This is a genomic window from Spiroplasma endosymbiont of Tiphia femorata (genome assembly GCF_964020225.1).
Taxonomy (GTDB): Bacteria; Bacillota_I; Bacilli_A; order Mycoplasmatales; family VBWQ01; genus Spiroplasma_E.
On sequence record NZ_OZ026544.1, the window covers coordinates 1,672,470 to 1,723,414 of the forward strand.

At 23.9% G+C, this 50,945-nt stretch carries 53 protein-coding genes; 13 read left to right on the forward strand and 40 right to left on the reverse strand.

The window, feature by feature from the left end; all coding sequences use genetic code 4:
* Positions 1-121: 121 nt before the first annotated feature.
* The 8 genes from prmC to AACK83_RS10360 form a co-directional block, all read right to left on the reverse strand.
* Complete coding sequence (gene prmC / locus AACK83_RS10325) at positions 122-961, reverse strand: peptide chain release factor N(5)-glutamine methyltransferase (protein WP_338958332.1); 840 nt, start codon at positions 959-961, stop codon at positions 122-124.
* 26 nt (positions 962-987) lie between these two features.
* On the reverse strand, positions 988-1,389 hold the full coding sequence (locus AACK83_RS10330; RefSeq protein WP_338958335.1) for a hypothetical protein: 402 nt from the start codon (positions 1,387-1,389) through the stop codon (positions 988-990).
* A gap of 17 nt (positions 1,390-1,406) precedes the next feature.
* The gene (gene prfA / locus AACK83_RS10335) at positions 1,407-2,504 is read right to left on the reverse strand and encodes a peptide chain release factor 1 (protein ID WP_338958338.1); all 1,098 of its coding nucleotides are present in this window, start codon (positions 2,502-2,504) and stop codon (positions 1,407-1,409) included.
* 15 nt (positions 2,505-2,519) lie between these two features.
* A complete protein-coding gene (locus tag AACK83_RS10340; RefSeq protein ID WP_281749194.1) occupies positions 2,520-3,110 on the reverse strand; it encodes a thymidine kinase in 591 nt (196 codons plus the stop codon).
* 24 nt (positions 3,111-3,134) lie between these two features.
* The gene (locus AACK83_RS10345) at positions 3,135-4,160 is read right to left on the reverse strand and encodes a DHH family phosphoesterase (RefSeq protein WP_174480978.1); all 1,026 of its coding nucleotides are present in this window, start codon (positions 4,158-4,160) and stop codon (positions 3,135-3,137) included.
* 19 nt (positions 4,161-4,179) lie between these two features.
* Positions 4,180-6,150 (reverse strand): hypothetical protein, encoded by a 1,971-nt coding sequence (locus AACK83_RS10350; RefSeq protein ID WP_338958345.1) that lies wholly within the window; start codon positions 6,148-6,150, stop codon positions 4,180-4,182.
* Between the two features lie 178 nt (positions 6,151-6,328).
* Positions 6,329-6,658 carry a 50S ribosomal protein L31 gene (gene rpmE, locus AACK83_RS10665; RefSeq protein WP_368862541.1) on the reverse strand — a complete coding sequence of 110 codons (330 nt, stop codon included), beginning with the start codon at positions 6,656-6,658 and terminating at the stop codon, positions 6,329-6,331.
* 577 nt (positions 6,659-7,235) lie between these two features.
* Complete coding sequence (locus tag AACK83_RS10360; RefSeq protein ID WP_338958348.1) at positions 7,236-7,421, reverse strand: hypothetical protein; 186 nt, start codon at positions 7,419-7,421, stop codon at positions 7,236-7,238.
* Between the two features lie 350 nt (positions 7,422-7,771).
* Here AACK83_RS10360 and AACK83_RS10365 point away from each other — a divergent pair, with 350 nt between their 5' ends.
* A complete protein-coding gene (locus AACK83_RS10365; RefSeq protein WP_338958350.1) occupies positions 7,772-8,575 on the forward strand; it encodes a hypothetical protein in 804 nt (267 codons plus the stop codon).
* Between the two features lie 115 nt (positions 8,576-8,690).
* Here the strand turns inward: AACK83_RS10365 and AACK83_RS10370 are convergent, their stop codons facing one another.
* The 3 genes from AACK83_RS10370 to AACK83_RS10380 form a co-directional block, all read right to left on the reverse strand.
* Positions 8,691-9,260 (reverse strand): hypothetical protein, encoded by a 570-nt coding sequence (locus tag AACK83_RS10370; RefSeq protein WP_338958353.1) that lies wholly within the window; start codon positions 9,258-9,260, stop codon positions 8,691-8,693.
* 43 nt (positions 9,261-9,303) lie between these two features.
* Positions 9,304-10,518: a hypothetical protein gene (locus AACK83_RS10375; protein ID WP_338958355.1), complete on the reverse strand. Its 1,215-nt coding sequence runs from the start codon at positions 10,516-10,518 to the stop codon at positions 9,304-9,306.
* A gap of 89 nt (positions 10,519-10,607) precedes the next feature.
* On the reverse strand, positions 10,608-11,051 hold the full coding sequence (locus AACK83_RS10380; protein WP_338958358.1) for a hypothetical protein: 444 nt from the start codon (positions 11,049-11,051) through the stop codon (positions 10,608-10,610).
* A 392-nt stretch (positions 11,052-11,443) separates the two neighbouring features.
* Here AACK83_RS10380 and AACK83_RS10385 point away from each other — a divergent pair, with 392 nt between their 5' ends.
* The 5 genes from AACK83_RS10385 to AACK83_RS10405 all read left to right on the forward strand — a co-directional run bounded on the left by AACK83_RS10385 (position 11,444) and on the right by AACK83_RS10405 (position 15,923).
* On the forward strand, positions 11,444-12,382 hold the full coding sequence (locus AACK83_RS10385) for a hypothetical protein (protein ID WP_338958360.1): 939 nt from the start codon (positions 11,444-11,446) through the stop codon (positions 12,380-12,382).
* A gap of 224 nt (positions 12,383-12,606) precedes the next feature.
* The gene (locus AACK83_RS10390; RefSeq protein ID WP_338958363.1) at positions 12,607-13,539 is read left to right on the forward strand and encodes a hypothetical protein; all 933 of its coding nucleotides are present in this window, start codon (positions 12,607-12,609) and stop codon (positions 13,537-13,539) included.
* 294 nt (positions 13,540-13,833) lie between these two features.
* Entirely contained in the window at positions 13,834-14,427 is a 594-nt protein-coding gene (locus AACK83_RS10395) for a hypothetical protein (protein ID WP_338958366.1), read from the forward strand.
* 39 nt (positions 14,428-14,466) lie between these two features.
* On the forward strand, positions 14,467-14,856 hold the full coding sequence (locus AACK83_RS10400) for a hypothetical protein (RefSeq protein ID WP_338958369.1): 390 nt from the start codon (positions 14,467-14,469) through the stop codon (positions 14,854-14,856).
* A gap of 140 nt (positions 14,857-14,996) precedes the next feature.
* Positions 14,997-15,923 carry a hypothetical protein gene (locus AACK83_RS10405; RefSeq protein ID WP_338958372.1) on the forward strand — a complete coding sequence of 309 codons (927 nt, stop codon included), beginning with the start codon at positions 14,997-14,999 and terminating at the stop codon, positions 15,921-15,923.
* Positions 15,924-15,998: 75 nt separating this feature from the next.
* On the opposite strand, the gene dnaB is transcribed toward AACK83_RS10405, so the two are convergent.
* The 8 genes from dnaB to AACK83_RS10445 all read right to left on the reverse strand — a co-directional run bounded on the left by dnaB (position 15,999) and on the right by AACK83_RS10445 (position 23,267).
* On the reverse strand, positions 15,999-17,339 hold the full coding sequence (dnaB, locus tag AACK83_RS10410) for a replicative DNA helicase (protein WP_252320077.1): 1,341 nt from the start codon (positions 17,337-17,339) through the stop codon (positions 15,999-16,001).
* Positions 17,340-17,341: 2 nt separating this feature from the next.
* Positions 17,342-17,794: a 50S ribosomal protein L9 gene (gene rplI / locus AACK83_RS10415; protein WP_338958377.1), complete on the reverse strand. Its 453-nt coding sequence runs from the start codon at positions 17,792-17,794 to the stop codon at positions 17,342-17,344.
* A gap of 22 nt (positions 17,795-17,816) precedes the next feature.
* The gene (locus tag AACK83_RS10420; RefSeq protein ID WP_252320081.1) at positions 17,817-19,814 is read right to left on the reverse strand and encodes a DHH family phosphoesterase; all 1,998 of its coding nucleotides are present in this window, start codon (positions 19,812-19,814) and stop codon (positions 17,817-17,819) included.
* 190 nt (positions 19,815-20,004) lie between these two features.
* Entirely contained in the window at positions 20,005-20,235 is a 231-nt protein-coding gene (rpsR, locus tag AACK83_RS10425; RefSeq protein ID WP_338958381.1) for a 30S ribosomal protein S18, read from the reverse strand.
* Between the two features lie 12 nt (positions 20,236-20,247).
* Entirely contained in the window at positions 20,248-20,751 is a 504-nt protein-coding gene (locus AACK83_RS10430; RefSeq protein WP_174481286.1) for a single-stranded DNA-binding protein, read from the reverse strand.
* Between the two features lie 30 nt (positions 20,752-20,781).
* Positions 20,782-21,309, reverse strand: coding sequence for a 30S ribosomal protein S6 (rpsF, locus tag AACK83_RS10435; RefSeq protein WP_174481287.1), 528 nt, complete (start codon positions 21,307-21,309; stop codon positions 20,782-20,784).
* A 191-nt stretch (positions 21,310-21,500) separates the two neighbouring features.
* Complete coding sequence (locus AACK83_RS10440; RefSeq protein WP_252320085.1) at positions 21,501-22,100, reverse strand: deoxynucleoside kinase; 600 nt, start codon at positions 22,098-22,100, stop codon at positions 21,501-21,503.
* 486 nt (positions 22,101-22,586) lie between these two features.
* Positions 22,587-23,267 (reverse strand): hypothetical protein, encoded by a 681-nt coding sequence (locus tag AACK83_RS10445; protein WP_338958386.1) that lies wholly within the window; start codon positions 23,265-23,267, stop codon positions 22,587-22,589.
* 411 nt (positions 23,268-23,678) lie between these two features.
* On the opposite strand from AACK83_RS10445, the gene AACK83_RS10450 reads away from it, so the two are divergent.
* Complete coding sequence (locus AACK83_RS10450) at positions 23,679-26,207, forward strand: vitamin B12-dependent ribonucleotide reductase (protein WP_338958389.1); 2,529 nt, start codon at positions 23,679-23,681, stop codon at positions 26,205-26,207.
* 52 nt (positions 26,208-26,259) lie between these two features.
* Here the strand turns inward: AACK83_RS10450 and AACK83_RS10455 are convergent, their stop codons facing one another.
* Genes AACK83_RS10455 through AACK83_RS10465 form a run of 3 tightly spaced genes read right to left on the reverse strand, consistent with a single transcriptional unit; the run spans position 26,260 to position 27,683 of the window.
* Positions 26,260-26,859, reverse strand: a complete 600-nt coding sequence (locus AACK83_RS10455; protein ID WP_338958391.1) for a hypothetical protein — start codon at positions 26,857-26,859, stop codon at positions 26,260-26,262.
* A 25-nt stretch (positions 26,860-26,884) separates the two neighbouring features.
* Entirely contained in the window at positions 26,885-27,424 is a 540-nt protein-coding gene (locus AACK83_RS10460; RefSeq protein ID WP_338958394.1) for a hypothetical protein, read from the reverse strand.
* On the reverse strand, positions 27,399-27,683 hold the full coding sequence (locus tag AACK83_RS10465; protein ID WP_338958396.1) for a hypothetical protein: 285 nt from the start codon (positions 27,681-27,683) through the stop codon (positions 27,399-27,401). Before AACK83_RS10465 ends, AACK83_RS10460 begins: the two co-directional genes overlap by 26 nt.
* A 314-nt stretch (positions 27,684-27,997) precedes the next feature.
* Between AACK83_RS10465 and AACK83_RS10470 the strand changes: the two genes are divergently transcribed.
* Positions 27,998-28,996 (forward strand): SGNH/GDSL hydrolase family protein, encoded by a 999-nt coding sequence (locus tag AACK83_RS10470; RefSeq protein WP_338958399.1) that lies wholly within the window; start codon positions 27,998-28,000, stop codon positions 28,994-28,996.
* A gap of 85 nt (positions 28,997-29,081) precedes the next feature.
* Positions 29,082-29,603 (forward strand): ferritin-like domain-containing protein, encoded by a 522-nt coding sequence (locus tag AACK83_RS10475; protein WP_338958402.1) that lies wholly within the window; start codon positions 29,082-29,084, stop codon positions 29,601-29,603.
* Positions 29,604-30,151: 548 nt separating this feature from the next.
* On the opposite strand, the gene metG is transcribed toward AACK83_RS10475, so the two are convergent.
* The 4 genes from metG to AACK83_RS10495 form a co-directional block, all read right to left on the reverse strand.
* Positions 30,152-31,735, reverse strand: a complete 1,584-nt coding sequence (gene metG / locus AACK83_RS10480) for a methionine--tRNA ligase (protein ID WP_338958404.1) — start codon at positions 31,733-31,735, stop codon at positions 30,152-30,154.
* A 100-nt stretch (positions 31,736-31,835) separates the two neighbouring features.
* Positions 31,836-32,591: a hypothetical protein gene (locus AACK83_RS10485; protein WP_338958407.1), complete on the reverse strand. Its 756-nt coding sequence runs from the start codon at positions 32,589-32,591 to the stop codon at positions 31,836-31,838.
* A 137-nt stretch (positions 32,592-32,728) separates the two neighbouring features.
* Positions 32,729-34,030 (reverse strand): adenylosuccinate lyase, encoded by a 1,302-nt coding sequence (purB, locus tag AACK83_RS10490; protein ID WP_338958409.1) that lies wholly within the window; start codon positions 34,028-34,030, stop codon positions 32,729-32,731.
* A gap of 2 nt (positions 34,031-34,032) precedes the next feature.
* Positions 34,033-35,595, reverse strand: a complete 1,563-nt coding sequence (locus tag AACK83_RS10495) for an adenylosuccinate synthase (RefSeq protein ID WP_338958411.1) — start codon at positions 35,593-35,595, stop codon at positions 34,033-34,035.
* 120 nt (positions 35,596-35,715) lie between these two features.
* Here AACK83_RS10495 and AACK83_RS10500 point away from each other — a divergent pair, with 120 nt between their 5' ends.
* The gene (locus AACK83_RS10500; protein WP_338958413.1) at positions 35,716-35,952 is read left to right on the forward strand and encodes a hypothetical protein; all 237 of its coding nucleotides are present in this window, start codon (positions 35,716-35,718) and stop codon (positions 35,950-35,952) included.
* Between the two features lie 19 nt (positions 35,953-35,971).
* Here AACK83_RS10500 and pth read toward each other — a convergent pair whose 3' ends face one another.
* From pth to rsmA, 3 genes are all read right to left on the reverse strand, one after another.
* Positions 35,972-36,535, reverse strand: coding sequence for an aminoacyl-tRNA hydrolase (gene pth, locus AACK83_RS10505; RefSeq protein WP_338958416.1), 564 nt, complete (start codon positions 36,533-36,535; stop codon positions 35,972-35,974).
* A gap of 5 nt (positions 36,536-36,540) precedes the next feature.
* Positions 36,541-37,551 carry a ribose-phosphate pyrophosphokinase gene (locus AACK83_RS10510; protein ID WP_338958419.1) on the reverse strand — a complete coding sequence of 337 codons (1,011 nt, stop codon included), beginning with the start codon at positions 37,549-37,551 and terminating at the stop codon, positions 36,541-36,543.
* Positions 37,552-37,814: 263 nt separating this feature from the next.
* Positions 37,815-38,660: a 16S rRNA (adenine(1518)-N(6)/adenine(1519)-N(6))-dimethyltransferase RsmA gene (gene rsmA / locus AACK83_RS10515; protein WP_338958421.1), complete on the reverse strand. Its 846-nt coding sequence runs from the start codon at positions 38,658-38,660 to the stop codon at positions 37,815-37,817.
* Between the two features lie 178 nt (positions 38,661-38,838).
* On the opposite strand from rsmA, the gene AACK83_RS10520 reads away from it, so the two are divergent.
* The 3 genes from AACK83_RS10520 to AACK83_RS10530 all read left to right on the forward strand — a co-directional run bounded on the left by AACK83_RS10520 (position 38,839) and on the right by AACK83_RS10530 (position 42,811).
* Positions 38,839-39,978 carry a rod shape-determining protein gene (locus tag AACK83_RS10520; RefSeq protein WP_338958423.1) on the forward strand — a complete coding sequence of 380 codons (1,140 nt, stop codon included), beginning with the start codon at positions 38,839-38,841 and terminating at the stop codon, positions 39,976-39,978.
* Between the two features lie 18 nt (positions 39,979-39,996).
* Positions 39,997-41,235, forward strand: a complete 1,239-nt coding sequence (locus AACK83_RS10525) for a rod shape-determining protein (protein WP_338958426.1) — start codon at positions 39,997-39,999, stop codon at positions 41,233-41,235.
* A 490-nt stretch (positions 41,236-41,725) separates the two neighbouring features.
* Positions 41,726-42,811 (forward strand): hypothetical protein, encoded by a 1,086-nt coding sequence (locus tag AACK83_RS10530; protein ID WP_338958428.1) that lies wholly within the window; start codon positions 41,726-41,728, stop codon positions 42,809-42,811.
* A gap of 18 nt (positions 42,812-42,829) precedes the next feature.
* Here AACK83_RS10530 and AACK83_RS10535 read toward each other — a convergent pair whose 3' ends face one another.
* The 11 genes from AACK83_RS10535 to rpmH form a co-directional block, all read right to left on the reverse strand.
* Entirely contained in the window at positions 42,830-42,958 is a 129-nt protein-coding gene (locus tag AACK83_RS10535; protein ID WP_338958431.1) for a hypothetical protein, read from the reverse strand.
* A gap of 136 nt (positions 42,959-43,094) precedes the next feature.
* The gene (locus AACK83_RS10540; protein WP_338958434.1) at positions 43,095-43,415 is read right to left on the reverse strand and encodes a hypothetical protein; all 321 of its coding nucleotides are present in this window, start codon (positions 43,413-43,415) and stop codon (positions 43,095-43,097) included.
* A 512-nt stretch (positions 43,416-43,927) separates the two neighbouring features.
* Positions 43,928-44,527 carry a hypothetical protein gene (locus AACK83_RS10545; RefSeq protein ID WP_338958437.1) on the reverse strand — a complete coding sequence of 200 codons (600 nt, stop codon included), beginning with the start codon at positions 44,525-44,527 and terminating at the stop codon, positions 43,928-43,930.
* Positions 44,528-44,595: 68 nt separating this feature from the next.
* Entirely contained in the window at positions 44,596-45,345 is a 750-nt protein-coding gene (locus tag AACK83_RS10550) for a lipoprotein (protein WP_338958440.1), read from the reverse strand.
* Between the two features lie 204 nt (positions 45,346-45,549).
* Positions 45,550-46,113: a DJ-1 family glyoxalase III gene (locus tag AACK83_RS10555; RefSeq protein ID WP_338958442.1), complete on the reverse strand. Its 564-nt coding sequence runs from the start codon at positions 46,111-46,113 to the stop codon at positions 45,550-45,552.
* A complete protein-coding gene (locus AACK83_RS10560) occupies positions 46,106-46,951 on the reverse strand; it encodes a TatD family hydrolase (RefSeq protein ID WP_338958445.1) in 846 nt (281 codons plus the stop codon). The genes AACK83_RS10555 and AACK83_RS10560 overlap by 8 nt, the downstream gene beginning before the upstream one ends.
* A 17-nt stretch (positions 46,952-46,968) precedes the next feature.
* A complete protein-coding gene (gene mnmE / locus AACK83_RS10565; protein ID WP_338958449.1) occupies positions 46,969-48,324 on the reverse strand; it encodes a tRNA uridine-5-carboxymethylaminomethyl(34) synthesis GTPase MnmE in 1,356 nt (451 codons plus the stop codon).
* A 50-nt stretch (positions 48,325-48,374) separates the two neighbouring features.
* Positions 48,375-48,812 (reverse strand): protein jag, encoded by a 438-nt coding sequence (locus AACK83_RS10570; protein WP_338958452.1) that lies wholly within the window; start codon positions 48,810-48,812, stop codon positions 48,375-48,377.
* Between the two features lie 180 nt (positions 48,813-48,992).
* A complete protein-coding gene (yidC, locus tag AACK83_RS10575; protein ID WP_338958455.1) occupies positions 48,993-50,174 on the reverse strand; it encodes a membrane protein insertase YidC in 1,182 nt (393 codons plus the stop codon).
* Positions 50,175-50,187: 13 nt separating this feature from the next.
* A complete protein-coding gene (gene rnpA / locus AACK83_RS10580) occupies positions 50,188-50,517 on the reverse strand; it encodes a ribonuclease P protein component (protein ID WP_174481422.1) in 330 nt (109 codons plus the stop codon).
* Positions 50,518-50,546: 29 nt separating this feature from the next.
* On the reverse strand, positions 50,547-50,681 hold the full coding sequence (gene rpmH, locus AACK83_RS10585; protein WP_174481423.1) for a 50S ribosomal protein L34: 135 nt from the start codon (positions 50,679-50,681) through the stop codon (positions 50,547-50,549).
* Positions 50,682-50,945 lie beyond the last annotated feature (264 nt).

Here is a 50,945-nt window from a genome sequence, read left to right on the forward strand (position 1 = left end):
CGCCACATTAAAACTGCCCCCGTTATCCTAACTGAAAGATTAAATGAGATTTTCCTTTTCAAAAAATAAAATAGTCACCTTTTGAGTGACAAAATTATTGTTCTTAAATTATTTTTATATGTTATAATGCTTGCCAAATAAATAGCATTCTTCATTTATTATTAATATCTTTAATAAATTTGTAATTATATTGTGGTAAATACTTTTTAATAAGAATAGTTAGTGCTTTTTTTTGATCAAAACCAAATTCAAATGCTAATAAAAAAGATTTTTCTAAAACTGCATGACATTGTTGAAAAATTACTTCATAAAAATATAATCCTTTATGATCAGCAAATAAAGCTAATTTTGGTTCATATTGTAAATTATGTTTTGAAAAAGTATTTGCTGTCTCATCAATATATGGTGGATTTGAAACAATAATATTAAATTTATGATTTTTAAGATTTGTAAATATATCGCTTTCAACAAAATTAATATTTTTTAGGTTAAAATTATCATTATTAATCTTAGCAATAGTTAATGCATCTTTGCTAATATCACTTGCTACTATATTTCAATTAGGTTTCTTTAACGCTAAACTAATAGCAATAGCACCACTGCCTGTCCCTAAATCTAATACTTTTAAATTATCATTATTAAAAATGTTTTGCGCATAGACAAAAACATTTTTAACTAGTTCTTCGGTTTCATTACGAGGAATTAATACTCTATTATCAACAACAAACTTATGATCAAGAAATCATTGATAACCAATAATATATTGTAAAGGATAGCCAGCAACAAATTTTTTAACTAGTTGTAAATATGATTCTAAAAAATCTATTGCTATTGTTTGACTAAGATTTGCATATAATCAAGATAAATCTTTATTAATAAACTTTAATAAAATTATCTTATTAATTTGTTCATTTTTTTTATTAATTTTTTTTGCTAATAAAAGATAATCTCTATAAGTCATTAATTTATACTCCAAAAATAAATATTTTATTGAAAATTAACAGATGAATTATTATTTCTTGAAGTTTTTTTTATTAAATTATTAACAACGAGAATTAAAACAATAATACTAAAAATAAATAAAAAACTAATTGTTAATAAACAAATAATTGGAAAAAGAATAATGTAACTACAAATACTAATAATAAAACCAAAATTATTAATATTATTACCATTAATATTTCGTAAAAATTCTAAATTTTTTCATAATAAATAATGAAAAATTAAACTAGATGCACTAGCAAATCATAATGTTAAAACTAAAAATAAAATGTGAATAATACCACTACTAAAAGTTAATGTAATAAACGTTCCTAATGCCGCATATAAAAAAATAACTGATATTAAAAACAAAATTTTTGTTCTAGAGTCTAAAATCTTAAAATCCATAATAATTTCTTCCTTTTTTACTTTAATACTGTAATATTTTCATCAATATTTTCTAATTTTTCTTTTTGTTCACTACTAATTAAAGCAATAATAATTTCATCAATATTACCTTCCATAATACGATCTAACTTTAATAAAGATAATCCAATTCGATGATCGGTTACTCTATTTTGTGGATAATTGTATGTTCTAATTTTTTCTGAACGATCACCGCTACCAACAGCTGTTTTTCTTAAATTACCAATTCTTCCCTGTTCTTCTTCAACTTTTTTTTCATAAAGTTTAGCTCTTAATACCCGCATTGCTTTATCTTTATTATCATGTTGACTTCGTCCGTCCTGTGAAGTTACAACAACACCTGTTGGAATATGAGTAATTCTAATTGCTGAATCGGTAGTATTAACATGTTGACCACCAGCACCACTAGAACGATAAGTATCAATTCTTAAATCAGAATTATTTATTTTAATTTCAACTTCATTAACTTCTGGCAATACAGCAACCGTTGCAATTGAAGTATGAACTCGTCCTTGTGATTCGGTTTTTGGAACTCTCTGAACACGATGTCCACCAGCTTCAAACTTTAATTTAGCAAATACATGTTTACCTTTAATCATAAAAGCAATATAACTAAATCCACCATTTATTGCTTCTTTTGCTTCAATAGTTTCAATTTTTCATCGTTGAATTTCACAATACTTACTATACATACGATATAAATCACCAGCAAAAATATTTGCTTCATCGCCACCAACAGCTCCTCTAATTTCAATAATAACATTTTTATCATCATTTATATCTTTAGGAATTAGTGTTAGTTTTAATTCATTTTCTGCTTTTTCTAATTCAATTTCATTTGCTTTAATATCTGTTTTAAGCATTTCACAAAGTTCTTGATCCTGTTCGGTTGCTAATGCCTTTTTTGCTTCAATAATTTCTTTGTTAATTTTTTCATATTTTCAATATTGTTCAATAATTGGTTCTAATCTACTATGTTCTTTTGTTAATTCAGTGTATTTATCACGAGGAATTAATTCGGGATTTTCTAATTGCTTTTCAATTTCACTATATTTTTTAGTAAGTTGCATTAACTGTTCTAATGTTTTTTCATTCATAATATCACACCTGATTTATCTATTCTGATTATTTGTTAAGACACGATGATGACTACGACATCGAGCTTCATATTGTTCTTGCGCACCAATTAAAATAATTTCATCATCATATCTAGCTTCCCGGCCATTAATAATACGTTGTGTTCTTGTTGCTGCTTTACCACATTTTACACAAACAGCATCTAATTTAGTTACAAATTCTGCTAAAGCTAATAATTCTTTAGTAACAGGAAATGGTTCACCACGAAAATCTTGATCTAAACCCGCAACAATAACTTGCTTATTTTGATTTGCTAATGTTTTAATCACTTCAATAATTGATGGTTTAAAAAATTGTACTTCATCAATTGCAACTGCTTCTATTTCTTTATCTACATGTTTTAATATTTGCATTGGATCATCAATTACTATCGCTGTGATAGATACTCCTTTATGACTTACTACTTTTTTAGCATCATAACGAATATCAACCTTGGGTTTAAAAACTAGCACTTTGCGTTTAGCATACTGTAAACGATTTATACGTCGCATAAACTCTTCGGTTTTTCCAGCAAACATACAACCAGTAATTACTTCAATTCATCCCTCATTATAACGACTATACATTTATATCCAACTCCATCTCTAATTTTAATTGTTTGTTAATTCTGGTGATTTACTAGCAATTTTATCTAAACTATCAATCAATTTTTCAACTTCATTAATATTTTGTAAATATGCACCAGCTGCTGTCTGATGACCACCACCACCAAACTTTGCAATAGCATCATTAATTATTCATCTTGCACTACGAACACTAACTTTAATTTTACTATTCATTTGATCATAAGCAGCAATTAATCAAATTTTAATACCATCAATATTTGACATTACATTAACTTGGCTAGTTAAATCTTCTCTAGTTAAAACAACTTCGCCTTTAATATTTAATATTTTATTTTGACTAATAATTTTTGTTTGTAAGTCAGTAATTATTTTATCGTTAAATATTATATAAGCAACACCATTATCAGTAATTTTAAAATTTGATAATATATATCCTTTCAATCTTGCGATTTTTAAATTTTGAATATATAAACTTTGATATAAGTCTAATAAATTAAAATTTTGTTTAACTAAAAAACTAGCAACCTGAAAAGTTTCTTCATTAACAGAGCGATACAAAAATCTACCAGAATCGGTAACTAAACCAAGAAATAAATTTCTAGCTGCTAAAGCAGAAACTTTTAAATTCAATACTTGTGCTCATTTTGCCACTACTTGGCAAGCAGCAGAAGCCTTTTCTTCAATTAAATCAATATCACCATATTTATCAACAATTGGATGATGATCAATTTTAATTATCTTTTTTCCTTCTTCTCAAAATTGACCACTAATTCGTTCGCGATTAGCTGTATCAGTGACTATTACTAGTGCATTTTCATAATCTTCTTTTTTAACAAAAGTTGGTTGTGGAAATAATGATGCCATATGTTCATTTGTTTCGCCTGGAACAAGTACTTTTTTATTTTGAAAATTATCTTCAATAATTTTTTTTAATCCTCATTGTGAACCCAAAGCATCTCCATCAGGATTAATATGACGATGAATAATAATTGGATTACTGATTTTTATTAATTCATAAATTGCTTGTGCTTCTTTTTTAAACTTATTCATATTATATATCCTTTCTATTCTATCATGTACCAATTAATTGCTTTGTTTCATCATCAAAAACAAAAATTGAATTTTTAGTAATACTAATTCAACCAACAGTTCCCACTTCTAAATTATCATTATTATTTGTTAAAACTTCAAATTGTTCTGATTTAGTAGTTTCAACCAATAAATATGCTTTTTTATCATCAACTTTAGTAATATTTTTAATAACACCATTAATAATAATTGAATTTTTTAAAAAAGTAAATCGTGGTTTCTTTGCACTAAACAAAATGGCATTTGATTTAAAAGCAATAGTAGAAGCAGTTTTAACATCAAACTTACCTAAATTTACATTATAAAAATATAAATTATGAGCATTTCATTCTCCCTTTGCAATATTAATATGCTGTTCATTTATTTCTTTCAATAAATTTAAAGATAATGGTTTATCAGTGATTTCACTAACATTTCCTTGTTGAATAATTATTTCATTTTCAATAACAGTAACATTAGTCGCTAATAAATTAATATCAACTTGATTATTAGTTGTAAAAATAATAATTATTTTCAAAAATTTTTGTAATTTTTTAATTCAATTTGCTAATTGTTCTTTATTATCAACATTTAAAAGTTCAAATGGGTTATGCAAAATTAAAATTTTAGTAGGTACAATTAATTGTTGAATGATTTTTATTATTTGTCGCTCTACTATTGTTAATTGTGTTAAACGTAGTGACAATAAATGACTTAGTTCTAAATGTTTAAATATCATAACAATATTTTCACTAATTAAATCACGAACATCAATTAACTGTGAATATAAAGTTTGTAATTGTTGTTGATATGTTTCTTTATCTTGTAACTGTGGATTTTTTAAAATTTTATCATGATAAATTTTAATTTCATCTTTAATATTTTTTAAAAGTAAATGCATTTCATCTGGTAAAAGTTGCATTGCCACAAAATCTTGTTTCATATTAAATTTAATTCTTTGTACTTCTGCTAAGTCAATTCACTGGTCTAAAATTTGATCAATTTGACTACGAGTACATTTAATTTGTTGATATGAAACTAAATGATTAAGTTCGCTATTAAAATTTTGATTATGATTGTTACAAGTTTTTAACGTAGTTCTAATTTCACTTCTAGTAGTACTAATCTCTCTATTTAAATAATTATTTATTTCTTTAATAACAAAACTAATTTCTCGTAGTTGAAATTCTCATTTTCTTTCTTTTGGTGGATTACATCCACAAAAACATGGTCCCACTAAACTTTCCAAACTAGAAATACGATCTTGCAAAGATTGTAAAAATAATAAGTTATTATTTGCAATAATATTTTTTTCTTCGGCAGTAAATTTTTTAATTAGAATATCTGTTAATTTTTCACTTCCAGCAAAATTAAATTTCTCTTGAGCAAAGTTTTTATGAAAATGATTAATTTGATATTGATATTCTTTAATAAAATTATTACGAGTGCTTTGTGTTTCATTAATAAAATTTTTAATAATATTAATTAATTTTTCTTTAAAATAACCACTGTCTAAATTTAAACCTGTATTTTTTAAGTTTTCAATATCAGTCTTAATTTTTTGATTAATATTGCTTATTTCTTGTAAAAAGGGTTTATTAGTAATTGCTGTTCTTGCTAAGTTACGTTGAATACTAAATAATTTATTTCAACTCTGTAAATGCATACTAACATAAGCCATTTTTCGTTCAAAACCAATACTATTATAAGTAACATCAATATCATCAATTAAAATTTTACCCTCCATAATAGCAGAAGAACCTGCTAGAGCATTAATTAATTTTTCAATATTATCTTCATCATTACTAAAAATTGCCAAGCAACTAGGATATTTTCCTTCAAAACTTCAATCTTTTACGGCTTTTTCAACGGATAAATTAATAATACTAAAATTAAAGTTACTAGTTTGCTCAGTATTATATCTAATACCTTTACTTATTACCAATTTATTAAAATCAGATGATTTTTCCATAAAACCATTCCCTACCTTAAAGTTTTTTATTTCATATACTATTAAAATTATATTCTATATTTATTGGGTTGTATACATACAATATTTTAACTTAATTAATGGTAAATATGTCTGTAAATAATTTTATTTTTAAAGTATAAAAAAAAGAAACTATTATTAGTTTCTAGTTTAATTAAAATTATTTTTTAACTTGTTTAGTATCAGTTAGTTTTAGAACATCTTTTGCTGTTTCTAATACAATAGTTTTAGTATTTTGTGGTTTTGCTTTGTTTATTTCAACAGTTTTTGATTTTGTTTCAACTTGTTTGCTTGCTTTTGTATTAAAGCGTTCAACTCTTCCTTTTGCTGAAACAAATGATTGTTTTCCAGTATAAAATGGATGACAACTTGAACATGTATCAACACGGATTTCTTTACCCTTAGTTGAACCACTTATAAAATTATTGCTACATGTTATACATGTTACTTTAGTTTGAAAATACTCTGGATGGATGCTTGCTTTTGCCATGGTTTCACCTCACTTATAAAATTACTATTAATAAAAAGTACTTAAAAATAATATCATTAACAATATAAAAAAGCAAATAAATATTAATGATAGATAGAGTTTTTATTTTGATAGATTATATTGTAAAAATGTGTTCTAATTCAATTAACTAGAGTAAAATCTTTAAATGATAAAATATTTTCTAAATTATTTTTATAATGTTTAAATTATTTTATAGTAATAGGTTTACTATAAGAATTATAAATCAAATTAATAATATTAACTAATTGAAAGTTAGTTAATTGATTACAACCAAAACCATTACGTTGTACCTTACTAACTACTTGTTGACAATAGCTTTCAAGTTCACTAATAGTTCATAAACAAAGAAAAAGAATGCTTTTCTTGTTTTAATAAAATTATCACTATTAATTTACTGAGATTGTAAACCTTCAATTTGTGCTTGTAATTATTTAATTATCTTCATGTTCTTTTAATTGTTCCTGGTAATACATTATTGTTTCACTAAAATTTATTGGTAAATCAGTTTTCATCATCGTAATTGAAAATCACAATATTTGAAAGTATCTTGTAAATCCTAGATTTTTAACATTTGTGTTTTTGGATTTAATAAACTTAAATTAAAACCTTTAACTTCAAATCCTGCAACATAATACTCATAGTCACTTAATAATTGAGTTTTAATAAAATGTTCTTTTACTGCATAATCATAAGGAACTAGTAAGCTAGTGTTTTGTTTTTTCTTGGTATTTTCTGAAAGCAATTAAATATTTGATTCATAATAAAATAACTTCTTAGCCTCTTAAATGTCCCATCATTGGACAAATTAAAGATGCTACTAAAAATGAACCAAAAAGAAATATTGAAATTCGAATATATCATTGGAATGGTAGAGTTAAAAAGATTGCTGTAACTAAAATAATTCATACTATTTCCAATATGAATTCAATAATTGATATATTACGAAAGAATTTTAAACGAGTTCGACAAATGGCTTTTGGGATTAAATTTTGCATATTAATCCTTCTTTTCTTAATAAGAAATAAAATAAGGTTCTATTTAACCTTATTATTTGTAATAATTAATTTATAGTTGAAAGTAAGGCGAGATAAAGTGTTAAATTTAAATAAACTTGAAGATTACATAATTGCAATTTTACTAACTTTTGAAAATAAAAAAAACTCTATTAATAATTGAAATTCTGATTATTTAATTGAAAATATTATTGTTAATCAATTTTATAAATTTTTTAATGAAATAAATTTTCAAGATACCAATACTATGAATTTAAGAAGTATTATTGACTCAGAAATTAGTGGTATAGCTCAAAATGTAAGAAATTTTAACAAAAAGTTAGGTCTTAATTATGTAGAAGAAGATTTTCTTGATCAACACTATAAAAAACTTAATTTTCAACTTTTAAATAGGGATTTAATTAAACATTTATTTAATGAATGAATAGAAATAAATGCTTTTCTAAGTAATTTAAAATCAAATAAAACAAATGTAAGAGAGTTAGAATTTGGAAACAAAAATGAACAAATAGTTAATTACGCTAATAATATATACTCATTAAATGAAAGATTTCTTAAAAAAATAAATCAAGTAATAGTTAACAAAAAAGAAAAAGAATATACTTTACATTATTTACAAACAATAATTAAAAATAATATTAATATTCCTGCTTTAAATCATTTAAAAAACTATATTAGTGAGAATAAAAAGGTTCTTGATGAAATTGAAAATTTTAATATAAAAAATAAAAAAACTTTTAGGAACGACCCAGAACATAATGAATTTATTGTAAGTTATTCTTATAAAAAGTGTTTATTTTATCTTTTTATTCAATCGTTACTTTCACTTTTTATTGCTAAAATAATTAATTTAATACCAAAAAATTTATGACCTTTCGAATAAAATAATTATTATATTATTTTAGGATTTATAATTTCTTTTTAATTCTCTTTTAAAATAAAAAGTGCCATAAGCACTTTAAAAATTATTTAAATTAGATTATTTTTTCTAATAACTTTTAATGTTTTCTTTTTATTAATTTTAATTTAATTAATTCATTATTATATTTTTTGATTGATTTTGCAATTTGCTCTAAAAACCCATCATAGACTTGAGGACTTCCAAATAGTCTACTTGTACTTGAACTATGCAAGTGCATTTGTTTTTCCATAAAACCGCTTTCTAAAGATATTGATGATCTTACTCATTCATGTACATAACGAAATCTAGTAAACACATCACTATTAGCTTCTAGATTATCATAAAACATAGATTCAGCATAATCACAATCTGATATATCCTGTCCCTCAATAGTTCGTCAAATATCATATATTCCTTTTTTATCTCTTTCGTCTAGTTTTAAAAATAAATTATCTATTTTATGTTCTTTTGGTATTTCATTTTTAGTAAAATATAATGTCGCTTTAAGATATAATTCACAAGCAAATGCTCTATTAGTAAAATTCGGGACTATCAATGGATATTTTTTTAATTTATCTGAATCATTAAAACCACATCTCACTGCTGCTTCAAAAAAATCATCGGCAGTTTCAATTAATTTATTATATGTACTTAAATTAAATGGCAATTTTATCACCCCCTAAAAGACATAAAACTAATCCAATTTATAATTATATTTGATAAATCATAACAGCTATATTAAAAGTTGTATTTTTTGTATCATCTAAATAAAATTCATAATTAATTCAAGATTGGTCTTTTTCATTAATAAATTTTTTAAATTTTTTATGTTCATTAATTTGTAATTTAATAGTTTCTATAACATTTTTGACATTACTTTTTCGAACAAAAATTATTAAAGCTGTTTTGGTATCTCGTCAAGTTAAATAACCAATTAATTGATCAATAGCTTTTTTAAAATGAGATATGCCATTTCATATTTTACATTCTGCAATAAAAACATTAGAATTATCATATCTTAATAATATATCTGTTTTTCCAGAAACATTAAAAGTTTCGCCAGTTGCTGTTCCATTAAAATGACTGTTAATAACAAATAATATGTTATTGTGAAAGTCTTCTTCTTGATTTTGTTGATAAGAATTTTTTAATCTTTCAAATTCTTTTCCACAATCATTAATAATTTTAAGTATTTCTTCATAAACTCTAACATCTATTATTGGAGTTGATTCACTAATATGGCTTTTAGTTACTATTTTAGGAATTTCTATTCTTTTTCTAGGTTTGGAAATAGGTATAGAGAAAGTCTCTGACATATTTTTATTTTGTTTTAGTGGTATTTTAAGTCTAGTAAAATCTTTTTGTCTTTTTAATAAAACTTCTTTTCTATTTTTAAAAACATTACTAATATATGATTTTAAATTAACATTAAATTCTTTAAGATCTCTGTTAATACTTCCTGTATTATCCTTAATGACTTTTTCCATTTGATTATATTCATGATTAACACTTTCTATATTATCATCTTGGTACGAAATAATTTCAAATGATAAACAATTGGAACTCAAGTTTATATTTTTATTAGAAAAAAGACCTCAAGCCATAATAAAAGAACTTGGAGAATAAGATAAAAGTTCATAACTTCCAAAAACAGGAATTTTAAATTTAATTATTGGTTTCTTTGTTTGACAATGATGACCAAAAAAATCTTGACCATTAACTATTGCTTCTTCAACATCGGATTCTGCAGTATCAAAACTTAATGTAATTTCATCTAACGAAAATTTATCATATAAATAATTTGTATACTCTTCTTCATTAACATTCAAAATATAATTGTCTTCACATTGTTCTACTTCATTTTTAATTTGTTGTTTTTTTGACTCAAAAACATTACTAAGACAGTTATTTCTATTAAAAATCATTATTAGTACCCCCCTTATAAATTGTTAAATTAAATTTCTTAGTAAAATTATATTTTTTATAAAAAAACAAAAACAAGTAAATATGAACTTTATTTAATTTTTTTAGTGTTTATATTTCTCTTTAAACCGCCAATACACTTTTTCTTACGATGATATCTTAAATAAGCAACTCCAGTAAGAATAAAAATTGAACGAAATACTGTAAAGACAATTCATGTTGTGTTAAAACCACTAGTACTATGATTAGGGTCTGGATCTAGGATTGGAGTTGGGGGACTAAGAGGAATGAGTGGATCAGGTGGAACTTTAGGATTATTAATTAATTGTAATATTGTGCCATTAATACACTTTAAAAACTTGTCTTGCGCAAAAATAGTGATATTTAAATTTACTCAATTTTTACTTGCTAAAAAATGTTTTAAAGTTGTTTCATCAAATGGTGTCAACACCAATACCATTATCGAAAAATATGTATAATAATTAACTACAGTATTTCTAGTACCAGCATACTTTGAACTGCTCCAATGGCACATAATGATATAAGTGCATGCAAGTACATTCTTTACCTCCTTCCTCTGATAACAAACTTTTACTAGACTAACCTTAAGTAAATAAAAATTCGCTTATTGAAAATGAATTTAAAATTCACTTATATATGTTTTAAGTTTGTTGTATATATTTTAGATATCTACCAAATATTTCCCTCTACCTTAACTATAAATTATTTATCATAATAGAATGTTTTAAATAGTTTTAATATTAAATCATTTACTATTTAAATTTATTAATATCGAAAAAAATATTGAAAAAAATATAAAATTTGATAACCTTTAATCATAAACATATAAGTTTTAAAAAACCTATTACTTTATTTAAAAGTAAATAGGTTTTTTTATTTAGAAATATATTAAAGGAGAAAATAAAGATGTTAGATTTTGCTAAATATTTTGATTTACAAAGTGATGGTGAATATTTTGATTCAATCATGAAAAATATAATTAAAGAAAATAGAAAAAATGAAAATGTAATTAATATTTCAGAAGAAGAATTAATATTAAAAGAAACTAATGATTTCAAAGAATTTAAATCACTAATTGAAAAAGAAATTAAAATGTTTATTTTTAATGATGTAAAAAAAACTCTACAAGAATGAAAATTAAAAAATTTTAAAAAAATTTATGCTCTTGAAGAAAGAAGAATAAAATATAGTCGTCAAAATTATCCAGATGAAGTATTTCAAACTCACTATGCTATTTATCAAAGAATTAATGAATATTTTAACAATGATTATAATACTTTGGTAATTTCTGAAATTTTAAAAAATTTAAAAGAATTAGAAAAAATCTATAAAGAACTTAATAAATTTGATGATGTTTTTACTGATAATTGTTTTTTATTAGAAGAACTATTACCAGAATTTCAAGAAAGTATAAGCAAAAATAGTATGAATGAAATGCAAAACAGAAAAAGAAATATTAAACAATTGGCAAAAGAAAATGAGCAAGAAAATGAAGAATGAGATATAACAGAAGAAGATGAAATTAAAGAATTAAAAAGTAACAATACTAATAGAAAAATTGCTCTTTATGAATTATTAAATAAAAAACTTGATGAAAAAAAGAAACTTAAATTTAAACCTTGAAATAATACTAAACATAAACAAATTGATCAAGAAATTACAAAAATTAAAAAAGAATTACAAACTATTGAAGAACATGAAGAAAATGAAAACAATAAAGTTATTGAACAAATAATTACCGAAGTTAACCAACTACAAGTTCAACCTTCAATTAATACAGATGATGATATTAATAATTATTATGATGAACAAACAACTGTTCAAAAACAATCTTCAACTTTATAAAAAGTATTATATTAAATATAAATAAAAAATTATAATCTAGTAATAGATTATAATTTTTTATTTTTTATATTTTTTAATAATTGAAAATCATTAAAATATTTAATAACATTGACATTTTTATTTTTAATATCTATACTGTATATAAATCAAATATAGTTTATAACTCAATTACTTTTGAATAAGTAATTGAGTTATTTATATTTTAAAAAAGGAGAAAGTTAAAAATGACTATCAATGATGATTTAATAAATACAATTTATCATGAGGCAGGACATGCTTTTATAAACTTAGCAAAAGGTATTTCATTATCAGAAGAAGGAATTACTATTAAAAACAATGGCGGTGGTCATACAATGATAGAACCATCAGAAAATGTTTCATTATTATCAATGATATCTTCTAATCTTGCGGGAAAAATAGCTGAAAAAATTATGGTAGGAAAATCAATTCCTCAATCAGCCTCACATGACATACAAAATATTTTAGAATTATTAGATGAACTATCAAAAATAAATTTAAGTCATAAAATACCAAAAATTTTACTAAAACAAACACAAGAAACCGTAAATACATTAATAGAAAATTATAAGACAATACATTTAATTGCAATAATGTGTCTTGTTAAAAAAGAAAATAATAAAGAAGAAATAGAATTTATTTATAAATATAAAGAGTTGCCAAAACACATCAAATGTAAAATAGAACAAGATACAAATTTGAATAATTTTTTAAATTCAGAATTTAATGTTGAAAGTTTTAAAAAATATCAAAATTATAGTTTTGAAGACTTTTTTAAATATGAATTGTTTGAATTTAAGACATTATTAAATTTCTATCCAAATTTAAAATCTGAAGCAAATGCTTATGAAAACTTTAGTAATAAAATAATTGATTTGTGTTTGAAAAATGATTCATTGAAATTAAAAATTATTAAAGAATATACAAAAGTAGTTGAAGAAATTGTTAAAAAATCAATAACAGTAGCAGAAGATTGAAATAATGCATCTATAAATTTTACTGAAACTATTTTAAGTAAAATATTATGAAAAGAAATACCATTTTATTCACAATGAAATAAAACAGATATAGATTTTATTAATCAAGAAAATAGCAAAGTTTCAACAAGTAAAGGTCAAAGTTCTAGTAATAAATTATAAAAAATATAAATCTTAGATACTTTAAAACTTTAGACATATTACGCAACTAATTAATTTTAAAAATTGAAAAAATATTTAATATTTTACTTCATTAATTCATTTATAGTAGTGTTTGGAGAAATTATAAGGTAGTGATGTTATTAATTTTTATCCATATATAATTTCATATATCCTTGAAATGAAATGAAATAAATTATCTTTTATACACTGAAAAAAGTTGTAAAAATATTATAATAAATAAATGACATATTTGAATATGTCACCATAAGTTTAAAAATTTTAAAGAGGTATAAAATGAAAAGAATATTAAATATTTTAAGTTGTTTAACATTTAGTGCATTAACTACTATTAACATTAACGCTTGTGACTTTTTTGATAACAATTCTCACAAATCAAAACCTTTGTATGAAAATGAAGAATGATTTAATGGCACAAGTTCTCAATATGAAGGTAATATTGTAGACAATATCAATATAATGTCTTGAAAAAAATATCATTTAGATTGACAATCATTTATTAAAAAGTATCAATTATTAAATTTTGATGATAAAGCAATTATTAAAGTTGAAATTGCCACATATAAAAACTGTATATGACATAATTTACCATTTCAAATTACAGGACCTAACTTATCAGTTAATACAGCAAAAATTAACACATCAAACAACACAAATGATGAAAAAAACAAAACTTGAAATATAGAATTTATGTATTATTATGGCAGTTGACTTACTCCGTTAGTTTTTATTCATATCTATGCTCAAGCATTTTTTTGATATAGTAATAATGGCAATATATATTTATCTATTCATTTAAAAGAAGAATCAAAAAATGCTGTAGAAGGAGCACACTTTAAACTTCAAATAAATAGTGCATATTTAAGCTAAATTTATTAATTATAATAATAAAAAGGGGACAATATAACAATGAATGATGAAGATGAAAAATGTGACTTAGAAGTTAAATCAATTTTAGAAAAACAATATAAAAATGATCAAATCAAAGAGTTCTTAGTAAAACTTATAAATTCAAAAAAAGAAGAAAATAAATTTTATAGTAACTTAGAATTACTAGTGGATGTTTCACTATATTATAAAAAGATTAAAAAAACTGTTAAAATAACAAATAATACTTTGGAAATAATAAGCAAAATTTTAAAATTAAATGATACTGAAATAAATAATTTTTTAAGTTTAAGTTGAAATAAAATTCAAGAAATAACTACAGAAAAAATCATAAATATCGAAGAAATTAATGATTTATTAAATGAACCTTTTGTAAATACTTCATATATTAATCAAAAAAATTTAATATAGATTTCTAATTTAATATCTTTCTAAAATACTTACATTAACCTCATAAATAACACTCAAAAGTATTATAAATACTATTTTATTTTTGAAATAATGTAAAATTATTTTATAAAAGGGGTTAAAGTTTGAAAAAGGGGTATTTTATGAAAAATTTAAAAAGTATACTATCAATTGTAGGTGTTTTAGGATTTACAGCAGCAACAACAAGCAATGTCACTGCATGTATAAGTAATATAACAAGTAATTTTCAAGAAATAACAAATTGAAAAGAAAATAATGGTGAAATTCAAAGCTTAGTTAATAATAAAAATACTATTTATGCAGGAACCAAAACTGGCGATGGCAAAGGTAATTTATTTAAAATTACTGATGATGATACAATAACAGCACTATCTAAATGAGATGAAAACAACGGTGAAATATGTAGTCTATTAAACATTAATAATACTATTTATGCAGGAACCAAAACTGGTGATGACAAAGGTAATTTATTTAAAATTACTGATGATGATACAATAACAGCACTATCTGATTGAAAAGATACTAATGGTGAAGTTCGTGGTTTACTAAATGTCAATGGCACAATCTATGTTGGAACTAAAACAACACCTATTAATAATGCATATACAGGAAAGTTAATTAAAATTACAAAAGATGACACAATAACAATATTATCAAAATGAAATGTAAATAATGGTGAAATTTATAGTTTAACTAGTTCAACAAACGAAAGTATTTATATTGGAACCAAAACTGGTGATGGTCAAGGAGATTTATATAAAGTTAAAGAAGATGGTACAAGTACACTAGTAACCAACTGAAAAGAAACTAATGGCGAAGTTTTAAGTCTAGTTAATGACAATAATACAATCTTTGTTGGAACAAGAACTACTGATGGTAAAGGAAGATTATTTAAAGTTGTCTATACAGTAGCAATTGGTATTTTTAGTTGAAGTAGCAGTGGTGGCGAAGTACATAGTTTATTAAATGTCAATGGTATTGTTTACGCTGGAACTAAAATTAGTGATAATAAAGGAAAACTATTTAAAAGTTTAAATCCAGAAGGATAATAAAAACTAATTAATTTAATTTATTAACTTCTTTTAAAAAAAACCTAAAATTAAATTTTAGGTTTTTTATTATTTTTATCCTGTATAATTTTCAAACTTACCTCATTTTGGAATAAAAACAGTTACTACTTTTCCTGTTGGGCCGTTTCGATGTTTAGAAATAAGAATTTCAGCAAGATTACTTTCTTGTGAACTTGTTGTTTCTTCACTATTTTTTTCCTTATAATAATCATCACGATATAAAAACATAATTACATCAGCATCTTGTTCAATAGCCCCTGACTCACGTAAATCAGACATTAAAGGACGTTTTTCTTCACGTCTCTCCACCATTCTTGATAATTGTGATAAACAAACAATTGGTACTCTTAATTCTCTTGCCAAAATTTTTAAACTACGAGAAATATTTGAAACTTCTTGTTGACGTGATTCACTATCTCTACCAGTTAATAACTGTAAATAATCAATAATTACTAATTTAATGCTATTTTCACGACTTAATTTTCTTAATTTAGTTTGCAACTCTAAAACTCTTAAACCAGGTGTATCATCAATAATAATTCTTTTTTGTTTCAATTGCTCAGCAGTAGCACTAATACGATTTCAATCAGCCTGTGTAAATTTAGACTTATTACGTAAACGATTAGCATCAAAATGTCCTTGACAAGAAATCATTCTTGTAATTAATTGATCTTTTGGCATTTCTAATGAAAAAATAACAACAACATCGTTTTTATTATCTTGTTCATTAGCAGCATTTAAAGCAAAATTAAGTGCTAAGGCGGTTTTACCCATTGAAGGTCTAGCTGCTAAAATAATTAAGTCACCTCGCTGAAAACCACTAGTAATCATATCCAAATTGTTAATACCTGAACTTGTACCAGTAATATTAACTGTTGATTTTTGTAGTTGTTCAATTTTAGTTACCACATCATCAATGTGTTCACTAATTGGCAACATCTCTTCATGATTACGTTCACTACTTACTTGTACAATTTGAGCTTCAGCAGCAATTAAAACTTCATTAATTGACTTTTCACTTTGTAACTCTTTACCTATATTTTTTAAAGCATTTTCTAATTGTCGTTTAGTAGTTCTTTCAATCAAAATATCAATGTGTTCTTTTAAATTAGCATCAGTAATATATTGAGCCACTAAAGAAGATAAATATTCAATTCCACCAATTTTATCCAAATTATTTTGCTTAACTAATTCTTCGGCAATAGTTGTTATATCAATACCAGAATTATTTTTATAAAGATTGGTAATTGTTTTAAAAATAATTTGATTAGAATTAATTGTAAAATCATGTGGTGCCAATAAATTTAATGCACTTTCACATGCTGGTGATGATTGAATCATCGCACTTAAAACATTAACTTCTGCATTATTTATATATTGACCATTGTTAGACATAATTATTCTCCTAAAACTTCAACCTTTAATTGTGCAATAATTGTAACATCTAATTTAATATTAATGTTAGTTATACCTAATTCATTAATAGGATTAAATTTAACAAATTTATGTTTATCAATTTTAATGTTATATTTTTGCACTAGTTGTTCACAAATTTGTTTTGAAGAAATAGCACCAGAAACTTTACCATTATTACTTTTTAATTTAAATTGTAAAGTAATTAAATCTAATTGTTCTTTAATTTTTTGTAAATCTTCTAATTCCATTTCTCGTTGTATTTTTTTATTTTCAATTACTTTTTGATTAATTTTTAATGCTTCTGTTGTAGCAATTACAGCTAATTTTCTTGGTAATAAATAATTTTTACCATAACCATCACTAACATTAACAACTTCACCTTTTTTACCATAATTTTTAACATCCGTTAAAAGGACAACTTTCATTGTAAACATCTCACTTTCTATTTTAATAATTTTAATACCTTTCAGTAGTAGCACTCTCACTTTGATATACGCCACTTTCAATTAATTTTACCAATTCATCATACAATGCTCTAATTCCCAATTTACTACTTTGGACAGCAGCAGCACTAAAGTGACCACCACCACCTAAGTTTTCACAAATAATTTGAACATTTATTTCACCGTTGCTTCGTGCTGATAAACAAGCACGTCCTTGACGATCATAAGCAATAGTAAATGATGCTTTACAATCACGTAAGTCTAACAACATTTCTGAAATTTGGGCTAAATATGAAGTATGTACTTCTAAGTTTTCATCACCAACAGCAACTAAAAATCCTTTTTTAATTTCTTGGGCGTGACTAATTAAAGCAAATTTATCAATTAGTTCATTTAAACTATTTTTCAATAATCCTTTAACTTTAGAAGGAGAAGCTCCTCAATCAGTTAATAATCCACAGGCTTCAAAAGTTCTTCTTGTTGTTCTTACTTGGAAATTATTAGTATCAATTAAAATACCTGCAAACATTATATTTCATAAAAATTCTGATTCAATATTATTAAAATCATTATAATAAATAATTTCTGTCATTGCTTCAGCTGTTGAAGAAGTTCCTGCATCAATATAAGAAGTAATGGTGCTACTAATTGATTCATCAGAAACACGATGATGATCAATAACAATAATTTTTACAGCTTTACTTAATAAATCAGGACTATCAACACGTTGTGGATTATGAGTATCAACAACAATTAATAAAGTATTTGCATGAAGAAATTTAAGTGCTTGTTTACCTGTAATAAAATTACGACTAATATAACTTTCAGGAACAAGTTCATGAAGAATTTTTAATGTTTTTTCATCAACTTCATTTTGATTAATAACATAATGAGCACTTTTATTTAAGCTTTTAGCAATTTCAATAATAGCTGTTCCTGAAGAAATACTATCAAAATCAGCAGCCGCATGTCCCATAACTAAAATGTTTTCTGCTAATTTTATTTCATTATATAATGATTGTGCAAACATTCTAATATTAATTTTAGATTCTGATTGTTTTGCTTCAATAGTACCTCCAATAAAAACTGTATTACCACCAAATTCACGAATAACTACTTGATCACCACCACGATAAACTGCTAATTCTTTACTTTCAATAGCCAAATCATATAGATCTTTACTAATAGCATTACCATAAGAGAAACCAGCAGATAACGTAATATCTGCTTTAAATTTTTTAACACCTTCTCGAATATTTTTAATAAGTGGAAAGTTATCATTTCTTGCTTTATTAAATTCATTTTGATAAAGTAAAATATTGTAACCATCTTCAATATTACCTAATAATAAACCTGAATAATTATTAGCAAAATCATTTAATTCAGTTTTAATAAATGCTTCAACACGAATTTGATTCTCAACTCTTAATTTTTGTAAAGAATTATAAAAATTATCAATACTAATTACACCAAAAACTAATTTTTCTTGCTGCAATTTATTATATAAGAAATGATATTTAGTTGTTTCTTGTAACAAAATTGTTCTAGTTTGTACTAAATAAATAGCATCATAAAGCATATCTTCAATTTTAAGTGTAATTTGAGTAATATTATTACTAATTAATTGTTCTAAATCTCTTGATAGTTTAACAATTGATTTTCCAATTAGTCTACCTAAACCTTTATCTTCTAAAAATTCACTTACTCACATAATTGATAAATCACTATCTAAAACAATCATACCAACACTACCAAAAGTTAAAGCTTGTGCATTATTTAATTTTATGATTTCAGCTGTGTTAATATAACGATGACGAATTCATAAACTAAATAGAAAAATATAAAGACAAACAATAATAAAATTACCTAAAACTAAACTTAAAATTACAGTAATAGTGACCACTTGTTCTGCTGTCTCAATATTAACAATAAAATAAGTCAAGCCAATTAAAATTTCAACTACTAATCAAACAATCATTATTAAATGATAATTTCTTAACGATTTGAACACTTTGTCACTTCCTTCTAATATTATTAATTATACTATAACACTAATATTAAAAACAGCCATTATCTTTTATGTAATATAATACTATTAAGGTCTTTTTATTTTAATTTTAAACTATTATTTAAAATAAAATATTTTTAAGATAAAAAAATAAATAAAAATTGAGTAAGTTTACAAATCTTACTCAATTTTTTTATCTTGAATATCTTAATAATCCCATGATTTGGGCACGTTTTATATTTTTAGCAATTAAACGTTGATACTTTGGATTAGTACCTGTTGTTCTTGCTGGCAAAATTTTGTTATTATTACCCATAAATTTACTTAGTAATTCAATATCTTTATAATCAATATAAGTAATATTATTTTTAGTAATAAAACAAAATTTTCTTCTTGTAAAATTTCTTGGTTTACCAGTGTTCATAATTATCCTCCTTTAATTATTTAAATCTCAAATGATATCTTCTTCATCAAATTCTATATTTTGAATAGCCGCTTCTTTTTCTTGAAGCTGATTAGTATTAGTAAAGGCAATATCAGTACTATAATTAGGACTTTTAAAAGCATCATCTAAATGAATTTTATTCTCATCTCTTGGTTTTGAATAATTAATATTAGTGTTATTACCACTACTATCTTTTTTACGATTATCTAAAAAAGTAACAGTTTGTGCAACCACTTCAGTAATATATAGTTCTTTTCCATTCTGATCTGTTGATTTTCTTACTGACAGTCTTCCTGAAACTGAAATTAAAGAACCTTTAACTAAATAATTAGTCATATTTTCAGCAACTTTATTTCAAGCCACACATGAAATATAATCAGCTTGATTTTGAATATTATTAACTGCAAGTGTAAAAAAAGTAAAAGGTTTTCCTGTTGAAGTTTGATGTAACTTTAAATCACGAGTGATTCTACCAATTAATGTAACAATATTCATTTTTTATCCTCACTTTTAACTTAGATTTTATTAATCTTTTTGTTCAGTATTCGATGCATTATTATTAGTATTTGTTTTTGAATTTTGGTAATTAGTTTTTGTACGATAAGATGACTCAGTACCAGCGATTGGTCTTGGTTTTCTTTCACCATTTTCATCACGATTATAAGAAGGACGATTTCCTGGTCTTGTTGGTCGAGAGAAAGAACTAGATTCTACTTGGCGTTTTGGTTTAAACTTATTAATTTTTTCACTATCTAAATTAATAACCAAAAAACGCATTACGTCTAATTGTCTTTGTTTATTTAAAGCTACACGATTAAAGTTAGCAATATTTTCTGGTGAAGTTAGCACTTCAATAATAAAATAATGACCCTTAACTTTTTTGTTAATAGGATAAGCAAATTGACGAATAGAATCTTGTTCTTTAGTAATTTTTCCAGCATTTTTAGTTAAAATTTCACAAAATTCTTTTTTAATTAATTGTGCTTTTTCTTGATTTTGATCATCAACGATGTACATAATTTCATAATTATGCTTTTGTTTTAAATCTTCCAATGTTCGAAGACCTCCTTTTGGGCATATGGCTCTGATGAGCAAGGAGTAAATATATTAAGTTTGATTTTTAAATATTTGACTCATACAATATTATAACGTAATTACCTTTAAAGTAAAGGAAAAATAACAATAATTATTAATATAACATGAGAAAAAATGACTAAATAAAAATTTGATTTCAATAAGAAATTTTATTTTATATAATCAATTATTTTTTGTACTATTTCCTTAGGAGTTAAATCATTAGTGTCAATTACTAAAAAATTAAAGTTATTTTTTTCTTTTTCATATCACTGTTCATATTTTTTATTTAATAAACTTCAGTATTCATGAGGTACATGTTTTTCTGATTCACGACCACGAAGGTTTATGCGTTCAATTGTGTTTTCAAGATTTGCTTTTAAATAGACAATTAAATCAGGTTTAATTTGTGGATCAAAATAAAGTGATGAAATAATAACATTATTATAAAAATTTAAATACACTTCATAATCTCTATCATTCATATTGTTTTGAGCTTTTAATACTTCAACGAAAATAGGATCTTCTAAAATACTGCGATCAAAAATAACATTGTTAAAATTTTGTGCTTCTTTTAATTGTTTACTTCGTGCCATCAACATAAATACTTGCATTTTAAAAGCATATTCTAAAGGATTTTGATAAAAATCATCTAAATAGGGATTACTAGTAACTGGCTCGTCCATAATTTTATATTTTAATAATTTTGCTAATTCTCTACTAATAGTGCTCTTACCAACACCAACTACACCAGATAATACAATTTTCATTTTTTGCCTCCCATAATATATGATTACAATTAATTTATCTTAATATATAAATTTTCTCCCTCCAAATAAAAAAACATTTAATAAATTAAATTTTACTTTTACTAAAACTCGTTGCTTATATTTTCAAAGATTAACATAATATCAATTACATTTTTGAAATTATTGATAATACACTTTCTTGATTCTATATACCCTTTAATAACTATATTTATCATAACATAGAATTTATTGATAACGATACTACTACTTTTTAATACCTAAAGAGTTATCAAATAAATCAAATTGATATATTTATAAACTAAATTTTAAAAATAAAAGAGAAGTAAACTACAAACTAAATTACATTAATATAAACAGTAATCACATTAACTATTATATTTTCTTTCAAACTTGCTTGCCGCTTATTTAATTTAAATATACAAGAACTATTTCCCTTTCCATTCTTGATTCATACAAATTACAATCACAGTATACTTCATTTTTTATTTATAATTTTGCTGATTTTGATTTAGAACTACTTTTTAAAAACTGATTATCATCATTTATTTTTTGTCTTTCAAATTCATTTGAGTATACAAAATTATTAATATATTTTATATTGTGATTAAAATCTTCTTTAAGAAAATTATTAGTATAAAAATTTTCATCATTTACTTTACACTTTGAGCAATCTTTAGAAACAGCAATTTCTTTCCAGATATTCTCTTTAAATAATTTAATTTCTTCACGATTTTCAATTTCTTTGTCTTGAAATTTTTTAATTTTTTCTTCCAATTCTTTTATTTTTTCTGCAACTAATTCTTCATTTGTAAATATTTTTTCATCTGTTATTAATTCTTTAATATCAATAATAACAGCATCAAAATATGAAAAAGCAGTTTTGTCTAAAATAATACCAAACCCTATACTTGCTAAACCTCAAGAAAGATAATTTTTAAATTGTTTAAGGAATTCTCAAAAACTATTAAATCTATCACTAGTCATTTCATTTTTAATATAAGCTGTAAATAAGGCTCCCATACAACATAAACAACCTAATTTAAAACCGTGTATGATTAAATTTTTCAAAGCATTTTTTCTAATACTTGAAAAAATAGTTGCTATATTTTCGTTTGAATTTACATTTTCAATATCATCATTAATTGATTGATAATTTTGAATAGGCATATTTAAATATCCTCCTTTAACATAAAAAACTCATTACTTTAAAAACCAAGTAATAAGTTAAACAAAAAACTTTAATATAAAATTTTAGAATTATAATATCATATTTAAAATAAAAAGAAACTATTATTTAATAGTAATAGTTTTTACATAAAAATATATTTTACTTATTAATTTTAAAAAAAGAAAAAATATTTAACTATAAAATAAATTTAAATTTATAAAAATTTATAATAAACAATTAGACAATGTTTAAAATTAAATTAAATTATTTTAATAAAATAAATTATGATATTATTTTAAAGCGTATTATTTTCTGAAATAAATAATAAGTTACTAACAATGTAAATTTAGACTTTAAATTTATCAATTGTTATAATAAGAATAAATTTGTAAAGGGTCAGGTGAATTTTTATGTACAGTGAAAGTTTAAAAAATAATTTAAATGAAGATATTAGTAAGCATTTTACACACTTAAAAACAATAGAAAAAGATTATAAAATTACTCATGAAGGTGTATCAAGAATGGTAATGCTTGATCGTTATGCACAAAAAGATAAAAATTTAATTTCTTTAAAACCAGGTGATTTGGTAATTAGTATTATCCGTAAAGATGCTATTTTTCCAACTAGAGGAATTGGTTATGTTGTTGAAGAATTAGAAAATCAAATTTATGCTATCAAAATTGAAGATGAATACCTCGGCTCAATTGATCCTGAACTAATAAAAATTTCTGGTAAAGCTGGCATTATCCACAAACAAAAATATGAACTTGAAAAACCACTAGAGTTATTTTATGAACAAATTGCTTATCGTGTTAGTAAATCATTAACTACAAAAGAATCACCAAAATTAAGATCTGTTTATTTATCCCAATTTTATGAACAATTAAAATCGCTAAATATAGTACCTGCTGGAAGAGTTTTATATGAGGCTGGTAGTGATTCTGATGTTACTTTTTTTAACTGTTTCGTAATGCCTTTTATTCATGATTCACGAAGTGGAATTGCTGCCCATCGTCAAGAAGTTATGGAAATTATGTCACATGGTGGTGTTGTTGGTTCTAATGGTTCAACACTAAGACCAAAAGGTACTGTTGCTAAAACAGTTGGTGGTAAATCTTCAGGAGCTGTTTCTTGATTAAACGATTTATCTACATTAACTCATTTAGTAGAACAAGGTGGATCACGACGTGGCGCACAAATGATTATGCTAGCTGATTGACATCCAGATATTATTGAATTTATTATTTCAAAAATGCAAAATGCAAAAATTTTATTATGGTTAAAAGAAAATTCAAAATCAAGTTTAATTCGTGATGAAGCAAGTAAAAAATTAAAATTTGAAGTACTTAGTGACCAAGATCGTAATATTTTTGAATCAATCTTAAATAATGAACAACTTTTTAATGAAGAAATAATAGAAAATGCTAAAAATAAACTAGCACTTGGTGGATCTTGAGAAGTAATTAAAAGCGATTTTTTAACCGGAACTAATATTTCAGTAACAATTAGTGATGAATTTATGAATGCCGTTGCAACAAATGGTAAATGAAATTTACGTTTCCCTGACTTAGATAATTATACTGTAACTCAAAAACAAGCTTATGACGAACATTGAAATAAAATTGGTGATGTTCATGATTGAGAAAAAATGGGTTATCCAATTAAAACTTATTATACAATTAATGCATCTGACTTATGAGATTTAATTAATTTCTGTGCTACATATTCAGCAGAACCTGGTATTTTTTTCATTGATAGAGCTAATGAAATGACTAATGCTCAAGCATATGGTATGCGTGTTGTTGCTACTAATCCTTGTGGTGAACAACCATTAGCACCCTATTCAGTGTGTAATTTATCAGCAATTAATTTAGCTAATTTTGTTAATAAAAAAACAAGTGAAATTCTTTACGATGAACTAAGTAAATCTGTAACAACTTGTGTTCGTATGCAAGATAATGTTATTGACAGCACTCCATACTTTTTAGAAGCAAATAAAAAACAAGCACTTGGTGAACGAAGAATTGGTCTAGGAGTAATGGGTTTACATGATTTACTAATTTGAAGTAATCTAAAATACGGCTCAAAAGAAGCTAATGAAGTAGTTGATAAAATTTTTGAAACTATTACTACTAGTGCTTATCGTGCATCAATTAATATTGCTAAAGAAAAAGGAAGTTTTCCATTTTTAAAATCACGCGAAGCATTTATTAATAGTGGATTCATGAAAACAATGCCTGAAGACATCAGAAATGATATTCTTAAATATGGTATCCGTAACTCACATTTATTAACTGTTGCTCCAACAGGTTCAACTGGAACTATGGTTGGTGTATCAACAGGACTTGAACCATACTTTGCCTTTTCATATTTCCGTTCAGGAAGACTTGGCAAATTTATGAAAGTAAAAGCAAAAATTGTAAATGACTGATTACAGTATCATCCAGAATTTAAAGAAAAACCATTGCCAGATATTTTTGTTTCAGCAATGCAATTAACACCTGAAGATCATGCTAATGTACAATGTATTATTCAACGTTGAGTTGATTCTTCAATTTCAAAAACTGTTAATGCTCCAAAAGGTTACACTGTTAAAAAAGTAGAACAAATATATTACAAATTATATAAAGATGGAGCAAAAGGTGGAACTGTTTATGTTGATAGAAGTAGAGATAGTCAAGTCTTATCTTTATCCGATGATGATAATCAAATGCAAGAGCAAGTTAACTTAAGTGATCTTGGTCTAACTGAAACTTTTGCTGATAGTATTAATGAAACAAAACCAATTAAACCAGGATGACGTAATGATCGTCAAGATCGTAAAATTGGCACTGATTTAGGTGACTTATGTACAATGTGTAAAGAAGGAGTCCTTGTCTTTAGCGCTGGTTGTTATACTTGCAATAATTGTGGTATTCAATCTAAATGCGGATTATAAAAATAAAAAACTACTTAATTAATTTTAAGTAGTTTTTTATTTTTATATTTATTTACATTTTAGATGTTTGATAATTACTAGTTACATCCTGTTGTTCTAAAGATGTTGCTGAATGCAATTTATTTACTTCTTCACCTATATTTTTTCCTCACTCTTGAAGTTTTGTTTCAGATTGAAATGATTGATCATCTTCAAAAAATTTTTTTCTACACTCTTCATTGTACAATTTATGTTTTCTTAAAATATCAGATAAATTTTTTTCTCTTAATTCACTGTCAGATTCTATTGTTATAGTATTTTCTTCTTGCAAATTTACTTCTTCTACAATACTTTCTAGTCTTTTCAATAATTTTTCTAGTTTTTTTGTCTTTTTAATTTGGTTATATTTTTCATCAATACTTGGTTTAAATTGAAGAAGTGCACCTTTAAAAACTAGCAATACACCAATAGGTACGCCCACGGCTATACCAATAGGTCCTCCCGGAACTCCAATTAAAGCACCAAATAAAGCACCTCCAATCATAGGAACACCACCTTTTATAACCGTAATTCCTGATAACTCTAAATTTTTACAAATATCAGGATGTTTTTTTTGATTTTTATTTCAAAATTCTTTTAATTCATTATTTATTTTTTCTATAGTTTCTTTCATCTTTTATTCTCTTTCTATTTTTTGACTACAAAGATGGTTTAAATTTATTTTCTAAAGATAAATTTTGTAATCTTGTTGAATCTTCATCTAAATTTATATCTTGTCAACCATCAGTTTTTATGTTTTCTCTTTCTAAAAATAATTTGTCTCTTGACACGTCTTTATATAAGGTTGTAACTATATCTAATAATGCATCATAACATTTTTTATCACCAATCTTTAATTCTTTAATAGTTTTTTTAAAATTACTTGCATATTCCTCATATTCTTTTAATATAAGTTTCTTATTACTTTTATCTTGAAAATAATTATCTAAAATAATTTTTCATATTTTATTTTCAATATCTCGTATTTCTCTATCTTCTTTTGATAAGAAATTATTTTTCTCATTTTTACTTTTTTCTTTTAATATTTTACATCTTTGTAACTCTAAATCTTTTACTTCTTCTTTTTTATCATCTATAAATAAACGCAAACAAGCGATTTTTTTATTAAGTCTTGCTTTTTCATTCTTTAATTCTACAATTTCTTTTTCATTCTTATTTTTTTTTATTTTTTGTTTCAATTTTTTCTATTTTTGTTTCAATTTTTTCTATTTTTTTTAATTTTATTTTTATCTTTTTTTCTGCTTTTTCAATTTCATCAAGTTTTTTATATTCATCAAGAAACATATATTCAAAAAATATTTCTTTACTGTGTAACTTCATATATTCTGAATTTCTTAATTCTTCTTTTTCGAGTTTTTGTTCAAAAAGAAAAACTCACTCTTCTACTATTTTTGAATTAACTAAATTTTCAATTGCTTCTGCTATATTTCTACTCATTTTTCCTATTCCCTTTCAATATTTTATAAAAAACCAATCTTTTAATTTAAAATTAACACATTTTATTTTTTTTACAATAAAATTATTCTTAAAAATTGCATTAAATTTAATAAATAATTAATTTTATATAATCATTCTTTAAAATCAATTTTTATTTTTGTAATAAAACCTTATTTACTCATTACTACTAATATGGTAATATGAAGGTAATAACTTACTATTAACTTAAGTTATTAATTTTTAAAAGAGAATATAGTTTTCTTTTAAAAATTACCTTCATATTTAAATTTTTAATGAGAAAAGGAATTTATCAAATGAAAACATTTTTAATAAATATCACTCTGACAGCAATAACTTTAACTGCTGGAAATGAAATGATAGCAAAACATTTTAATGAACCAATAAGTGTGAAATCACAATTATATGTCCTTGGTGACAGTTTATCAGATAATGGTAATTTAGCTAATATTTTTACTTATGATACTTGAAATATAGATAAAGTTAAATTTCAAGAACCTTTTTATCATAATTCATTTACTAATGGCGATGTTGCTGCTAGTATTTTAGCGAAAAAACTAGGAACAGAACTATTACCAGCTTGATATCAAAAAGGTAATAACTATGCTGTAGGTGGAGCACAAGCTGGACAAAATCATAGTTGAGAATATCAATTATTCTTAAATCATTATTCTATTGACCACAAAGCTAATCAATTATTAAAAGATCATAAAATACAAAAAAATGATGATATTTTTATTGAAATAGGTGGTAATGATCTGCTTTCTGCTATGGATGAAAATTCAACAGCAAAACAAGAGTCAATTATTAATAATGCAATAACAACTGAGTTTGAAACTGTTGATACATTAATTAATGCTGGTGCTCAAAATTTAATAATTGCCAATGTGCCTAACATTAGTAATATTCCAAAATATGTTAATGAAAAACAATCTGTTAAAGAAGTAGCAAACCACTTATCAAATGAATATAATAACAAATGAAATGATAAAATTACTGAATTAATGAAAAATAATTCTGATATTAATATCAGACCGTTTGACTTAGAAACTAATTTTAGTGATTTATTATCTGAAGCACAAGAAATAGGAAAAAATATTACTAATGAATCAATAAAATGATCAATTCCCGGTTTAGCTTTAAATTTAAATCCAAGATATATTGATGGAACAACTCCAGAAACTATTAATAATAATTTTTTCTTTGATTATGTTCATCCAAATAAATGAGCAAATTGGTCTTGAACTATTCACTGAACTTACTTCATAAAAAATGTAACACAAACAATTAATTAACAATATTTTTATTCTTAATTTATTTTAATATATATAGTATTAAAGTAGTATAATACATATAAAGCCAAGAAAGAAGGTGTATTTAATGATTAAAAAGATTAACGATAATCTAAATGATTATATTAGTGAACATCTAAAATATCAAATGCTTAGTTTTAAATTAAGTAATGATGCAAATCAAAAAGGATATCCTGGGTTTGCACGCTTCTTCCAAGTAGAAGCAGCTGATGCTGTTGTTCATATTCGTAAAATTTGTAACTATTTAATGGATCAAGATGCTCAAGTTGAAATTAAAGACATTAAAGTTCCAACTTTTACTACAAAAAACATTGAAGAAGCATTAAAAAAATTAAAATCTACTAAAGAAGAATTACTTGATTTTACTAATAAACTTGTTAAAAGTGCTCGTGAAAATAATGATAATTTAACTGCGAAATTTTATGACTGATTCTTAATTGATTTCTATGAAGAAATTGCTTATGAAAAAGACTTATTGGATTGAATTGCAATGTCTAATAGTAACCTTTATAAAATTGACAAACGTTTACTAAAAACTGAAGAGCCAGATACTTTAAAAGTTATTGTTCCATTTTATGAACCCGAATAAATTTCATATTTAACTCTTAATTTTCACCAAAAATGTATAAAAAAATTATACATTTTTTATTTTTTTTATAAAAATTTGTTGTATTTTTTTGTTTTTCTTCTACTTGATAGTTTAAACTGCAGTTAATATTTCTGCTTTTGTTTCCAAAGGTAATTGAGATTCTATTAAGCCCCTATTCTCTCATTTTTGTTTGCTTGCATTTTTTGATTGTTCTGATAAAGGTTGCTGTAACTCTGGAATTTCAGTACTTATTAATTTTCATACTTCATTTAAAGATGTTAATTTTATTTCTTCTTCATTTAATTTATTTTTAATTTTTTGATCTTGTCAACTAGGTTTCTCATTTTCCTCATTTATTTCGGTTTGGATTTCAATACTTACTAATTTTGATTGATTAATTGTTCTTAAAGACTCCTATTTTTTTTCCTTTTTTTTCTCTAATTGCATTTTCTATTATTTCTTACAGTAATTGGTATTTCTCCAATTCATACAAAATGAATTGGATATTTATTATCTATAACTGGCATTTTTTTAATAACTCTTATATTTTATTTAAATGCATTGTTTAAAAATGATAATTCATCTTCAATATTTAATCTTGGAAATAATAACTCTTTTTTATTAACAGATTTATTAAAAACTTCATTCAAGTTGATATTGACTATTGGTTTAGTAATTTTTAAGACACCCAATTGTTCATGAATTTTTAATGAACTATTAACCAAAATTGGACTTAATAAAGCACTACTAATAATTAAAATATTTGCTAATAAATTTAAAATATTATGTAATTCAATAGTTTTATTATTTTTATGTAAATCTCATGGTTTTGTTAAATCAATTAATTTATTACCACTAGTTATTAATTTAAAAACGACATTAATTGCTTCATGAATTTGATACTCATCCATTTCAATATTAAAATCATTAATAGTACTTTTAATAATTTTAATTATTTCTATTGCTTCTGGTTGTAACTTATTTAAATTAACTTTGGGAATTTTACCATCACAATATTTAATGATCATTGTAACTGTTCGCGAAAGCAAATTACCTAAATCATTAACAAGATAAGAGTTATAACAATTTAAAAATAATTCATGACTATATTTTGCATCATGACCAATAATAATTTCTTTCATTAAAAAAAACCGTAATCCATCTGTACCATAACGATTTACTAATACTAAAGGATCAATAACATTACCTTTTGATTTTGACATTTTTCCTTCTTCATTAGTAATTCAACCGTGGGCCAAAATTCGATTTGGCTGTCTCAAGTTTAATGCCATTAATAAAATTGGCCAATAAATCATATGAAAACGACTAATTTCTTTACCAACTAAATTCACAATTTCACAATTTGAATCTAGTCAAAATTTTTTAAAATTAATGTCATCATCTTGTAAATAACCTAATCCTGTTAAATAATTACTTAATGCATCAATTCAAACATAAATAACATGTTTTGGATCTTCTAATACTGGTACCCCTCAAGTAAAACTCGTTCTAGTAACACTTAAATTTTCTAAACCTGGCGTAATAAAATTATTAATCATTTCCGTTTTACGATTAAGTGGTCATAAAAATAATGGATGTTCATCATAATATTTTAATAATTGTTTAGTATATTTTTCCAATTTTAAAAAATATGATGGTTCTGATAAAGTAGTAATATTACCTTGACATATTTTACATGTATTATTAATTTTATTAATTTGACTATCTGTCAAAAATTCTTCACAAGAAATACAATATGACCCTTCATATTTTCCCAAATAAATATCATTTTGTTTTAATAATTTGCTAAATATTTTCTGAACACTTAAAATATGATTTTTATTAGTTGTTCTAATAAATTTATCATAATCAATATTTAAGTTTTTTCATAAATTCTTAAACCCAACAACAATATCATCAACAAATTTTTGTGGAGTTTGTTTATTTTCATCCGCCTTTTTAGCAATTTTTTGACCATGTTCATCACTTCCAGTTAAAAAGAATACTTCATAACCTTGCATTTTCTTATAGCGAGCTAAAACATCAGCAATAATTGTTGTATAAGCATGTCCCAAGTGTAATTTAGCACTAGGATAATAAATAGGGGTAGTAATATAAAATTTTTTTGTCATTATTTGCTCCTAAATTTAATAATTATAATTTTACATTAAAATAGTATTATTTATTGTAATACTTATTTAAATTAATAATATTTTATTAATTTTTATTTTTTTATAAAATCGAACATTTTTGTTGATATTGATTTTCATTAAAACCATTATCAGAGTTAACAGCATCTATATCAACGTTTAAGTAAAACTGATAATCACTATTTACGTGTGAAATAACACTACTTTTTTCATTATCATAATTATTTACTGGTAAATACTGATTACCGTTACTCATTAATGGTTGATTTTGTAATTTTCTTGAACTTGCAAAATCATATCAATGTCTCAAAAGATCATTTTTTTCTCATTGTCTTCTTTTTTCTTTTTCTATTTTTTCTAAAATATTATTAAGTTTTAAAATTTTTAATCCAACCTTTTTCAATTCTTCTTTTTGATTACTTATATTAACTTTTTCACATACTATTTTGTTAATTCCTTTTTTTTCAAAATTATAATAACCAAAAGTTAAAAACTTAACTAATTTATTCTTAAATTTAAAAATTTTACTTGTTTTTTGTTTTTCGAAAATTTCTAACTTTTTAATACTATTTATATTATAAGAAAGAAATATAGATTGTTTTTTAATATTTGACTGCAATGTTTTTTCACATTTATATTTCTTATTATTAATATAATATAATATTATTTTTATTTTATTAATTTTCTTTTTTAATAAATTAATATCTATTTCTCCATTATCTTTTAAGTATCGATCATCTAAAACATCATAAAAGTGTTCTTCACTATCATAGCTTGTAATAAAATTAAAATCTTGATCTATAAAAGGAAAACTATTATCGATTTTGTATTTCTTCATAATTTTCACTCCTTAAACTTATATAATCTAGTGACTAATTACAATATTTTCTTAATCTTTTATTTTTATTGATTATTAGATAAAATAAAAAAACAAAAATTAATAAATTAAATGCTAATTAAATTTAATATTAAACATTATTTATCTTTAAAAACTTTTTTAAAAATATAATCAACATTTATTAAAAAAATATTATTATTACAACATTCATTTAACTGTTCACTAGTTAAATATTGATTAATATTATTCTTTATTAATACATCTTTAAAATTAATCATTTTATTTTGTGCTTCTAAAGTGCATTTTTGAATAAAATCATAAGCAATTTCACGTGTTATTTTTGGATTATTTTTAATAATAGCCAATAAAACTACTTGTGAAAAATAAAGTTCATTAGCTTTAGCAATATTATTTGCCATGGCACTAGTATTAATTACTAAATTATCTAAAATATTTATCATTCTATTAATAATAAAATCTAATATATGATAAATATCAGGTAACATAATGCGTTCATTAGAACTATGAGAGATATCACGTTCATACCATAATAAATTATTCTCATATACTATACTATTATAACTTCGAACTAATCTTGCTAAACCACAAATATTTTCAGAACCAATTGGATTTTTTTTATGTGGCATTGAACTTGAACCTTTTTGTGAAATAGAAAATCCCTCTAAAAGTTCATTAACTTCGCTACGTTGACTCAAACGAATTTCTAAAGCTATTTTTTCAATTGTTGTAGCAATTGAACTTAATTGTGTAATTAAAAAAATCAAACGATCACGTTGTACTACCTGCGTAGCACAACTGTCAACTTCCATTTTTCATTTTTTGGCAATAAATTCACTAACTTTTGGCGAAATATGAACAAAATTACCCATAGCACCCGTAATTTTAATAACTTCAACTTGTTTTCTTGCCAACTCCAACCTTACTAACTGTCTATTTATTTCATCGTATCATAAAGCAAATTTTAATCCTAATGAAGTTGGTTCACCAAAAATACCATGACTGCGACCAATTACTAATTGATTTTTATATTTAAACGCTAACTCTTTTAATTTAAATTGTAAAGTAATTAAAGCTTTTTCAATAATTTCATTTGAAAATTTTATTTGTAGATTTTGGACACTATCAACCATATCAGTTGAAGTTAAACCATAATGAATTCAACGACTTTCAGTTTTTAAGTTAGCACTTAACATTCTAGTAAACGCAACTACATCATGTTTAGTTTCTAATTCTAATTTATTCATTAATTCAATATCTAACTTAGCATTTTTTTTAATTAATTGAAAATCTTTAAAAGGAATTATATTTAAATGTTGTAATGATTCACAAACATCAATTTGAAAATTCATTCATAAGTTTAAACGATTTTTCATATTTCAAATATTAGTCATTGCTTTTGTTTCGTAACGTTCAATCATTTTTACTCCTTAATAAATATAGTTTGTTTACGATCTGGACCAACAGAAAATATTCTAATTGGAACACCCACCAACTCACTAATTTTTTTTAAATAATTTTTAGCATTTTCTGGTAATTCATCATAACTAGTAATATTAGTAATATCTTCATTTCAGCCAGGCATAGTAATAAAATGTGGTTGACATTTATTAAAGTTATTAATTTGAGAAGGTATGTATCTAATTATTTCGCCATTTAAAGTATAATGCGTACAAATGCTTAATGTTTCAATACCAGTAAGCACGTCTAACAACATAACAGCTAAACTAGTAAATCCATTAATTTGTGCACTATACTTAGCAATAACTGCATCAAATCATCCAATTCTTCTTGGTCTTTTTGAAACTGTGCCATATTCATTACCAGTCATACGAATATAATCTGCTAATTTACCAAAAACTTCACTAGGAAACGCACCAGCACCAACTCTTGTACTGTATGCTTTAGTTACACCAATAATTTCATTAATTGCTTTTAAAGAAATACCTGAACCAATAGCAATTGAACTAGCACTTGGATTAGAAGATGTTACAAAAGGATATGTACCATGATCTAAATCTAATAAAGTACCTTGTGCTCCTTCAAATAATATCTTTTTATTTCTAACTAATTGTTCATTTAAAAATTGACCAGTATCAATAATTAAATCTTTAAAGTATGGTAATAATTCTAATAAACGATTATATATTGTTTGCACATTAAATTCTTTTTCATATCCATAAACATTTTTTAATATTTTATTTTTAATTAACAAATTATCAGTAATCAATTCTAATAGTCGTTCCTTATCTAATAAATCGCCCATTCGAATTCCAATCCGATTAACTTTATCAGCATAACAAGGTCCAATTCCTTTTTTAGTAGTGCCAATAGCTTTATCACCCTTAATTTTTTCTTCATATTCATCAAATGCTAAATGATAAGGTAAAATAATATGAGCACGATCAGAAATTCGTAAATTTTGACAACTAAAACCAGCAGCTTTTAAATATTCAATTTCAGAAACTAATTTTTCTGGATTAACAACACAACCATTAGCAATAACACAATATGAATCTTTATTAAAGATACCAGAAGGAATAATACTTAATTTATATTTTTGATGATCAAAAACAATTGTATGTCCGGCATTATCACCACCACTTCAACGAACAATAACATCAGAATTTTGACTATAATAGTCAGTTATTTTGCCTTTTCCTTCATCACCTCATTGACAACCAATAATAGCAGTAGTTTTAAATGGTTTTGGTTGATCAATTTTTGATATTAAAATATTTTTAGTATTAACAATTTTATTAGTAATTTTTTGATTTTCTTCTTTTATTATATGTTTTGACTTTTCAAAATCTACTTTCATCTTATTAACGATTGGCTTAAGAGTGTCAGTTTTTATTGATTGCGTTTTTACTTTAGTTGCTTTTTTTACATCTTTAACTTTTGGTTTAATAGTTTTATTAAGTTGTTCAACTTTAGTTTTTGCCTTTTCTATTGTTGGTTTGATTATATTTTTTTTTGCTTTCATATTGTCTCCTTTATACTCAAAAAAAAGTATTTATAAATTTATAAATTAATTATATAATTATTTAATAATGATTATCAAAATATTGTTATTAAAAATAAACTAGTAAAGGAAACTTAAAAAATGAAATGAAATTTTGATAATGACAGTTTTCAAAATGATAATAATGATGATTTTGACAAACTTTGTCCTATTTGTAAGCAGAAATTACTAGAAGCAAAACTTGAAAAAATAAATGAAATAAATCAATATCAGCAAACACAAAATGATATTTTATTAATTGAAGAAATAAAAAAAGAAAAAGAAACACAACTTTATGTTTACTTATGTAGAAAACATAAAAATGAAAATATTCTTTAATATTTTTATAATATATTAATTATTTTTTATTATATTTATTCATAATATTTTCAAATTTACTATCAGTAATTCAACTACTAATGCTTTCTACAAAAAATTGTTTATGATCGTTTATATTCTTTAACTCATCATTACTAAACTTACTCAAAACTCAATCAGCCGTGTTAAAATTAGGATTTTTACCAACACCAATTCTTAATCTTTGAAAATCTTTACTACCAATTTGATTAAAAATACTTTTAATTCCATTATGACCAGCAGCACTAAATTTTTGTTTGTATTGAAATTGACCAAAATTTAAATCAACTTCATCGTGAATAATTAACACATTTTCAATTTTAATTTTAAAATAATTCATAAAATTTGAAACACAAAAACCTGATAAGTTCATAAAAGTTAATGGTTTTAAAAAAATAACATCAGTGCCATTAACAACAGTTTTAACATATTGACCATTAAATTTAGTTTGATTAATTTTTAATTGTAATGTTTCACAAATCATATTAATAATAATAAAACCAATATTATGACGTGTCAATTCATACTCTTTACCTGGGTTTCCTAATCCAATAACTAATTTCATCTACTTTAAATTTCCTCTTTATTATTTTTTACTATTTTTTTTATTAATTCATTTGTTTTATCATCATAAACTTTTGTTAATGATTTATTATTAATTGAAGCATCAATCATTTTTGCAATAAAATCAGCAATTGAAATAATTTTTAAGCCATTAAATTTTTTTTCTTCAGAAATTTCAATAGTATTAGTAATAACAACTTCCTTAATAATTCCATCAATAACAGATTGTTTCAAATTTTTTGAAGCTTGCCCACTAAAAATACCATGAGTAGCTAAAATATAAACTGATTTTGCACCATGTTCTTTAATAGCTTTTGCTGCATTAATAATAGTACCACCTGTATCAATCATATCATCAATAATAATAGCATTCTTTTCTTTAACATCTCCTAGTACAAACTTAACTTGACTTTGATTAGGAGTTGTTCTTCTTTTATCAATAATTGCCAAAGGTACACTTAAATAATTACCTAATCTTCGAGCACGAGTAACACCACCATGATCTGGAGATACAACAACTAAATTAGTTAAATTTTCTTCAATTAAATAAGATGCTAAATCTTGAGTTGCTCGTAAATCATCAACAGGAACATCAAAAAATCCTTGTTCTTGTGGTGAATGTAAATCAACAGTAATAACACGATCAACACCCGCAACAGTTAATAAATTTGCAACAAGTTTACAAGTAATAGGTTGTCTACCACCTTGTTTTCGATCTTGACGAGCATAACCAAAATAAGGAATTACTACATGAATTTTAGCAACAGATGCACGAACTAAAGCATCAACAAAAATTAATAATTCCATTAAATTATCATTAGTTGGCGGCGAAGTTGATTGGATAATATATACCACTTTCCCTCGTACTGATGTTATAGATTGAATGTTAAATTCACCATCAGCAAAACGACTAATTTCTGCTTTTCCAGGTTCAATATTAAGTTTTTTACAAACTTCTTGTGTAAATTTTTGACTAGCACTTAAACCAAAAACTACAATGTTTTCTACATTATTCATTAAATCCTCCTTTACATGTTTCTAAAAAATTATAATTATAATTTCATTATACAATGTTTATTACAATTTAAGTATATTAAATTTAAAGACTATTAATTAAAAATAATTAATAAAAAGTTATATCTTTTGCAAAAAAAAATAAAATCATTATAATAGTTAACGGATAATAAATATTTAAAAATATGTTTATTAATAAACAAGGATTATTGCTGAGGTGTTTTATATACTTATTATCCACATTCTAATATCATTAATTTTAATAATTATTCTGAAAGGTATTTATTATTAATAATAGTAAATAACTGATAAAACATTGAAAATGTTAATTCTTCAGATCTTATTGTTAATGATCAAGATAAGTCGTTAATTAAATTAACGGCTTTTTCTTTGCTATTTAAATAAATACCCAAATTGTTAACTAATGTTTTTCTCTTATTAACAAAGCAACTTCTTACAAATTTTCAAAATAATTGTGGTTCATCAACTTGAAATTTAGGATTTACTTTAAAATAAACAACACTACTTGTGACATTAGGTATCGGAGTAAAATTATTAGGACTAACATCAAAAATAATTTTAACATCACAATAAAATTGACACATAACAGAAAGATTATTATATACTTTAGTTTTAGGTTTAGCACAAAATCTTTGTGCAACTTCTTTTTGCATCATTAATGTAAATGAATCAAATAATTCAATATTTTCTAATAATTTTAAAACAATTTGTGAAGTAATATAATAAGGCAAATTTGCAATTACATGAATTTTTTGATTTATTGCAAATTCTTCATTAATGATTTTTTTTAAATCTAAATTTAAAAAATCATCATTTATAATTTTTAAATTTTTGTATTCATTTAACTCTTTTTCTAAAACAGGAATTAATTTTTTGTCAATTTCAATTGTTACAACTTTTTGCGCAGTGCTGAGTAATTTATTGGTTAAATGACCAATGCCCGCTCCAATTTCAACAATGCCATCTTCATCTTTAAAATTACTAGTTTTAACAATTTTATCAATTATATTATTATTAATTAAAAAGTTTTGTCCAAACTTTTTAACTGCATGTAAGTCGTATTTTTTCAATATTTTTTTTGGATTTTCCATTATTATTCTCCAATTCACATTTTTAGTTAATTATATACTAGTAATAATTAAACAAATAGTTAGCCAACTAATCATATATGCTAAATTTACTACTAGCAAATCTACATGTGGTAATATTAACATATATCAACTTAATAAATAAATATTAATTTGAGTGGGAAAAGGAGATGATTTTTATATGGCAACAAAAATAGAGGTTGCTAATGACGGACACAATAACCAAGACGTTAATATTGTTTCTCTAGATTTAGGAACAAGAAATTTAATTGTCAGAGTTAATGGAAGGGTTGTTTATAGTCAACCATCAGCAATTGTATTTGATACAGAAAACGGAGAAGTATTCATTGGTGAAGCCGCTTTATTAATGAAAGAAAAAACTCCAGCGAATAAAATTTTCAGAGAACCAATGGCTAATGGTGTTATTAGTGACAATAATGCTTTGATTGCTTTATTAACTGAAATTTTTACACAAATTATTGATGTGAAAGCTGAAAAAATTTGAGAAAATTCAGTAGCGCTTGTAGCTATTCCATCTAAGGTTTATAAATTAGATAGAACTGTTTTACGTGAAATTCTACAAGGAAAAAAAGTAGCTAAAATTCCAATTTATAGCGATAAATTTCCCAAGAGATATAATGAAAGTAATGAAAGCGTAATGAAAGCTGAAAAAGTTGTTATTGTTCCTGAAGTAAAATTGGCAGCTATTGGTGCTGGGGAAGCACTTTGAGATGCTTCAGGAGTATTTATTCTTGATATTGGTGGTGGAACTTCTGACTGTGCCATTTTATCAAGTGGAGAAGTTATTGTTCAAGATTCAATTCCAATTGCTGGAAATGCTATTGAACGTAATATTAAAGAACATTTTGAGAAAATGCACTATATATCTCTTAGCTCAATGGAGGCTGAAAAAACAAAAATTAGTGCTGGTATTTGAATAGATGGTGAAAAAGATAGTGAAAATAAAATTACTATCCATGGAAAAAGTACTAAAACTAAAAAACCTGAACAAATTACAGTTCCTAAGCAAGAAGTAGCTAGAGTAGTTACCGAAGCCTTTGAACCAATTGTTGCACTATGTAGTGACATTATCGATAAAGCTGGACCTGCCTTTTCAGAAATGATTATGAAAGACGGTTTAACTATCACTGGTGGGGGTGCTTTGCTTGAAAATATTACAACTTATCTAAAAAAACGACTAAATTTAGAACATGTGGTATCTGCTAATAATCCAAGAGAGTGTGTAATTAGAGGAACTCAAGCCTATGAAACTCATAAACAAGATGTATATGAAAAAGGATTCATTAGACCAAGTAATTAAATAGAAGGAGGAAAAAAAATGGGATTATTTGATAAAAAACCCAAAGAAAACTTAAATAAAAAAAGTAATATTAAGTCTATTAATGACTACCAATGATTAGCTTTAGATGTCGGAACAGAAAACTTTAAAGCAAGGTATGTTAACATTGGACTTACATATGATGCTCCAACTTATCTTGCTGAAGACTATGAAAAAAATGTTATTCTTTATGGTGAAGAAGCTAAAGCTTTAATTGATAAAACAAATGAAAATGTTGTTATTAAGCGTCCAGTTCGTGATGGTAATATTGCTGATCCAGATGCTTTACAACGTATCCTTGCTAAAATTTTTCAAGATTTTAGACTTGAAATTAAAGATTCAAAACAAGCTGATAAAAACCGTAATTTAATTGTTTTGATGGCAACACCAAGTGAAATTAATTCAGTACAAAGAGAAGCACTAGAAAATATAGTTCATCGTTTAGGAGCACTTCGTGGATTTGTTCAAGAAGAAGTTAAAATGGCAGCATTAGGTTCAGGCCAAGATATTTTTGGAACTGCAATTATGTGTGTTGATATTGGTGGGGGAAGTACTGATATTGCCGTACTTAGCAACGATTCAATCCTATATTCATATACAACACATTGTGCTGGAGACTATTTAACACAAAAAATTCAAGAATACATAGCTAAAAAGCATGCTTTAAAAATTGGTACTAAAGAAGCAGAAGATGTTAAAAAGAACATCGGTTCACTTCTTAAATATCAAGATGAAAAACCATACACTATTTCAGGTGTTTCATTACCTAGATTAGACTCTCAACCAGGAGAAACAATGTCAATTTCTAAAACTATTGAAATTACACCAGAAGAAATTCGTGAAAATGTAATGCAAGTTCAATTTAGAGAACATGTTATTCCATCAATTCGTAGAGTACTAAGAACTTCTGGGGAAAAAGCTGCTGGTAGTGTTAGTGACTTAAAGAAAAAAGGTAAGGGAATCACAATTTGTGGTGGTGGAGCTTACATTAAAAAAATTGATGAATTTATTAAAGAAGAATTGGCTAAGGAATATTTCATCGAAGTTAAAGCTGAAAAAAGTACAAAACCAATTCGTCAAAAATATGAGGGAGATATCTTTGAAGTACGTGTTGCTCAAAATCCTTTAGATAATGTTATTGATGGTTGTGTAAAATATCGTGATACAATTTACAAACAATTAATAGCTGAACAAAATCCTAACCGCGAAATTCTAACAAAAGACGAAGATTTAGGATAAAAAATAAGTTTAAATAAAATGCACTTTTAAAATTTATAGAAGTGCATTTTTTACCTATATAAATAATAAATTACTATATAAAATAAAAAATTAATAATCACGCTTAAAATACATCATTAACTATTTCAAAAAAAATATCATAAAAATCATATAAAATTATTAATACATCTTAAAAGATTTAAAGATTATAAGAGTATTAAATTAAGATATGAAAAGATTACTAACTATTTTAGGGACACTAATTTTAATTAAGAACAAGTTTAACTATTATGGCATGTAGTGAAACCAAACAATAAATACAATCCTTGCCAATACAAGTATCAAAATGAAATGAAAATAATGGTAATGATTTAGTTATCAGTTTCAAAAAAAGCAAACAAAAATATGAAATGCCTAGAAGGTACCAATTAATATTTTTTTCTTTCTGTAATTATTAATTTAAATAAGGAATTTGAAATTATTAATAATAATTTTTTTAAAAGGAGATTTTATGAAAAAATATCGTAAATTTTTTATAATTTTCATAGTTTTATTGGTTACTGGTTTACTTGCTTGAATTATTGTTTGAAGTTGCCAAACTAATTATAATCGTGATTATTATCTTAGTTTATTACGTTATCGTTGATCATCAGAAATGACTAGTTTTATTAAAGAGAATGAACGAAAAATTAAAAACCCAGCTAGTCAAATGGCAAATAATGAATTTAATAGTTTTTATGATACTGCTAGTAAACCATTACCTTTTCTTGATTTTAATCAATTAGCACATGATTTAACTAATACACGACTAGGAACTCAAAACAATAATGTTGATTGAGAAAAATTATATAAAGATGTTGGTTTAAGTCAACTTGCTACTGAAACAGCAAAAAAAGAACAATTACGTTTTTATAATATTATGGCAGGAGTATATGGTAAAAATAACATTTTACGTTTAATGCAAAGTGTTACTCAAGCACCAATATCAAATAAAAACGTCGTTGCTTATAATCAATATTCTTATCTAATTAATAGTCAACGTCAAATTTATGGTCCAGATTTTGTTAATATTAAAGAAATTATCGCAAACTATCAAGCGGGTTGATGAGCAACTAATAACATAATTAGTGTTAGTACTCATGAATATGGTCATGCTTTCGATAATTTTTTATCATTAACGGATGCTGAACGTAGTACGTTTAATAACAATTGAAATTGACCTAAAAATAATAAAATCGAAAATTGTTTACTTAATAAAAATATTTTTAAAATTAATAATGATTATTCATCTGTTTGAAGAGCACAAAATCACGTGATGAGGCCGCCAATTTCTGATTGTAGTCAATTATTAATGGATTACTTAAATGATAAAGTTAATATTAGTAATAGCGATTATCAAAAAAGATTAGTATTCCCAATGATTATTGTGCAAAGTAATTATGGTCGTATATTTTGAAGCCAAGCGAAACCCTATAAAAAAGGTGAATTTTTTGCCGAAGCCTTTGCTGAATGATTATTAACGCCGCAATCTAGACGAGGGTGAAATTGAGAATTATTAAATGATTTTTTTATTAAAAAATTACCAACTTATTTATAAATTTTTCCATAAAATATTTTAATTAATAAACTTTTTTAATTCTTCTGTTTTTAAAATTCCTAGAATTTTATTAAAATTAATATTATTTATACTAGTTAATCTTAATAATCTTGTATTTTTAATAGTTTTTAATTTATCAAATATCATAGATTTCCTATCTTTTTTAATTTTAATATTTTAATCCAAGAAGTCTATTATATAGAGAAACATGAAGCAATATTAATAAAGGAAAATTATATAAAATAATAACCTAAAAATAAAATAATATTTATTTTTTTACAAATTAATTATTATTAATAAGTTTTATTAATCTTTTTTGTCTAACAAAATAACCAATTAAAATTAAAACTCCAGGAATAACAAATGTTGTTAAACTAAATAAACCTGTTAAAAATAATCATTTTTCTTCAATAAAATAATTATTTAAACAAAGTAAAAAGGGAATCACTTGAAATAGTCCATAAATAATTATTAAAATAATAACTAGTGAAAAATAATTAAAAAATGTAAATATTCCATAAATAATACAGCTAATAAGTAATATTATTGACATAATCATTCCAATTATTAAACCTATTTTAATAAAATTATTATTATTTATCATTTTTTCATTACTCCTTTTTTTACTTTATATAAAATTTTAATATAAAATGTTATAATATTATTATACTACTTATGGGAGAAAGATAATCTAATGCAAAAAATAAATATTTTGTTTAAAAATCAGATTCAAAAGAAAATTAAAGTAAATAATTTATTAAAACATAAAAATCAAATTGTATATTTTTATAATGTAATTGTCTTTAAAACATATATTAGTTTATTATTATTACTATAAATAAAAAATACAAACTTAAAATACTACCAATTGACTTTCCAATTGATAATAATACTACTACTTTTTCATCTAAATTAATAATTTAACAAGTTAATATTATTAATTTTTTAAAAAATTCTTTAAAAGAATACTATAAAAATAGTAGACACTGCTTATAAAAAATTAAATAATATAAAAACTTTTTTCTAACTAAAAGCAGACTGTAATTCAAAGTTTTACACTTCAAATTACAATCTGCTTTAATAATTTTATATTATAACTTTATTTTAAATATTTAACTAATAATCTATTGCAAATTTCAATCCATACCCTAAACTTCTAGTTAAATAGACATTAGAAAATGACATATCGAATGTTAATTTTGCAGGAAATAAAAATTGAATGTGTCAATCAAGATTATCAAAAAATAATGCAGTAGTTATACCTCTAACAACTTCAGCAGTTGCTAAAAAATCTTGATACGATTCTTTAAATGAAAAATTCATTCTATTATATGCTACTTCTTCATCTGTAATTTTTCCCTCATTAATTTTATTGATTTCTTTTCCCATTATTTTTAAAGGAACAGAAAATACATCATAATGATCTGAACCTCAGTCTATTTTATCTGAACCATTATTTAAAAATCATTCTAATATTCTAATAGATTTTGGTTTTTGAAAAGATTTTAAACCTGTAGAAACTACAAAATCTCAACTTTCATAAGCTGGATTTGATACTGATGAAGTTTTATAACTATGAACAATATCTTTTTTATTTTCACTAAATTCATAAGTTATTTCTTTAACTTCTTTTGGACTATTATTTATATTTAAAAAATTATTTGCATTTGTAAACGCTAAACCAATCGTTCCTAATAATGTTATTAAAGTTTTCATATATATTTTCCTTTCATAAATTAAAATATTACATTTTTATTTTTATAAATATTCCATAATTTATTTTATTAAACTTCTGGAACTCAATTAACTTTTAAATCGTTATTTTCACCAATAAAATGGTTCTTTCCTTCATCTGTTAATGTTAATTTAACATGTGTATCATGTTCTTTTAAATCTTCTGTAGTTAAAGGATCACCATCTACTTTTACAATATTAATCATATTAATATCTAATTTTGAAAAACCATTTTGTTTTTTTAATTCTTTTACTAAAATAGTTTTAAATTCATCAATATCTGCTTTACAATTTACAGTTGGAGTTGTTAAAAATTTTAAGTTTTGTTTAACAAATAAATTTAATGAAACATCATATTCAACTGTTTGATCTACTAGTTCAACTTTATTTGTTTCTTGTTTTACTCCTTTATATAAATTTAATTTAATTTTAATTGTAATAAAATTTTCTGAACCAATAATTAAACCTTGTTGATCTTCTGCAGAATATATTGCTACTAATTCATTTTCTTTAACTTCAATATTTTTATCTTTGGAAATTTTTTGAACTGGAACTGTATTATTAATTGGTACTATAATAGTTGCTAAATCTACTGTTAATTTTGATCAAACAAAATCATATGTATTATTTTCTTCGTTATATTTAATACCAAAACCTTCTAAATTACTAAAGTCATCAACATTATAACTAGAAGCAAATGATTTACTTAAAATACTTTCTGATGTTTTACAAGCAACTATTGCTGTTGTACTTACTGTTGTAAATCCAATCGTTCCTAAAATATTTAATCATTTTTTCATTTTTATAAAAAAACCCTTTTTTATACACTTATTATATTATTATTTTAAAAAAAATAAAAAAATACATTTTTAAATGTCAACAATATTTTTTATCGATTAAAATGTATTTTTTATATTTAAAATTATTATTTTAACTGTATAAAAAGTATAAGCCATTAACTATTTTAAAAGTAATAACTTTAACTTTATATAAAAAAATACAAATTAAAAAACTAATTGTTTTTTAATTTGTTCACTAATTTCTTTACTTTCTAAAACTTCAATTAACTTTAAACCAAATTCAAATACAGCACCAATTGATTTTCCAGTTATAATATTATTATCAACTACTACTTTTTCATCTAAAATAATACTTTTATTTAAACCAATATTAGCGTCTGGAAAATGCGTAATTTTTTTGTTATCTATTAAATTTAATTGCCCTAAAATTTGCGGTGCTGCACAAATAGCAGCAATAAACTTATTACTATCTTTAGCAAAAATAACTAACATTGATTTTAATAATTCATTTTTGCTTAAGTTTTCTACTCCAATTTTACCACCCGGTAAAATTAGCATCTTATAACTTAACAAATCAATATCACTGATTTTCTTTTCACATAAAATAAAAACATTATGACTTGATTTGATTTTTAAGTCATTTTCAATACTTACTAAATCAATAATAATATTAGCCCTTCTTAATAGATCAATAGTAATTATTACTTCACCCATTTCATAGCCTGTTGCTAAAAAAATGGCTACTTTAAACTTCTCATTATTACTCATTATTTCTTTTCAATTCATTATTTAATTTAAAAACATTAATAGCATTTTCCCTAATTGCATTAATAATACTTTGTTTTGGGATCTTCTTTAATTCAGCTATTTTATTAACTGTAAATATTATATTTTCTGGATGATTAATTGTTAATCCATTTTTGGGATTTTTGCCTCTTTTTGGTTCAGGAGTTAAATATGGCGCATCTGTTTCAACTAATATTTTATTAATTGGTATATTTTTTGCTACCTCTTGTAACTTCAAAGCATTTTTATATGTCACATTACCTGCAAAAGAAATATAAAAACCTTGTTTTATAAATTTTTCAGCTATTACTTTTGTTCCCGTAAAACAATGAAGAACACCATTAGTAATATTTTCTTTTTTAATAATTTCAAAAGCATCTTCAAAAGCATTACGAATATGTAATAATACGGGTAATTTATGTTCTTTAGCTAATTTTAGTTGTTCAATAAATCATTTTTTTTGCAATTGTGGTTCTGTAAATTTATGATAATAATCTAATCCAATTTCACCAATAGCAACTACTTTACCAGTTGCTATTAATTTTTTCAATTCTGAAATAGTATTACTATCGCAAGTATTTACTTCTGTTGGATGAATACCTACAGCTGCATAAAGATTAGGAATTTTTTCTTCACTCTCAAATTCATAAATTTGACTAACAGCTTGCTTACTAGTATTTAAGTCAAAACCAACATTACAAATACTACCAATACTATCACCTGCTGAATAAGCATCAGTTAATAATTTTAATATTTCTGTTTCATCATAATGTTTTGACATTAAATGACAATGAGTATCAAAAATTCCATTATTAGCCATATATTTTACCTTCCCTTTTATTTTCCTAAACAAAATCTTTTAAAAATTTCATCTAATAAATCAGTTTCAAATTTTTTACCTTGCATTTCTAAAATCTTATTTCATGCAGTTTGTAAGTGTACAATAATTAAGTCTATCGAAATATTCTTTTTTAAATCTTTTAATGCTTCTGAAATACTAAGTTCAATTTCATCCAAATATGCTAATTGTCTTGTATTCGCAAAAAGTAATTCTTTATCAAAATTAATTTCAGTAGTTATAATTTTATTTTTTATTCCTAAAATTAGATTTTCAATTTCGCCCATTATTGCACTAACTTTTACCACATTAAAATTATTTTTAATGTCTAATTTTAATTTTAACCTTAAATCCGTTTTATTAATAGCAATAAGGTAATTTTTATGTTTTATTTTTTCTAATAATTGTTTATCCTCAATACTTAAATCTTTTGAACCATCTAGTACTAATATTATTAAATCTGCTTCGTTTAAAGCCTTATGTGATTTATCAATACCTGCTTTTTCGATATCATTTAAAGTATGACGTATACCTGCTGTATCAATTAAATTTAAACTAATATCACCCAAATTAATTTTGCCTTCTACCAGATCTCTTGTTGTTCCTTCTTCATTAGAAACAATAGCTTTATCTTCATTTAAAAGCACATTTAATAGGGAAGATTTTCCAACATTAGGTTTTCCAATAATAACTGTATTAATTCCCTCTTTTATAGTTTTAGTAATTTTACTATGTTCTTTAATAACTTTTATTTTATTTAAAAATTTTTCAACTAAAGGAATAACATTATTAATTGTTTTTTCCTCAACCCCATCGTATTCAGGATAATCAATATTAACTGTTATATTAGCAATTAAAGTTAGTAATTCTGAAGATAATTCATCAATTAGTATTCTTGTTTTACCACTTAAACTATTAATAGCGGTTTTTAAAATAGTATTATTTTCAGCCATAATTAAATCATTAATATCTTCTGCTTCAATTAAATCAATTTTATCATTTAAATAAGCTCTTCTCGTAAATTCTCCTCTTGTTGCCATTCTCATACCTGTAGATAGTAATAATTGCAAAATTTTTTGTGTTATTAGCACTCCACCATGACAATTAATTTCAATTGTATCTTCACCTGTAAAAGATTTGGGAGCGCGATAACATGCCAAAACAACTTGATCAATTTTATTCTTATTATGATCAATAATATATCCTGTTATTAAAGTGTGACCTTTTTGATTTAAAATATCTTTATCAAAAACCTTATTTAATAGCTCATAAGTATCTTTTCCTGAAATTCTAATAATACTAATTGCTTGATTTAAAGGTGCGGTTGCAATTGCAGTAATAGTATCATTTAACATTTTTTCCTCTTTTCATTTAAACAATCTAAGATTTTAAATCTTAGATTACTCTAATTTTCCAATCTAATTACTACATGATGGTTATAACCTATACCTTCAGAAAAACTTGATATTCCTTCAATATTTTTAACTATTTCATGTATAATTTTTCTTTGGTTATTAGGCATTGATTCAAAATGAAACATTTCTTTACTTATTCTTATTTTTTTTATAATTTCATATATTCTAATTTTTAAATTTTGTTTTTGAATATTTAAATAATTATTAACATTTATTACTATTTGATAGTTTCTTTTAAATTTTGTTTTTAAATAAGTAATAAGTAAATTTTGTAAAGCACTAATTGTATAACCTTTTTTGCCAATTAAAATTGAATTTTCATTTTTACAATTAATATTAATATAAAATTTATTGCCATTTAATATTATTTCTTCTTGATAATTTTTTATATTAAAAAGTTCCAATAAATCATGTCATTTATCATTCAAATAATTTTTAACATCATTTTCGTTAAAAATAAAAATTTTAGTAATGGTTTTAAATAAACGTTTTTCTATACCTAATTTTATATAAAATGTCTTGGGGGGTAAATTTTTGATAGTTTTTTCTAAATCAATATTTTTTTAAATGATTTAATTTCCATCTTTTTTTCTCCACATTATAATAAATTACTTATTTTTTTTAGGTTGAACAACTATTTCAGATTTTGTAAATATCTTTTTAATCTTATTTGAAAATGGTGTACTAATTGTACCATTTTTTTTATAACGGCTACGTTTATGTTTATTATAGTAATGAAAACCAAGAGTTTGAAATATTTGTAATATTCCAGAAATAATTCAATAAATGCCTAATCCTGAAGGAGCAACACATACATAAAATAAAAACATAAAAATCATAACGCTTTGAATAATAACTTGTTTTTTTAATGCAGCTTTTGCTTCTTTAGTTTTAATCTTCTGCCGTGAACGATTTAAAAACATCGGTAATAACATAGAAACTAATTGTGTTGGTATATATATAACAATAATTATTAAATACATAAATTGGCCATGGGTAACCATAGTTCATGGTTGTTCAACTAAACTAATAGCACCAACAACAGTATTTTTTAATAAATTAGTTGATTTCATAACAGTAAACATAGCTGTTAAGAAAGGAAGTGATAAAAACATTGGAATAAAAGCAGCCATTGGATTTATTCCTTCTTTTTTATAAATAGCCATTAATTCCATTTGTTGTTTTTGTTTTGCACTTGGATCACGTGAATGTTTATATTGGGCTTGAATTTCGGAAGTTTTCATTTGCACTGATTGCATTTTTTCCTGATTTTGTTGGGCTTTAAAAGTAAATACTAATGTAATAAGTTTAATAATTAAGGTTGTAAAAATAATAGCAAAAATAACACTTACTGATCAATATTTTGAATTTACATCAACTCCACCACTTAATCCAGCAGAAATACTAACTAAGATTCAAGCAATTGGATAAACAAACATTCCAAAGAACGGTGATTTAGTTTGCGTTCAAGCTTCACTTCATGTTCTAATCCCTGTAAATCCATACTCATAAATATTATTACCATTAAAATGAAAAATGTGATTTTTTGCTACATCACTGTTACCAATAAGTAATTCAAAAAAAACAGTCGCTACATTATATTTTTGAAAATCATAAGCTGAAATAACATCACTAGTTGCAACATTAGGATCACCCATAGTCTGACCGCAACCTCAAAGTGTTGACATCAATAAAAAAGTCCCTAAAATAATTTTAGTTCATTTTCATGTTATTTTTAATCAAACGTTTTTTTTCTGTTGTTCAGGAAATAAAAACTTTTTATATTGCATTAATTTTACTCTCCTATAATGGGATTTTCATTAAAAGATGTAATAAAGAACTAAGATTTTCTTCATATGTATTAGATAAATAATTTTTTCTAATCATAATTACTATATCTACTGGTCAATCTTTTTTAATATCTACTAACATTCCTCGTACTTGACGTTTAATCTTATTACGTGCAAAAGCAAAACGAACTAGTTTTTTTCCTACTGATACACCTACTCGTATAGTCTCAAAATCTACTCTATTCATATAATAGATAAAAAATTGACCATTTGAAATACTTTTTCCTTCATTAATTAAATATTTAAAATGATGATTTTTCAAAAGGCGGTATTTTTTTTCCATATTTTGTTCACCTTATTTTATTTTTTAAACTATGCTGTTAATTTTTTACGTCCTCTTTGACGTCTTCTTTTAATAACATTAATCCCTGTTGCAGATTTCATTCTTGCAAAAAAACCATGAGTTTTTTGATGTTTTCTCTTACTTGGTTGATATGTCGGTTTCATTTTTTTCTCCTTTTTTTAAAATTCTAATAAAAAATCATTAAGAGTATTCTAACATAATATTTATATCTTAACAAATTATTCTGTTTATTTTTAATAAAAACAATATTAGTTTAACAAAAAAAACATTTATAATATTAAATAATAAATATTATTTTTTTTTATTTTTTTTTAAAAGTATAATACAGATTATAATTATAAAAAAGTTATCAACATTAATCCACAATTTATCCACAATAATTATATTAATTAAAGAGGTTTTTAAAA